The organism is Allobosea sp. FW305-C-101 (genome assembly GCF_058783685.1).
On record NZ_JBYSYT010000002.1, the window covers coordinates 839873 to 896565 of the forward strand.

Consider the following 56693-nt stretch of genomic DNA (forward strand, 5'->3'; position numbering starts at 1 on the left):
AGCGTGATGTTGCGGGCAACCTTCATGTGCGGCCACAGGGCGTAGCTCTGGAAGATGAAGCCAAGGCCACGCTTTTCCGGCGGGACGAAGACGCCCTCGGCGCTCGAATAGACACGCCGCCCGCCCAGCGAAAGCGTGCCGGTCGAAGCCTGTTCCAGCCCGGCGATGATGCGCAGGGTCGTCGTCTTGCCGCAGCCCGAAGGCCCCAGCAATGTCACGAAGCTGCCTTTCGCGACATCGAGGTCGAGGCCCGGGATGGCCAGGTGCTTTCCGTAGGTCTTGGTGACGGACCTCAGTTGAATCTCGGTCATCGAGACCTCCCAGAATGAGCCGGGCCCATCTCAGTTCGCGCGCGAAAGCCAGAAGTCGTTCAGCTTGGCGATGTTGTCGCGCACGAACTCCGGCGAGGCCTGCCATTTGGCCGCCGCCGGCCAGCGCTCGCCGTTCGGCGGCATCGGCATGTCGTTGCGCGGCGAGAACGAACCGATCCGGAAGAACGGCGCCATGCCCTGCAGCAGCTTGCCCGTCTCGCCCGTGCGGAACGGCGGCGTCAGCTTCGAGTCCTTGTTGAGATCCTTCGATCCCATCATGAAGGCGATGAACAGCTTGGCCGCGTTCGGGTGCGGGGCCTGCCCGCCGATGGCGATGAAGTTCGGGTAGGTGACGATGCCCGACGGCACGAGATCATAGGCGGCGACATTGACATAGCCGTCCGTCTCGTTGCGCGGCAGATAGGCCATCGGCGCCAGCGTGATCGGCGGGTTCTTCTGGCCGGCCTTGCCCGAGGCCTCGGCGAGCTTGCCGCTATTCGCCTGGATCACGACGTCGTTGGCGAGGATGCGATGCAGAAACTCGTATCCGGCATTCTCGACGCCCTTGGAGAGTTCGAGCTTCTTGCCGGCATAGGCCTCGTAGGCCTTGCTCAGCTCGTCGGAGCGCTCGATGAAGGCGGCCAGGGCCGTCGCCGTCGTCGCCGACCCGACCGGCGCCTTCATGATGAAGCGCCGCTTCCATTTGGGCTCGGTGAGCTCCCAGATGTTCTTGATCGGCGGCTCCGCGTTGGCAGCGCCATTATAGGTGATCGCGAAGGCCTCGATGTTCTGCGTGAGCAAAGGCTCGCGATGCTTTTCATCGATCCGGTCCTTCAGATAGCCGGGAACGTAGTTGACGATGTTCCGGTCCGGCAGCAGCTCGTAGACCATCTGCTGCGTGCCGCCTGAATAGACGACGTCGACGGCATGGATGCCGGCCTGATGCTCGCTGAGCACCTTTTCGATGGTTTTCTCGGAGCCGAGCGGGAACACCTGCACCTTGATCTCGGGATAGGCCTTGGCGAAGTCCTCGCCCGCGGCCGTCATCGTCGTCGCGGACGAATAGACCGTCAGCGCACCCTCCTTCTTCGCCGCCGCGATGATCTCGTCCCAGTTATCCTCGCCCTGATGGACGCCAAGCTTGGCCGCCTTCAGCCAGGCCTCGAATTTCGACGAGTTTTGCGCCCACGCCCCGGTGGCCGCGGCGGATGCCATGCCGATCCCCAGCAGCAATGTCAGGTGCTTTGCTTTCAAACGCATGCCGGTTCTCCCCTTTTTCGGCGTTGAGTATCTGTTTTCGCGCGGGCTCAGATCACGTCGATCCTGGCCCTGCGCGCGATCGCACGGGCGATGAAGTTGATCGCGATGACGAGCACGACCAGCAATGTCGATGCGACACCGACCAGCTGGTCCAAGCCGCCGATCTGGTAGTTGTAGATCGCGCCGGCGAGCACGTTGGTCGAGGGCGTGACCAGAAGGATGATCAGCGACAGCTCGCGCATGACGCTGACGAAGGCCAGCAGCATGCCGGAGAACAGCCCACTGGCCATGACCGGGATGACGATATGCGCCATCCGCTTGCTCCAGCCGATGCCCTGCACCTGCGCCGCCTCCTCCAGAGAGCGGTCGAGCTGGAGCAGGGTCGAGATGCTGGTGCGCGTGATGATCGGCAGCATCTTCACCGTGCAGATCAGCACCAGCAGGGCAAAGGTGCCGTACAGCGCCGGCAGCGGGCCGATCGGCCGGGCGAACAGGCCGATATAGATCGCGCCGAAGGCCATGGCCGGAAAGATGTAGGGCATGAAGGCTATCGTCTCGAGCGCCCGCGAGCCGAAGGTGCCCCGTGTGCGGACCACGACATAGCTGATCAGCGCGCCGAAGAATCCCGCGCCGAGCGCCGCCATGAACGACAATCGCAGGCTGTTCCAGGTCGATACCAGGATATCGGCATTATCGACGAGCGATGGCTGGTTGATGGCCATGCCCTCGGAATTGCCGCCGATCCAGTAGTAGAGCGTGAGGTTCGTCAGGTCGTAACTGCCGGCCTGCTTGATCAGCGATTGCAGCACGAGCAGGCCGAGCGGGAACACGACCGCGGCCAGGAGCAGGAGCCCGATCAGGATCAGGGCCGGCCACCGCCACGCGCCGAGCGGCGTGGTCCGCGTCCGGAAGCCCTTGCCCGTCAGGGTGACGAAGCTCTCGCGGACGCCGATCAGCCGCTGGTTGATGTAGATGAACAGGCCGGCGAGGAGCACGAGGACGAGGGCGAGCAGGAAGCCGTCGCCGATATTGCGCATCCCGATCGCGGCGTAGATCTGCGTGGGCAGGACATAGAAGCGCACCGGCATTCCGAGAACCGCCGGCGTGCCGAACGATCCCACCACGCGAATGAAGGTCATGACCACAGCCGAGCCGATCGCCGGCAGGAGCAGCGGCATCGTGATCATCATCAGCTGCTTGCGCCGGGACAGGCCGGCCATCGCGCCGGCTTCCTCCAGCTGGCTGTCGACATTGGCGATCGACGTCGAAACCGTGAGATAGGCATAGACATAGTAGTGCAGCGACAGGCAGATCACGATCGGGACGGCGCCATAGGACAACCAGTCCGGCGGCTGGACGCCCGTCAGGTAGGCGAACACGCCCGGCGAGCCGCCGATGCGCTCGTTCTTGAAGAAGATCAGCCAGCCCAGTGCCATCACCCAGGACGGGAGCATGTAGGGGATCATCACGATGCTGTGCAGGACACCGCGGAACGGGATATCGGTCCGTACCACCAGCCACGCCATCGTGCCGCCGAGCGCCAGGCAGACGACCGTCGCCGCGAACGCCGTGATCAGCGAGTTCAGGAACGGCTTGAAGAACAGGGCCATGGACAGCGGGCTGTTGAACACGCGCTCATAGTGGAAGAACGTGAAGTCGCCGACCTTCGCGCCGCGCAGATAGGTCCGGTCATAGGGTTGGACGACCAGCGTCTCCCGGATCAACTCGACAAGCGGCACGACGATCAAGGCAACCAGCGCCAGCGTCAGCGCAAAGCCGAGCCATCTCTCCACGGAAACCTTGGAAAGCCAGAAGCGTAGAGCGGTCGCCGCCGACATCGTCCGGCCCGCGTCGCCCTGCGCCGTGACATGGCGATCGAGCATGCTCCCCCCGTCCCTACATAACCGCGACCGATTGTTCCCCCGGTCGTCAAGCCAAGCGACAATGTACGCGGTTGCAATTGCTGTCAATCATATCGGCAAATCATCCCACAGGGGCGCCGAATTTTCACAAAACAAGCGGAAAAATGCCGCCGCCGCGTCATTATCCGGCCAACTCAAGGGAAAACTATCAGCGCGCGCGCATTTGCAGATGTACGCGGTTGCAAAGAACCGGGACGCGTTTGCCCGCAAGAATAGGTAATCAGCCCGGAGTTTGCCCTGCCCTGACAGTGCTGCGCTCGACCAGTTCGACCGGTACGAAACAATGCAGCGGCGCGCCGCCGGCATCGTCGCGCTCGATGGCCTCGATAATCGCCTCGGTCACGGCGTTCCGCTTGCGCCGGATCGTCGTCAATCGATAGGCATGCCAATCGGCCTGGGGAATGTCGTCGAAGCCGATCACGCTGAACTCTTCGGGAACGCGCCTTGAAAGCGCCCGGGCGGCATCGAGCATGCCGATGGCCAGCAGGTCGGTCACGCAGAACACGCCGTCGATGCCGCCATTCTCGAGCAGCTCGAAGCCGGCGCGCTTGCCGGCATCATAGCTGGGCTCGTCCATGGCCCAGGGAATCGTCTTGATCCCGGCCTTCTGCATATGGGCGATGAACTCTGTGCGGCGACGGAACTGGCTCGACGTGTTGCGCGCGCTGACGACGGCCACCTGGGTGCAACCCGCCGCGATCAATCGTCTCGCAGCAAGCCTTGCGCCTTGAGCGTCGTCGCTCGCGACATTGTCGAGATCGTCATGATGGCTGCGATCGACCAGCACCATCCGGACATTGTTGCTCATGCATTCTTCGATGATCGCTTCAGGCGGCGTCCCCGACATGACCACGACAGCACGAACACGGAATTCAAGGATGAGTTCAAGGAGCTGCGAAATATCACCGGGAATGGCGGAAGCGTTGAGCAACAAGCTCTGCAGGCCGCGCCGCAGAAGCGCGCCGCTGAGCTGGTCCAGCTGGTTGGCCATGTGAGGGCTGCCCATATTGGCAACCACGATGCCGACCATGTTGGAGCTGCCACCGCTCAGCGTCTGCGCCAGCCGATTGACCCTGTATCCAAGCGCCTCCGCGGCGCGGATGACGCGCTGGCGTGTCTCGTTCGAGACGCTGGCGCCCTGAGTAAAGCTGCGCGAGACAGCCGCACGCGACACCCCCGCCAGATCGGCCACCTCCTGAGCGGTGACGAAGGTCTGGGGCGATTCCCTGCGACCACCAGCACCTGGCGGCTTCCTTTTCATCGGGGCATCCACGGAGCGATCGTAAGTCACCCTTTGGGATCGCGAGCGCCGAATTGTCAATTGGTGACGGCCCGGCCGCGCCCCGTGGCTGGACTACCAGGCGAATGTAGGCAGACAGTAACGTGGCATGTCGGGATTGCGGGCGAACAAAGCCTCGCAGCTGCGCCGAAACGCCTGATGGCCTTCGCTCCAGTTCAGTTCGTCGCGGTGGATGCCATTGGCGATGAACAGGCTGTCGACCCCGGCGCGCGCCGCGCCGGCGACATCATGTTCGAGCGAATCCCCGATGGCCAGCAGGCGGCCGGGAGGCAACCCCAATCGCGCCAGGCAGGTCCGGTAGATGCGCGGCTCCGGCTTGCCGTGATAGTGCACGGTTCCGCCCATCGCCTCATAGGCGAGAGCGACCGCGCCCGGCGCCTCCAGCAGGCGCTCGCCCGGATGCACGCGGTGGCGGTCCGGGTTGCCGCAGATCATCGGCAGGCCCTGCCTCAACGCCCGTTCGAGCACAGGCCGCCAGCTCGCAACCGACTGCCGCTCCGCATCCATGCTGAGCATGAACAGGAAATCCGCCTCTTCGGGCGTTTCGACGAGCGTAAGGCCGAGCCCACCGGCGAGATGCTGTTCGCCCGGCCGTGTCAGCGGCAGGCAGCGCGAGCCGAGCGCGCGATAGGCGGGCTCGTCGCGCTGTAGCAGCGCCTCGCGTGCGTCGTCGCCGGCTGAGATCACGACATCGTAGAGTTCGCGACGGAAGCCCATGCTGGCGAGGATGGCGTCATTCTCGCAGCCCCCGCGCCCCGAATTCGAGAGAATAACGACCGGCTTGCCGGCAGAGCGCAGCGCTTCGAGACAGGCCACCGCTCCCTCATGGGCGATGGCTCCGTCATGCAGCACGCCCCATTGGTCGAGCAGGAAGCCGTCATAGCGCCCGGCCAGCTCCGCCACGCCCGCCGGAAAGAGCGCCTGCCGTGGCTCAGACAATGCGGGAGCGGACATAGGCCGAAAGCGCCTCGCTGATGATGACGATGCCGAGGATGGCGATCAGGATCACGATCGCCTGCGACCAGGCGAACTGGTTGATCGAGGCGTAGAGCAGGAGCCCGATGCCACCGGCGCCGACGAAGCCGAGCACGCTCGACTCCCGCACATTGATGTCCCAGCGATAGATCGAGGTGCCGATCAGCACGGGCAGGATCTGCGGCAGGATCGCGACACCATAGACCTGCAAGGTGCTGGCGCCGGTCGATTCCACCGCCTCGATCTGGCCGGCATCGACCTCCTCGATCGCCTCGGCGACGAGCTTGGCGATGAAGCCGACCGAGCGCGCCGCGACCGCGCAGATGCCGGCGACCGGCCCCGGCCCGAAGATCGCGACGAAGAGGAGCCCCCAGATCACCGTGTTGATCGAGCGCGACAGCACCAGCATGGCCCGCCCGACCAGCCAGGTCGCCTGGTTGTAGGTGGTGTTCCGCGCCGCGAGGAAGGCGACCGGCAGGGCGAAGACGATGGCGATCATCGTGCCGAGCGTCGCGATATGCAGCGTCTCGATCAGCGGCTGGACGATGCGCGGCAGATAGGACCAGCGTGGCGGCCACATCCGCGAGATCAGGTCGGCCGCCTGCTCGTGCGCATCGGCGAAGAAGGCCCATTCGATGTCGAGCGCCGAGACCGACCAGGCGGCGGCAACCGCGATGCCGCCGAGCCAGATCCACTGCACGATGCGTTCGCGCAGCGAATAGCGTTCCCATTGATCGGGATAGCGGCGCATCGGCGCGCGGTCCTGCGGGAGTTGATGCGCGGTCATCTCAGCCTCCGCCGGGCCCAGTCGCTGAACCACTCGCCGAAGGCGACCATCGCCGCGATCGTCAGCAGGATCGCGCTGGCGAAGTCGAAATCATAGCGGGAGAACGAGGCCGAGAGCGTCTGGCCGATACCGCCTGCACCGACGATGCCGATCACGGTCGAGTGCCGGAGATTGGAATCGAGCCGGTAGATCAGCACGCCGAGCGTCTTGACGAGAACCTGCGGCACGACCGCGTAGAAGAAGGTCTGGCCGAAGCTCGCGCCGGTCGCGCGGATCGCCTCGACCGGGCCGGGCTTCATGTTCTCGATATCCTCGGCCAGCATCTTGCCGAGGAAGATCGCCGAGGAGAAGGCGAGCGTCAGCAACCCGGCGACCGGGCCGAAGCCGAACAGCTTCACGAAGAAGATCGCGATGATGACCTCGTGGAAAGTCCGGCCAGTGACGATGAAGCCGCGCGCCAGCAGATAGAGCGGGCGCGGCGAGAGATTGGCCGCGGCCGCGATGCCGATCGGGATCGACAGCACCGCGCCGATGATCGTCGCCGCGATGGCGATCTGCACGCTCTCGACCATGCCGGTGAGCAGAAGCTCCCAGCGGCCGAAATCCGGCGGGACCATCCGCGACAGGATCGTCCAGGCGCGCGGCAGGCCGGCGAGCATGCGGGCCGTGTCGACATTGAGTGTCGAGAGCGACCAGACCAGATAGGCGCAAACCAGCGCCCAGAAGGCGAGCCGTCTGCCGGGGCTGCCGAAGATGCTCGGCGCCCGCCAGCGGCTGGGATAGGAGGCCGCCATGGTCATGACAGCGCGCCGACAGGAGCCATCGTTGCGGTTGGAGCGGGCGCCTCGTCGTCCTCGTCCTGCGGGGTCGACCAGTCCTCCTCGCCATAGATCCGGGTCAGCGCCGCATCGGTCAGGGCGGAGGCCTCCGCGTCGAAGACGATCAGCCCGTCCTTCATGCCGATGATGCGGTCGGCATGGGCGCGGGCGAGCGCGACGTCGTGGATATTGATGATCGCCGGAGTCTGGCGTTCGGCCACAAGCTCGCGCACCAGGCGCATGATCTGGCGCGAGGTCTTGGGGTCGAGGCTGGCGGTCGGCTCGTCGAGCAGCAGCAGGTCCGGCCGCTGCATCAGGGCGCGCGCGATGCCGACGCGCTGGCGCTGGCCGCCAGAGAGCGCATCCGCCCGCTGGTTGTGGTAGCCGTCGAGCCCGACACGGTCGAGCAGCGCGAAGGCGGCCTGGATATCCTCGGGTGGGAAGCGATAGCGCAGCGAGGCGAAGAGGCCGGTATAGCCGAGCCGCCCCGAGAGCACGTTCTGCATGACGCTGAGCCGCTCGACCAGGTTGTATTCCTGGAAGATCATGCCGATCCGGCGCCGTGCCGCGCGCAGGCCCTTGCGGTCGAGCGCGACGATGTCCTCGCCGTTGAGCCTGACGCTGCCGGCAGTCGGCTCTACCAGCCGGTTGATGCAGCGGATGAAGGTGCTCTTGCCGGCGCCCGACGAGCCGATCACCGCGACCAGCTGCGGCCGGTCGATCACGACATCGACACCGCCGAGCGCCTTCTTGCCGGTCGGATAGACCTTGGCCAGCCCCGCGACGGCCAGCAGCGGAGCGCCGCCGACTGAGCCTCCCGTAACGCTCGACATCAATCGCCCTTCAGCTTCGAGAGGCCGTCTTGGGTATAGGTGATGCCGCTGTCGCGCTGGATCAGGATGATGTCACCCCAGGCGTCCTTGTAGCTCAGCTCCTTGAAGCCCTTGGTGTCCTTGAACTCCTTGGCGAGCGCCGAATTCAGGAAGTCGAAGCTCAGGAAGGCCTGCTTGATCTTGGCCTGCAGCTCGGGCTTGAGGTCATGGGCGAGGCCGAAGGCCGTGCGCGGGAACGGGCTCGATTCATAGACGATGCGGATGTCGTCACGCTTGAACATCCCGCGATCGGCCATGCGCTCGACCACGCTGGAAGCGACCGGCGCGGCGTCATAATCCTTGTTGACCACACCCATGATCGAGTTGTCGTGCTTGCCGGAATAGAGGACCTCGTAGTCCTTGCCGGGCACGATGCCCTTCTCCTTGAACAGGATGCGCGGCGCGGTATCGCCGGAGTTCGAGGACGGCGCGACATGGGCGACGCGCTTGCCCTTGAGATCGGCGATGGTCTTGATCGGGGAATCCTTCGGCACGATCAGTTGCAGCGTATAGCCGATCGAATCGTCCTTCTTGGCCATCGCGACGATCGGCACGAAGCCGGCGAGATTGACCGCGAAGGGCGTCGGGCCGCTGGCGACGCCGGCGATATGGAGGCGGCCCGAGCGCATCGCCTCGACCTGCGCGGCATAGGATTCCGCGCCGAACCATTTGATCTTCTTGCCGGTCGCTTTGCTGAGATGGGCGAGGAAATCGGCGAAGACGTTCTCGTAGACCGACGGATCCTCCACCGGCGTATAGGAGAAGATCAGCGTGTCCGGGTCCTTCTGCTTCGCGGCATCGGCCGGGGTATCGGCGAGCAGGTCGCGATTGGCGTCGCAATAGCGGGCATCGAGCGTTCCGCGATTGGCGCAATCCTGCGCCTTCGCCGGGCCGGCGAGCCCGATACCGAAAGCAAGCAGGCAAAGGGACGCGATCTTGGCGCGCAGCATGGCAACCTCCCTGGAAGCGGCGCTCTTGATCAGCGCTCGTGTAAGATTTCTTCCATCCTGATCAAAAGCTATCAGGGTGACAAGAGTGGCCGGCTAATAAGATGGGGGTTTGCCTAGGCGACCAGCCAGCGGCAGCCGCAATCGAGCCAGGCCTTGCGCAGCCGCTCGGTCGGTTCGGCATCGACGACGACGAGAGCGACCTTGCCGGGATCGGCGATCCGCGCGGTGCCGACCTGATTGAACTTGCTGTGGTCGGCGAGAACGACGGTCTGGCGGGAGCGCGCCATCGCCGCCTGACGAACCGCGATCTTCTCGAGGTCAAAATCCATCGGCGCACCATCGTCGTCGAAGCCGCCGATGCCGAGGATCGTATAATCGAAGCGGAAGCCGGCGATGGTCGCGATCGCCTGCTGGCCGACGAGGGAGCCGTTGGCGCCGCGTGTCACGCCGCCCGTGACCACGACGTCGAAGACGCCGCCCTGGCAGAAGATTTGTGCGACCGAGACGCTGGCCGTGACGATCCGCAGGCCCGGCTTGCCCAACAAGGCGCGGGCAGCCGCCTCCACGGTGGTGCCGACGTCGAGGAACACCGAGGCACCGGCCGGTATGATGCCGGCCAGCGCCTCCCCGATCCGCTGCTTGCCTTGCGGGGAGACGGTAAGCTTCTGGGCATAGGCAGAGCGGATGCCACCGGAGGCCAGGCCGGCGCCGCCATGGAAGCGCTGCAGGTAATTCTGCTCCTGCAACCGGATGATCTCGCGCCGCACGGTCTGGGCCGACACGTCGAAGCGGGCCGCAAGCGTCTCGATCGTCGTGTATCCGACCTCCTGCACCACGGCGAGAATCTGCTTCTGGCGGGCCGTGAGGTTCCCGGGTGCCGGCATATGAAATCCACCCGCAATGCGATCGGAGCGCGTTTCCTGCCGCTCAGTAAAACAGCGAAAGGCGCATGGCCCAAGTCCCCATGCGTCCGTTCGCAAACGTCCTCATGCGGAATGGCGTGAGCCGGCCAGCGCTGCGGCGCGCCCTCGCCTCAGTCGGACAGTCGCGCCAGCAATCCGGCGAGAAGCCGGGCGCGCCGCACCAGGCTATCCACCTCGATATGCTCTTCCAGCGTATGATAGCCCGCGCCGAGCAGGCCGAGGCCGTCGAGCGAGGGAATGCCGGCCGCGCCGGTGAAATTCGCGTCCGAACCGCCACCTGCCGAGGCATGGCCGAGCTCCCAGCCAAGCTCCGCGGCGATGCCGCGCGCTTGCCGATAGAGCGCCATCGTGCCCTCATTCGGCTCCCAGACCGGACGGGTGACGCCACGCTCGACCGTGAAGCCGGTGCCGTCGGCTTCGCGCTGCGACAAAGCGAGCATGCGCTCGACTCCGCGGTCCAGATCGTCCTGACGCTTCGCCATGCTGAGCGCCTCGGCCCGGCAGGATGTCGGGACGCAATTGACCCATTGCCCGCCCTGGATCACGCCGACCGAGAAGGTGCAGTCCTCATCCGTCATCGCCTCGATGGCGAGGAGCTGCCGCGCCATCATGCTGATGGCGGAGCGCCCATCCTTCAGGCGCGAGCCGGCATGGCTCGGCCGGCCTTCGGCCGAGAGGTTGAAGCGGGCAATGGCATAGCGCCCGGTGACGACGCCGTCGCCCGGCTGGCCCGGCTCCGGCACCAGCACATAGCGGTGGCGGCGCGCCTCCTCCATGATCAATTCGCGCGTGCCGGGGCTGCCGATCTCCTCGTCGGAGGTGTAGAGCACCGTGACCGGCAGCGGCGTCGCGACCCCGGCCTTCGACAAGGCCACGATGGCCTGCAGCCCTGCATAGGCTCCGCCCTTCATGTCGAGGATGCCCGGCCCGTAGCAGCGCGAGCCGTCGCGGCGGAAGGGCAGTTTCGCCAGCGTCCCGACCGGATGCACCGTGTCGAGATGCGACATCACGAGGATGCCGGGCTCGCCCTGGCGCGGATGCGGAAAGGTCGCACGCACGCAGTCGCCGAGCCCCTGGGGACCGGGGATGCGGGTGATCGTGGCGCCGGCCACAGCCGTATCGGCGGCAGCGAGGTCCATCATCCGGTTGACGGCGGCGGGGTCGAAGGTCGGGCTCTCGCACTCGATCCAGGGCCGCAGGCCCGCGAGCATGGCCTCGGTGTCGAGCGGCAGGCGGGCGAGGTCCATCATGTCGCCCCTCACGCCGCCGCGCGGGTTTCGACGAGCCGGGCCAGGAGGCTGGCACCGACCGGCAGGATGCCGTCGTCGAGGACATAGGCCGGGTTGTGCACCGGCACGGTGCCGGCATGGCCGACCCAGGCATAGGCGCCGGGCACGACGCGCAGCATGTCGGCGAAGTCCTCGCTGCCCATCAGCGGCTTGCCGTCGGTCAGCACGCCCTCGGTGCCGACGATCTCGGCGGCGACAGCGACAACGGCGTCGGTCTGGGCCTCGTGATTGACCAGCACGTTGAAAATGTTGCGGATGTCGACCTCGATCGTGACACCGAAGCTCGCCGCCGTGCCGGCCGCGATCTCGCGCATGCGGTCGCGGACCAGCGCCCCGATCTCCGGCGAGAACGTGCGGATCGTGCCGGCGAGCACGGCCTCCTCCGGAATGACGTTATAGGCCGAGCCGGCATGGATCTGCGTGATCGAGAGCACGGCGGCCTCGCGCGGGTCGGCATTGCGGCTGACGATGGTCTGCAGCGCATTGGCAAGGCTCATCGCCACGACGATCGGATCGCGCCCCATATGCGGCATGGCGCCATGGCTGCCCCGGCCGGTGATCTTGATGTCAAAGAAATCGGCGCCCGCCATGGCAGGTCCCGGGAAGATCGAGATCTGGCCGGGATCGAGATCGGGCGAATTGTGTAAGCCGTAGATCTCGTCGCATGGGAAGCGCTCGAACAGCTTCTCGGCGATCATGCTGCGCGCGCCGCCGAGCCCTTCCTCGGCCGGCTGGAAGACAAAGACGGCTGTGCCCTTGAAGCCGCGGTTCTCGGCGAGATAGCGGGCGGCGCCAAGCAGCATGGTGGTGTGCCCGTCATGGCCACAGGCATGCATCTTGCCGGCAACGGTGGAGCGCCAGGGCAGATTGGTGATCTCCTGGATCGGCAGCGCATCCATGTCGGCACGCAGGCCGATGCGTCGGCCCGGCCCGCCAGTGCCGTGCAGGACACCGACCAAGCCGGTCTTGCCGATGCCCCGATGGACCTCGATGCCCCAGGCGGCGAGCTTCTCCGCGACGATGTCGGAGGTCCTGACCTCCTCGAAACCGATCTCGGGATGGGCGTGGAGATCGCGGCGGATGGCAACGAGCTCGTCCGTGAAGGACAGAATCTCAGGCAAGGCGGGCATGGCGGCTCCAGATAGCGGATGGTTCAAGCGAAGGGCTGGCCGAGGGGCGAGGTGCGCAGGCCAGGGCGCAAGCGGCGCCAGGGCAAGGCGGCCGGATCGACCGGCATCGGTCCCGGCGCAGCGCAGACGAGGATGGTCTCCGCGATCGGCTCGAAATCGGCGCGGAAATGCACCGAGCTCTTGTTGACGAGGATGGCCTGCTCGGTCGGCTCGATGCCGACCTGCCGGTACATCGCCTGATCGGCCATCTGCGCCTTGCGCGAGCCGACGACGATGCGGACATCGCCAATGCGCAGGCAGGCGCTCGGGCCCAGATTCATCCGCGAACCGCCATAGAACGGGCCCGGCGCGACGAAGCGCCCGTCCGACAGCTTCTCGACCAGGAACTCGCCGGTGAGCGGCTCGTCTCCCGGAATCCCGGACTTGGCGCCGAGGGCGATCGAAATCCTGGCGCCCTCACCGGCAGCATGGGCGGCTTCGGCAGCAGCCGGATCGACGATGACGCCGATGGCGGCGCGCTCGGCCCCACCGCGCACCAGCGCGCGCGCCATGCCCATCGTGTCGGAATCACCGCCAGCGCCGGGATTGTCCTGCGTATCTGAAATGACGACGGGCTTCGTCGCGGTCTGGGACAGTCGCATCGCTTCCGCCACGCCGTCATCGGGCGAGAAGACCCGCCCCCTGAAGGCGGCCTCGCTCGCCATGACCCGGGCGAGGACGGCATCGGCAGCGCGGTCGGCATCGGCCTGCGTCGCGCCATAGGCGAGCACGGTCGCACCGCAATCGGGAAAATCCGCAGCGGGAAAGCCCGGCAGGAAGGAGAGCGTGGGTACGGCCGGGCCTTCGAGCGCGGCGAGCTCAGCATAGATCGTGCGGCACGGTTCCATAGCCGTCCCCTGCCAGGCAATGGGGATGAGATAGGGAAGTTGGCGGAAGGCCTTGGCCGGGCGGGCCTCCGTCCCGATCAATTGCGCCAGCATCCCGGCCGAGCGGCTGCCGGTCAGGGCCATGTCGATATGCGGATAGGTGCGATAGGCCACCAGCGCATCGGCCATCGCCATCATCAGCGGCGTGACATTGCCGTGCAGGTCGAGGCTGGCGACGAGCGGAACATCCGGTCCGATCGCGGCGCGCACCCGTCGCAGCAACTCGCCTTCGCCGTCATCGTGATGCTCGGTGACCATCGCGCCGTGCAGGTCGAGATAGACGCCGTCCAGCGGCAGCGCTGCGGCGATGCGCTCCACCAGTTCCCCGGCGATGGCCTCGAAAGCCTCGGCCGTGACATGGGCGGAGGGGCTCGCCGCGCACCAGAGCGTCGGCACGAGCTCCCAGTCCCGCCCACGAGCGGCGTCGACGAAGCCGGCAGCGCTGACATTCACGCCCTTCACCGCCGCGAAGATCGCTTCGCCGCGCGCCAGCGGCGGCCAGCCGCCACCCTGCAGGAACGCCTCCATTCCGGCCATGCTGGGCGCGAAGGTGTTGGTTTCGTGAAGAAACCCACCGAATGCGATACGGCGTGGCATTCGTCCTCCCCAAGGCAGCTGGCGCCGAGGTAATCACAGGCGGGAGTGCTCTCCAAGGCGCAAAAGCGCCGACCCGGCCATCGAAAAACGACGAGACCGCGTCACCCGGCCGACGATCCGCGATCTCGAACATAAAGCCATTGGGCCCTGGTGGCGGCGGAAGCAGAGCTGATATCACACCCTCCCACTGATCTGCAGGGCCGGAAGATCGACTGTTGCCATCTCGGGTCCATGGGCACGGCGCCCCGACTTCCAGACGGTCCAAGCTGTAACGACCTGTGCGCCACGATTCCGCGCGAGTTCGACAGGGTGTCCAGGGCTGCTGAACAGCATCTGCACGATCTGACTGGAACTTCCCGCGCTGCGCATCCCGCTATTTCCGGGATGGAGGAGCCCCGACGCTCGGAAGGCAATCCGCATGGTACTGCGCGATCTCGCCGTGATGGCTACGGATTCCGCCTCGCGCTACGCGGCAATCTCGGCGTTCGTCGTGCAGCCCGCGGCCGCCACGCATAGCCCGAACGCCAAAAGCCCAAAGCGCCAGCGATGCGGTTGGCTATGTGGCTTCTGTGTGTGGCTTCTCGACGGAAACGACGCTAAGTCGTTGAAATCGTTGGCGCTCCCTAGGGGACTCGAACCCCTGTTTTCGCCGTGAGAGGGCGACGTCCTAGACCGCTAGACGAAGGGAGCAGCGCTGGCCGAGGGCGCCTATGTAGTCGGACAAATGCAGGCCTGCAACAGCTTTTTGCATGCCAACCGCATAAAGATGCCTGGCTTGCGAAAAAGCCCGAAAAACCCGCTCGGAACGCAACGAAATCCCCGGATGACCATGTTGCCGGATCGCCCTGCGATGGCGCCTTCCGGCCATTTCCCCCGAACACGGCCGAACGATGCGAAACCGTCGCCGTTCAGATAGAGCCACATCGATCACCGGATCGCTATCCGCGGTTGTTCTTCGCCACGCAACGCGCGAAGCTCGCTTTCCGAGCCGGTCTGTGCCGGCCCAGATGGTCGGACGGCAACGGAACCATGCCGGAATGGCGAAGCGACAGCCCCGATGATGAGGCCGCGCCCGAGCGGGCGCCGGCGCCATCCCCGCCGAGCGCCGCTGCGAGTTCCCGTTCCGCGAAAGAGCTTTGGCAGGCCTCCGTCGGACGCGCTCGCCTCTCCGTCCGGTCCAGCCTGCGCGGTTTGATCGGCATCGTCTACCCACCGAGCTGCATCGCCTGCCAGGCGGCGACCGGCGAGGCCCAGGCGCTGTGCCCGGCCTGCTGGCGTGGCATCGGCTTCATCGAGCGCCCCTATTGCGAGCGCCTCGGCACGCCCTTCGCCGTCGATCTCGGCAACGGCCTGCTCTCGCCGGCCGCGATCGCCGATCCGCCGGTCTTCGCCCGGGCACGGGCCGTCTGCCGCTTCGACGGCACCGCCCGCGAGCTCGTCCATCGCCTGAAATACGGCGACCGCGTCGAGCTCTCGCTGACGCTGGGCCGGATGATGACGCAGGCCGGGCGCGAACTCACCTCAGATACGGATCTCGTCCTGCCGGTCCCCTTGCACCGGACTCGGCTCTGGCGCCGGCGTTTCAACCAGGCCGCCGCCCTGGCGCAGGTGGTCGCCCGCGAGACCGGGCTGCCGCTCGCGGCAAAGGCGCTCACCCGTATCCGCCGCACCCGCCAGCAGGTCGGGCTGACGCGCGCCCAGCGCGCAGAGAACCTCCAGGGCGCGTTTCATGTCCCTGTAACGGCGCGCGGGCTGGTCGAAGGCCGGCGCGTCCTGCTCGTCGACGACGTGCTGACCACAGGCGCCACGGTCAATGCCGCCTCGCGCGCCTTGCTGCGGGCGGGCGCGAGTGCCGTCGACGTGCTGACCTTCGCGCGGGTCGTGACGGATGGCCGGGAAGTCACTACATGAGGGGCATCGCAACGAGAGACACGCCTTCATGCCGCCGGTCACGATCTACACCACGTCCTGGTGCCCCTATTGCAAGGCCGCCAAGGCGCTGCTGACGCGCAAGGGCGTGGCCTTCACCGAGATCGATGTCGACGGCAAGCCGGAATTGCGCCAGGCCATGACCGCCCGGGCCGGCGGACGCACCTCGGTTCCCCAGATCTTCATCGGCGAGCAGCATGTCGGCGGCTCCGACGATATCCACGCGCTCGACGCCCGCGGCGAGCTCGACAAGCTTCTCGCCGCCTGACGCACCCGACCGCCCCATTTGCCTTGGTGACACCGCGTCACCATCTATGACGACATGATCCGCTACGCCCTCATCTGCGACGCCGCCCATGAATTCGAAAGCTGGTTCGCCTCCTCGGCAAGCTTCGAGGACCAGGCGAAGCGCGGCTTCGTCACTTGCCCGGTCTGCAACAGCGCCAAGGTCGAGCGCGCGGTGATGTCGCCCAATGTCGCGCGCACCGATCTCGGCCCGAAATCACCTGCCCCGGCCGTGGAGGCGTCCGCCCCCGCCGCAGCGCCCCCGGCTCCCGTCGCGCTGATGAGCGAGAAGGAGCAGGCCTTTCGCGAGATGGTGACGGCCCTGCACCGGCATGTCAGCGAGAATGCCGAGCATGTCGGCCAGCGCTTCGCCGACGAGGCGCTTAAGATCCATCACGGCGAGGCGGAAGAGCGCGCCATCTATGGCGAGGCGACGCCGGACGATGCCCGGATGCTGCATGAGGAAGGCGTCGAGTTCCTCCCCCTGCCCCGCCTGCCGGGCTCCGGGAACTGACGCGCTCTCGGGTCGGCTCTGGTCACAAAGCCGCGCTTACGGCGACTTCGTAGACGCGAACATTACGGTTCCGGCAAGGAACCGGAGGCGGCGCGTACGAAAATTTTCGGCGCGGCGTCAGGGTCTTTTTCGTTTTGGAACAAGGCGCTACCGGCCCGGCTTCTCTGGCCGGGAGACGCGCCAGGGCTCGCGACGCCGCCTCCCCCCTTCCGTCCCGGATTAACTTTCTGTTAAGGAATTCGCGGTTCCTTGCCGGCAATCCCGGTTTGCCGCCCACGGCGATCACGGGTCCGGAACTCAGGAGGTTGCCGCATGAAGCGGACTGCGATCGCTGTGCATGGTCTTCGTTCCGGTGGAAAAATCCGGCATGGCAGCAAGGCGATCCCGCTTCTGATTGTGCTGGCAGCCCCTGTTCTCGGCGCCTGCAGCCTATCCCCGGTCGAGACGGCCGCGACCTCCGCCACTGCCGCTCCCGCCACGAAAGAGCCCGCCAAGGCCCGCAGGCATGCGGTTGCGCTGGCCAAGGCCGATCCGCGCGAGAAGGAGTGCCTTGTCCGCGCGATGTATTTCGAATCGAACCGCTCGAGCGAGTCCGGTCTGCTCGGCGTCGGCACGGTCGTGATGAATCGCGTCGAATCGGCGAAGTATCCCGAAACGATCTGCGGCGTCGTCGGCGCGCCCCGCCAGTTCGCCACAGGCGTGCTCAGCCGCCCGATGACGGACAAGGTCCTGCCCAAGGTCGAGGCCATCGCCGAAGACATCCTCAACGGCCGCCGCAACGAGGCTGTCGGCGCCGCCAAGCATTTCCACATGGCCGGCCTGCGCTTCGGCTACAACAACATGCATTACGTGACGGTGGCAGGCGGCAACGCCTTCTACGTGAGGGGCGAGCGCCCCGAGCGCCGCCGCATCGAGGAGCCGACGATCCAGCTCGCCTCGGCCTCCACCACCGCCGTGCCGCTCACCACCGTGTCTTCGTCGGCAACGACGGCGACCTCCTTCGCCTCGGCACCGCTCGCCTTCGCACCCGAGATGCCCGCGCCGCAGCGGCCGGCGCTCGATACGCCCCTGGTCACGCTGATCAAGAACGCGCCGCTGCCGCCTGGCCGGCCGCTCGATCTCGACCTGCCCAAGGCGCCTTTGCGCGCCTTCGTCGCCCCGCCGAGGGACGATCGCCGCGTGGCGCTGCTGCAGGCCTCCGACATCCGGGGCAGCCTGCCCTCGCGGTAAGCGTGGTACCCATCAAGGCATTGTCGGCCTCGTCCGCCTAACGTCGCACGGGACATCGCCGAAGCTCTGGCGTTATCTTCGCCGCAGTGCAACATTCAGATTGCTCTGCAATACGGGGAGACGCCATGACCGCGACGGAACGAGGCGGCCGGGAAACGGCCCAGCGCGACAAGCCGTGGATCTTCCGCACCTATGCGGGCCATTCCGACGCGGCCGAATCCAACAAGCTCTATCGCGGCAATCTCGCCAAGGGCCAGACAGGCCTCTCCGTCGCCTTCGACCTGCCGACGCAGACCGGCTACGACCCCGACCATGTCCTGGCGCGCGGCGAGGTCGGCAAGGTCGGCGTGCCGATCTCCCATCTCGGCGACATGCGGGCGCTGTTCGACCAGATCCCGCTGGCGCAGATGAACACCTCGATGACGATCAACGCGACGGCGGCCTGGCTGCTCTCGCTCTATATCGCCGTCGCCGACGAGCAGGGCGCCGACCGCAAGCTCTTGCAGGGCACGACCCAGAACGACCTCGTGAAGGAGTATCTCTCGCGCGGCACCTATGTCTTCCCGCCGCGGCCTTCGATGCAGCTGACGACCGACATCGTCGTGTTCACGGCCAGCGAATTGCCGAAATGGAACCCGACCAACGTCTGCTCCTATCACCTGCAGGAGGCCGGCGCCTCGCCGGTGCAGGAGCTCTCCTTCGCGCTGGCGACGGCCATCGCCTTGCTGGATTCGATCCGTGCCCGGCCTGAGGTCTCGGCGGAAGAATTCCCCGGCACCGTCGGTCGCATCTCGTTCTTCGTGAATGCCGGCATGCGCTTCGTCACCGAACTCTGCAAGATGCGGGCTTTCGTCGAGCTCTGGGACGAGATCACGCTTGGCCGCTACGGCATCGCCGATGAGGCGATGCGGCGCTTCCGCTATGGCGTGCAGGTGAATTCGCTGGGGCTGACCGAGCCGCAGCCCGAGAACAACGTCTATCGCATCCTGATCGAGATGCTGGCGGTCACGTTGTCGAAGAAGGCCCGCGCCCGCGCTGTCCAGCTCCCCGCCTGGAACGAAGCGCTCGGCCTGCCCCGCCCCTTCGATCAGCAATGGTCTCTCAGGATGCAGCAGGTTCTCGCCTATGAGACCGACCTGCTCGAATTCGGCGACATCTTCGACGGCTCGACCGTGGTCGATGCCAAGGTGGCGGAGCTCAAGGCCGCAGCGCTCGAGGAACTCGCCAAGATCGACGACATGGGCGGCGCGCTCGCCGCCGTCGAGAGCGGCTACATGAAGATGGCGCTGGTCGAGAACGGCGCACGGCGCATCGAGGCGATCGAGCGCGGCGAGCAGGTCGTCGTCGGCGTCAACAAGTTCACCAACAGCGAGCCCTCCCCGCTCTCGGCCGGCGACGGCAATGTCGTCACCGTGCCGGATTCGGTCGAGACCGAGGCGATCGCCCGGCTCAAGGCCTGGCGCTCGGCCCGCGACACGAAGGCGGCCGAGGCAGCGCTCGCAGAACTCGCCGCCAGCGCCCGCGAGAACCGCAACGTCATGCCGGCCTCGATCGCCTGCGCCAAGGCCGGCGTCACCACCGGCGAATGGGCGCAGACGCTGCGCGAGATCTTCGGCGAGTATCGCGCGCCCACTGGCGTCGACACCAAGAAGCTGGGCGATGCGACCGGTCTCGCCACCGCGAAGGCCGCGGTAGAGAAGGCGACGGAGCGCCTCGGCCGCCCACCGCGCTTCCTCGTCGGCAAGCCCGGCCTCGACGGACACTCGAATGGCGCCGAGCAGATCGCCGTGCGCGCCCGCGATGCCGGAATGAGCGTCAGCTATGGCGGCATCCGCCAGACGCCGGAGGAGATCGTCAGCGAGGCCAGGGAGCAGCAGGCCGACATCATCGGGCTCTCGATCCTCTCCGGCTCGCATCTGCCGCTGGTGCGCGACGTCACGGCGCGGCTGCGGGTCGCAGGGATGGACGTGCCCGTGGTGGTCGGCGGCATCATCCCGCCCGACGACGAGAACGCGCTGCGCAACATGGGCGTGGCGCGGGTCTATACGCCCAAGGATTTCGCGCTGGATGGCATCATCGCCGATGTCGCGGGGCTGGCGGCGAAGCGGTAGCGGGTCATCCCGCACGCGCTGCGGCACCGCGTGACGAGAGGCGTCTTTTTCTGCGCACGGTCCCGTGTCTGCGTCGCAGCACTGCGTGCCGCAACGCGCACGGGATGACGCCCCTCAGACCATCCCCACGCTCTTCAACTGCTGATACGCCTTCAGGATCTCCTGAAGCGTGCCCTCGCGCGAGCGGTCGCCGCCATTGGCGTCCGGGTGGAAGCGCTTCACCAATTCCTTGTAGCGCGCCTTGATCGCCGCGGAATCCGCCGTGTCGTCCAACCCGAGCGTATCCAGCGCCTTGCGCGCCACGATGCCGATGCGCGATTCCGGCTGGGCCGCCTGCTGCTTGTTGCGGGCGCCGAACAGGTTGAAGGCGTCGTGCATGTCGGCGCTGGCCTCACCATTCGCCTTGCGCCCGCGCTGCGACATCCGCGCCGCCTTGGAATTGACGCCGAGCTTCCAGGTCGGCCGATGGCCGATCTCCTCCTGCTTGGCGTAGGCAGCCAGCGCCTCGTCATCCATGCCGGCGAAATAATTGTAGGTCGCGTTATAGGCCTTCACATGGTCCATGCAGAACAGGAAGAACTGGCCTTCGCGGCCACGCCCCTTCGGCGCCCGGAATTCGCCGGCGCGCGCGCAGCCCGGATGGTCGCAACGCGGCGCGTCGCTCTCCAGCGGCGCTTCCGTCTCGGAAGCGCCGATCCTGATGCTGTCGAAAAGGCGTGAGTTGATGTTCATCGTCGACGGGTTATGAGACGCAGGAGCTAGGGCCGGCAAGTGCAATGCAGCACATCGCCGAACCAACGAACAATCATGGCAACGGTGGCGCGATCATGACCTCAATCAGCGAAAGAATCACGCGAAAGCTGACCGAGGCCTTTGCGCCACAGGAGCTGAAGGTGATCGACGAATCGCACCAGCATCAGGGCCATGGCGGCTGGCGCGAAGGCGGCGAGACTCACTTCCGCGTCAATATCGTGTCGGCGGCCTTTTCCGGCAAGTCCCGGCTGGAGCGCCACCGCCTCGTCAACGCCGCGCTGGCGCAGGAGCTGGCAGACCGCGTCCATGCCCTAGCGATCGCGGCGAAGGCTCCGGGAGAGGGCTGAAGCTCGTGCTTAATCCGGCGCGATCAGCTCGACCGAGGGGAAGTAGGTCCTGTAGCGCCGGACATCGCGGGTGAGCAGGCGCAGGCCTTTCGTCTCGGCATGCGCACCGATGAAGAAATCCGGCAGGACACCGGTGCGATTGCCCCCGGCTGCACGATAGCGCCTGAAGACCTTGCCTGCATGGAACAATGCCTGTCGGGGTATTGCGTTCATCTGAAGTCCGGCCTGCCGGATTGCATCATCGACTTCGCCGACGCTGCCGAAGCGGATCGACACCTCCGCATAGACGATATCATTGATAACGAGCGGCGCTTCCGCCGAAAGCTCCTCGATCCGCGCGATCGACCAAGGGCTCCATTCCGGGTCGCCCGTGAAGAGATCGAGCAAGACGTTGCTATCAACGAGGACCACTCAGTCCTCGCCACGCGACATTTCCATGATCTCATCCGTGCTCGGCCCCGGCCCGGCGATGCCACGCAACGCTTCAAGCCGGCTTCGCAGCGTTTCCGCATTCGCCTTCAGCAGCACGACCTTGCCGTCCGGCTCCACCCGGAAATCCACCGCATGGCCCGGCTTGATGCCGAGCCTGTCGCGCACGGCCTTGGGGATCGTGACCTGCCCCTTGCTGGTGACCGTCGTCGCCATCGCAGCCTCCGTATTACTCTCCAGGGAAAAGTAATACCTGCCACACCCAGCAGCAAGGGAGATCGATCGTCAGCGCTTCGGCCGTGCCGGCGACAGCGCGTAAACCGCGACCGAGGCCAGCAGCAGCGCGGCGAAGGCCCAGTGCAGGTTGGCGAAGGTCGTGGCCGCGTCGAGCCCGGCCGCGCGCTGCTCGGCGATGAACCAGCCGGAAACCGACTGCAGCGCCCCCGCCCCCGCGATGAAGAGGAAGTTCACGAAGGTCATGCCGCGCCCGATCAGATGCTCGGGGAAGAACTGCCGCGCATGCGCCATCAGGATCGCATAGGTGAAGCCGGCAGCACCGACGAGCGAGAACAGCGCCACCGCCGTCAGATGCGATTGCTGCCCGCTCAGCGCCAGCGCGGCGAAGCCGAGCGCCGTCAATAGCGTGCCCCAGGTGACGATCGTCTTGGCGCGGCCGGTGCGGCTTTCGAGCCAGCCATAGATGAAGGCGCCGACGATCATCGCGGCCGCCATGATCGAGGCGGCATGGCCGGCCGAGACCGGATCGAAGCCATGGACCTGCGTCATGAACGGCCCGATCCAGAGCCCGCGTGCCGTCGCGACGATGGCATAGCCGGTGATGGTCAAGGGCGCGATCAGCCAGAGTGGCTTGAGCGCCAGAATGCTGGCGAGCCCTTGCAGCAGGCCCTCGTCTGGCTTGGCCGAAGCCGGGCGCGGCGGCGGATCGCGCACCAGCGCCACCGCCAGCACGGTCGCGACGAGGAAGCCGACGGCCATCGCCATCATCGCGCCGCGCCAGCCGAAATGCCCGGCGGCGATGGCGAGCGGCGCGGCGCCCGCGATATTGCCCAGCGAGCCCAGCGCGATGAACAGCGAGGTGAGCAGGCCGAAACGCTCCGGCGCGGCATTGCGCGCGAACAGGAACAGCGAGGACATGAAGACCGGCGAGCAGCCGATGCCGATCAGCGCCATCGCGAAGGCCGCCATGCCCGCGCTGCCGGCCTGCGTGAGCAGGAAGGCGCCGACGGTGCCGATCGCCATCGCGAAGGCCACCGTCCGGCGCGGTCCGAGCCGGTCGAGCGCCCAGCCGACCGGGAATTGCGCTAGCGCGAAGGCCATGAACCAGGCAGCACCGAGCAGGCCGAACGCAGCCGGGCCGATGTTGAGATCGGCCATGACCGGTCCGGCGATCACGCTCAGGAAGGAGCGATAGAAGATCGAGAGGACATAAGCCGGCAGCAGCGCAATGAAGACGATCACGTCGGAAATTCCGCTTCTGCCGGCCGATCGCAGGCTTACTTGATGCGTTCGAGCACGGAGACGTAGTTGGCGACCGCTGCCCCGCCCATGTTGAAGATGCCGCCAAGGCGCGGGCTGTCGAGCTGCATGCCCTCCGGCGCCTCGCCCACCAGCTGCATGGCCGAGAGCACATGCATCGAGACGCCGGTCGCGCCGATCGGGTGGCCCTTGGCCTTGAGGCCGCCGGAGACGTTGACCGGCAGCTTGCCGTCCTTCTGCGTCCAGCCTTCCTTGATGGCGCGGGCGCCGTCGCCTTCCTTGGTCAGGCCCATCGCCTCGTATTCGATCAGCTCGGCAACGGTGAAGCAATCATGCGTCTCGACGAAGGAGAGATCGTCGAGCGTCACGCCGGCATTGGCCAGAGCCTGCTTCCAGGCGAGCGCACCGCCCTCGAATTTCAGGATGTCGCGCTTCGACATCGGCAGGAAATCCTGGACATGGGCCATGCCGCGGAAGCCGACGGCGCGACGCATGCGCAGAGCGGTCTCCTCGTCGGCCAGCACCAGCGCGGCGGCGCCGTCCGAGACCAGCGAGCAGTCGGTGCGCTTCAGCGGACCGGCGACATAGGGGTTCTTCTCGCTCTCCTCGCGGCAGAAGGCGTAGCCGAGATCCTTGCGCATCTGGGCATAGGGGTTCGCGACGCCGTTCTTGTGGTTCTTCGCCGCGATCATCGCGAGCGCGTCGGACTGGTCGCCATGGCGCTGGAAATAAGCTGCCGCGATCTTGCCGAAGACACCGGCGAAGCCACCTTGCACTTCGCTATCCTCGGGGAGATAGGAGGCCTTGAGCAGGTTCTTGCCGATCTCGGGGCCGGGCGTCTTCGTCATCTGCTCGACGCCGACGACGAGCACGACCTTGGCAGCGCCGGCCTTGATCGCGCGGACGCCCTGATGCACCGCGGCCGAACCGGTGGCGCAGGCGTTCTCGACGCGGGTCGTCGGCTTGAAGCGCAGCGCGGGGTCGGCCTGGAGCACGAGCGAGGCCGTGAAATCCTGGGCCGAGAAGCCGGCGTTGTAGTGGCCGAGCACGATCTCGTCGACATCGTCGGCGGTGATGCCGGCATCGACCAGGGCCTCGACCGCGACCCGCACGATCAGGCTTTCGACGGTCTCGGCATCCTGCTTGCCGAACGGTGTGTGGGCCCAGCCGACGATCGCAGCGCTCATGGCGAAATCTCCCTTACTGTGCAGCTACACGTTATCTTGGCAGCCTTGCGCCGCCCGGCAAGCCGGTATCCGCGCATGGTGGCCGTGCGCGGATCGGCTGGCGAAGGCTTCTGCCTCCAGCACTAGCCGGCCGGCCGGGTCACTGCAACGCCAGCGAGAGCAGCAGCCCGACCCCGCCGACGATCATCGCCATGCCCAGCATCTCGCGCCGGCTCGTGCCTTCCGCGAACAATTTGCGCGAGGCGATCTGCGCCAGCGGCACCTCGATGAGCGCCAGCGTGCGGACATTGGCTGCTGTCGTCAGGGAGAAGCCGATAAACCAGAATTGCGAAGCGGCGGCACCGAGGAACCCGGCCGAAAGCGAGCGGCGCCAGCTCTTCAGGCTGAGGATCAGCGCCTGCCGGTCGGCGACCAGCATGTAGATCACCAGCAGCAAGGTCTGGAGCCCGAGGCCGAGCACGAGGATGGTCGAGGCGCGGATCAGGAACGAGCCCTCCGGCAAGGCCTGGATGCCGCCGCGGAAACCGATCGCCGACAATGCGAAGAAGGCTCCCGAGACGATGCCGAATACGGCCGGCCGCAAGCCCGCCCGGGTCAGCTTCTCGCCAGGCTTCCACGACACCACGATCACACCGGCCGTCGCGATCGCGATCGCCAGGAATTTCATCGGCGTCAGCGCGTCGCCGAGCAGCAGGGCGCCGAACAGCGCGACCTGCACCGGCTCGGTCTTGGTATAGGCGGTCGTCACCGCGAACGAGCGTTCGCGCATCGCCGCCAGCATCAGGGCGGTCGCCGCGATCTGCGTCAGCGCCCCCCAGAGCGTGTAGCCGAGCGAGGCCATGCCGATATCGGGCGGCAGGCGCTGTAGGCCGAGGCAGGCGAGTGCGAGGAACAGGATTGCGAAGGGCAGGCCGAACAGGAAGCGTACCTGCGTCGCGCCGACGACGCCGATGATGTCGGTGAGCGAGCGCTGCGCCAGATTGCGCGCGGTCTGCAGGAGCGAGGCGGCGATCGTCGCCGGTATCCAGAGAAGGCCGAAAGCCACGCGACAAGCCTCGGAAAAGCAGGAGAACCCGCCGCTTGTGGACCGGCCGCCGCAGCTAGGCAAATCGCTGCGCAGAGGGTAGGTATGCATTCACGGGCGGACGAATGCGGCGGCCGTCTCGAAATTGCCGCATGCGTCGCGTTGAACCCTGCGCCGTCGTCACCCGCCACAAGACCGCTCCGAGCAAGACAGGTTCAAGACCGCCCGATGATCGCTCCCCGCCTCGCAGCCGCCGCTTTCGTCCTTGGCGCCGTTCTGACCGGACCGGCCTCAGCTGGGACGAGCCTCGTCATCGACGCGTCCAGCGGCTCCGTGCTGTCGAGCGAGAACGGCAGCCAGGCCTGGCGCCCCGCCTCCACGACCAAGATGATGACGCTCTATCTCGCGCTGAAGGCGATCCGGGAAGGACGCCTCGGGCTGGAGACCGCGATCCCGGTCTCGAAGCTCGCCGCGAGCCAGCCCCGTGTGAAGGTCTATGCAAGGCCGGGGTCGGAGATCACGCTCGACAACGCGCTGCGCATCATGATGGTGAAATCGGCCAACGACATCGCCTATGTCGTGGCCGAAGGCGTCGGCGGCGACGTTCCGACCTTCGTCGCCATGATGAATGCGGAGGCCCAGCGCCTCGGCATGCGCGACACCCGTTTCGTCAATCCCAATGGCTGGGACCATCCGGACCAGCAGACCAGCGCCCGCGACCTCGCCGTGCTCGCCATGGCGCTGATGCATGATTTCTCGCAGTACTCCGATTACTGGGGCACCTCGGCCGTACAGCTCGGCAAGCAGGTAATGCACAACACCAACGGGCTGGTCGGGCGCTATTCCGGTATCGGCGGCATGAAGACCGGCTTCACCTGCGCCTCCGGCTTCAACGTCGTCGCCACCGCGAGCCGCGGCGGGCGCACGCTCATCGCCGTCGTGCTGGGCTCGACCTCGGGCACCGACCGCACGGTCAAGGCCGCCCAGCTCCTCGACGAGGGCTTCGCCTCCTGGGGTGGCTCCGGCTACAGCGTCTCCTCGATGCCGCCCAGCGGCGCCCGCGCGCCCAATATCTGCGACGAAGTCCGCAATCGCGGCGGCGGGGTCGCGCTTGCGGACGATGCCGATCTCTCCGGTCCGATCGCGGCCGCCGCAACCGCGACCAGCGGCAATGATTCCGACGGCGGGCGCTTCGCCACGGCCTTCACCACCCAGTCGGCGGCCCCGGTCGCGACCCGCTCGCCACGCGGGCGCGTCGTGCTCGGCCCCCGCGCCGAGGTGGTTCCGATGCAGGTCTCCTTCGGGCGTAGCCCCGGTTCGGCCTCCGCCCCGATCGCGGCCAATGTGACGGCGCAGCCGAGCTCGCGCGTCGCGCGCGGCACCCCGACCATCGAGCCGGAAGCCCCTGTCGCCGCCGGCCTCGTCATGCCGCCGACCCGCCGCACCGCCTCGAGCAATGGCGCGATCCCGCGCGGCGCCAACGCCTTCGCGCCGGCGAATACGCCGGTCCAGCCCTCCAGCGATGCCTTCGAATCCGGCCCGCTGCGCCTGCAGGGCGCCGTGCAGGCTGGCGCGGCCAATGCCGCGAGCCTGCGCCCGGGCGCGGCCGCCGGCATCAAGCCTGCCGCGCGCAATGCCAAGCCCGAAAAGGCGCAGGCGGCAGCCAAGGCCCAGCCGGCGAAGGCCCAGCCCATCAAGACCCCGCCGGCACGCACCCTCCCGGCCAAGCCCAAGCCCGCGGAAGCCGCCGTGAAGCCGTCTGCGGCCAAGCCCGGCACCAAGACCAAGCCCGCCAGCGACGCCTGAGGCCGGATTGGACGCTGGGGGGCCCGAGCGGGATCGCATGAGCGAGCGCCAAGGGCTTGCCCTGGCGCTGGCCTCGGCCGCCGCTTTCGGCACCAATATCGTCAGCGCCCAGATCGCCGGACAGGCGGGCCTGAGCGGCCCGCTGCTCGTCTTCTACCGCGTCCTGCTGATGCTCGTGCTCGTCGGCGGCGCCACCTATCTCTGGCGTGGCTCCCTCGCCCTGCGGCGCGAAGAGCGCCAGCCCGTCCTGCTCTTCGGTCTGGCGACGGCGCTGGTCGGCATCGCCTATCTCTCCTCGGTCGCCTTTGTCCCCGTCTCGGTCGCCGCCGTGGTGTTCTACACCTTCCCGGTCCTGATCGTGCTGGCTGAGCCGGTGCTGACACCGGCCCCCTTCCGCGCCGACAGGCTAGCTGTCGCGCTCGTCGCCTTCCTCGGCATCGCCCTTGTCGTCGGGCCGGACCTGCTCGGGCTCGACCCGCGCGGACTCGCATTGGCGGGGCTGGCGAGTGTCTGCGCCGCCGCCCAGTTCTTCGCCGCCGCCCGCTGCGCGGAGACACCGACCCTGCCCAAGCTGTTCTGGTCACATGTCGTCATCCTGCCCGTCGCCGGGCTGGTGCTGCTGGCGACAGGCGGCTTCCTGCCGCCGCAGACTTTCCTGCTCGCGCCGATCGCCGTCGCCATCACCTATGGCGGCTATATCATCGGCTTCCTGTTCCAGATCCTGGCGCTCGCCCGCATGGCGCCCGGCCCCGCCGGCCTCGCCTTCTGCGCCGAGCCGGTCTTCGCCGTGATCATCGCCGCCTTCGTGCTCGCCGAGCGGCTGGGGCCGCTGCAGTATGCCGGCTGCGCTCTTGTCATCGCCGCCATCGCCACTAATGTAATACTAGAACAAACGAGGCGGAGCACCGTGCCTGCCTAGATCATCCCGCGCCTTTGGGCGCGGAACAGATGATCGATTCCTTTGATGGGACATCGGACTGATCCGATGTCCTAGAGGCCTGCGATCCATGACCGGCGACCCTGCCCACCCCCTTCCCGTTCCGCTGACCCTGCTGACCGGCTTTCTCGGCGCCGGCAAGACCACCTTGCTGAACCGCCTGCTCAAAGACCTGTCACTCGCGGGCACGCTCGTGCTCGTCAACGAGTTCGGCGAGATCGGCCTCGACCACCTGATGATCGAGGGTGTCGAGGAGAACATGATCCTCCTCGAATCCGGCTGCCTCTGCTGCACGATCCGCGACGATCTCATCGTCACGCTGGAGGACCTGCTGCGCGGGCGCGACAACGGCCGCATCGCCCCTTTCTCGCGCCTCGTCATCGAGACCACCGGCCTCGCCGACCCCGCGCCGATCCTCAACGTCCTGATCAACCATCCCTATCTCGCCATGCGCTTCCGGCTCGACGGCGTGGTCACGCTGGTCGATGCCGTCAACGGCATGGCGACGCTCGATGCGCATGAGGAAGCCCGCCGGCAGGTCGTCGCCGCCGACCGTCTGGTCCTGACCAAGGCCGAGCTTGCCACACCGGACGCCGTCGCCGCTTTGCGGGAACGCCTCGACGGCCTCAATCCGGGCATCGCGATTCTGCCGCCCGGCACACCTGCCAACGACCTGATCGGCGCCGGCCTCTACGATCTCGCGAAGCAACCCTACGCCCTGCGCCACTGGCTGGCCGAGGACTCCCTGCCCCGCCACCATCATCATGATCACGACCACCACCACGGCGATCACCACCACCATGGTCACGATCACGCCCATGGACAGGACCCGCATGACGTCAACCGCCACGACGCCTCGATCCGCGCCTTCGTCTTGACCGCCGAACAGCCGGTCGCCCGCACCACGTTCGAGCTGTTCTGGACCCTCCTGCGCTCGATCCACGGCCCGCGCCTGCTGCGGCTCAAGGGGCTGGTTGACATCGCGGGAGAGCCCGGCCGGCCGCTGCTGGTCCACGCCGTCCAGCAGATCCTGCATCCGCCGATCCAGCTCGATTCCTGGCCGGATTCCGACCATCGCTCGCGCCTCGTCCTGATCGTCAAGGACATCGACGAGAACACCGTCCGCAAGCTCTGGTCCGCCTTCCTCGGGCAAGCAACGGCGCAACCGCAAACCGCCTGATTCCCCCGGCCCGTTTCTTGAACCCAACCCTGCAAGCCACGAGGCGCGCCTGCGCGCCTTGTCATTCCGGCACAGCCATGCGCCGGAACGATCCAGGAAGGGTACGGGGCAGATGAGCACGATCAGAGCTCTGGCGGCGACCGAAGGCAGCGCGACAGCGATCCTGCCGAACCTGCCGCCACCCCATCCCGATGCGGCGATCTACAGCGAGTTGAAGGCTCTCGGCGCCTGCGATTCCATCCGCCACGAATGGGCGGACCTTGCGAGCCGCGCTCTCGAAGCCAATCCCTGCCTCGAGCCGGGCTTCGCGCTCGCCGCCGCACAGCATCTCGTCTCCTTCCGCGACGCCGAACTCATGTTGCTCTGGCAGGGAAATCCCGGCTCGGAACGGCGCCGACTCGTCGGACTCGTTCCCTGCCGGACACGCCGCCGCCTCCTCGCGTCCGATACGCTGGAAGGCTTCGCCGATCCGCGCCTGTTGAACGGCACGCCGCTGATCGACAGCACCTTCGCCGCCTCCACGCTCGCAGCCTTCCTCCGCGACTGGCGTGGGCTCAGCAGCGTCTCCGCGGTGTTCTCCCTGTCGGGAATCGACCCGGCAGGCGCCTTCGCGACCACGCTCGCGCGCGTTGCCGACAGGCATGGCGTGGCCGTCGGCTGGCAGCCGCTTGTCGGGCGAGCGCTCGAATTGCCGCCGACCGCCCGGATCGCCACCTCCGACGAAACCCTGCGCGACAAGGGCCGCCTCGTCCTCGCCGAGGCCACGAACCAGGCCGACCGACGCGATGCCGTCGAGATCCTGCTGGCGATCGAGGCCTCCGGCTCGCGCGGCCGGGCCGGCAAGGCGACTTTGCAGGATACCCGCGAGGTCGGCTTCTTGCGCAGCATGAGCCGCGATCTCGGCCGGCAGAAGCTCTGCCGCATCGCCATTCTCGTGCTTGACGAGAGGCCGATCGCCGCCGCACTCACGCTCGGAAAGGGCGTGTCCTGCTGGCTCTATCACGGCGTCGGCGACGAGGCCTATGCGGATCTGGAGCCCTTGCCGATGCTGCTCGCCATGATGCGCAAGGCGCACCCCGCCCGGCAGATCCTCTTGCCCGGCGGCCTGCCGCTTTTCGGCGCCCGTGACGAAGCCTTCGGCACGATCAACCTGACCCGGCGTCCGCAACAACGCGCACGCCGGCCGGCCGACCTGGCCATTCATATGCGCGAGCGCATGGCGCGCGCGCTGTTCAGGCCTCGGCCCGCAGCAGTCGACGGATGATCTTGCCGGTCGTCGTCAGCGGCAGCTCGTCGCGGAAGGCGATCTCGCGCGGATATTCATGGGCGGAGAGCCGCGCCCGCACGAAGCTCTGAAGCTCGGAGACCAGGGCCTTCGAGCCGCCATATCCCGGCTTCAGCACGACGAAGGCCTTGACGATCTCGGTGCGCAGGGGGTCGGGCTTGCCGACCGCCGCCGCCAGCGCCACGGCCGGATGGCGCAGCAGGCAATCCTCGATCTCGCCCGGGCCGATGCGATAGCCCGAGGAGGTGATGACGTCGTCGTCGCGGCCGATGAAGCGGACATAGCCGTCCTCGTCCTCGACGCCCTCGTCGCCGGTCGTCATCCAGTCGCCGACGAACTTGGCCGCCGTCGCTTCCGGATTGCGCCAATATTCCAGGAACATCACCGGATCGGGCCGACGCACCGCGATCTGGCCCTCTTCGCCAGCGGCGCAGACCGTGCCGTCCGGCCGGATGATCGCGACCTCGTGGCCGGGCACCGCCTTGCCGATCGCGCCCGGACGGCTGATGCCGAGCGCCGCGCTCGACGCCAGCACGAGATTGCACTCGGTCTGGCCATAGGCCTCGTTGATGGTCAGCCCAAGCGCCTCGCGCCCCCATTCCAGCGTCTCGGCACCGAGCGCCTCGCCCGCCGCGGCGACGGTACGCAGATTGAGGTTCCAGCGTCCCTGCGGGCTACCGGCGCCGCGCATCATCCGGAGCGCCGTCGGCGGCACGAAGGCGTTGCGGATGCCGAGATCCTGGATCAGCCGATAGGCCTCCTCCGGCTCGAAACGCGTCACCGGCCGCGCCACCACCGCGACGCCGAAATGCAACGCCGGCAAGAGCATGTTGAGCAAGCCACCGGCCCAGGCCCAATCGGCCGGCGTCCAGGCGAGGTCGCCGGGCCGCGGCATGAATTCATGCGGCATCTGCACGCCCGGCAGATGACCCGGCAGGACGCGGTGGCCGTGCAGCGCGCCCTTCGGGTTGCCCGTCGTGCCCGAGGTATAGATCATCAGCGCCGGATCGTCCGGCGTGGTCTCGACCGGCGTGAATTCTGGGTTGCCCTCCGCCAGTAGCGCGTCCCAGCCTTCCACCGCGCCATCGGCGCCGTCGGTGGAAATGCGTAAGGCGAGCTCCGGCAGCGGCTGGGTGATCTGGCCGAGCTTCGCCAGGCCGCCGGCATTGGTGACCACGACCTTGGCCCCGGAATCAGTCAGGCGATAGGCCAATGCATCGACGCCAAACAAGGCCGCCAGCGGCACGGCGATCGCGCCGAGCTTGTAAGCCGCGAGATGCGCCGCCAGCACCGCCCGCCCCTGCGGCAGCAGGATGGCGATGCGGTCTCCGCGGCCGACACCACGCGCCCGCAGGGCGTTCGCCAGGCGATTGGAATGCTCGCGCAGCCAGCTGAAGCTGACCGGGCTCACCTGCCAATCCGTGGAGACCTCGATGATCGCCGGACGATCAGGGGCAATAGCGGCCCAGCGATCGCAGACGTCGACGGCGATGTTGTAGCGATCGGGAATGCGCCAGCGGAAGCCCTCGCGCAACGCGGCGTAATCGGTCAGGTCTGGCAGGATCAAGATACGTGTCCGGTGGAAGGCGCGGCACGATAGGCAGGCCGTTCCCCCCTGTCACCCGCGTCTTGCGTATCATCTCCCAGCGTAACGATGCGCTCAGAACATGCGTTCACTGGCGGGGGGGAGATAGGCATCGGTGAAGGCATCGCCCGCCCGCGCCTTGTCGCGGAACGCACCCGCCAGTGCGAGCTGGCCCAGCGCCTGCGCCCAGCGCTCGCGGTCGATCCCGCCCAGGCCATACGCACGCACATAGGGCGTCAGCACATTCCGTTCGATGACGGCGGCGAGCTTGTCGCGCTCGACCTCGACCTGGGCGCTCTCGTTGCGGCGCAGAACGAATTGCGCCCCGGCGCCCGGATTGACGGCGACATCGCGAATGCCGCGCATCACGGCGCGCACCAGCCCGCGCACGGCGTCCGGCTTGCTCGCAAGGAGCTTGCCGGAGACGATCACCGCGCTGCCATAGAGCACGAGGCCATGCTCGGCCATTTCCATCAGCACGATATCGTCGCCCGGTACGCCCCGCGCCCGCAAGGCGACGGCGGTCGAAGGGCCGAAGGCGAAGAGCGCATCGATCTCGCCCGAGGCCAGCATCGGCTCGCGCACCGGCAGGCCGATGGTCTCGATGCGGATCTTGCTGTCGTCGATCTTGTTGAGGCTCTTGAACAGCGGCCATTGCGCGAAGCTGGCATCGATGCTGGCCGTGCCGAGCTTGCGGCCTTCGAGGCTCGTCGGCGCGGTGGTGATACCCCGGCTCTTGCGGCCGATCACGGCATAGCCCGGCCGGTCATGGACGATCATCACGGCCTTGAGATCGGAGCTCGGATTCTCGTCGCGGAAACGGATCAGCGCGTTGATGTCGCCGAAACCGGCATCCTGCGCTCCCGATGCAAGCCGCTGGAGCATGGCCCGCGCGCCATTGCCAGACTCGATCACGACATCGAGCCCCTCGGTGCCGAAATAGCCCTTATCCTGCGCCGCCAGGAACGGCGCCGTCAGCGCATCGAAACGCCGGTCCAGCGCGAAGCGGACCGCCGTGCTGCCCTGCGCACGCGCCGCACCAACGCCTCCTATACAGGCCGCCACGGCTCCCACCGCCAGCTGACCGAACCCGCGTCGGCACAGCATCGAGGAACGAGAGGGCGAAGCGATCGGCATGTCTGGCCTCCGGGCGCCATGCTGTCTGGGACACGGCATATCCGTGCATCCCGTCTTCCTGACATCATAAAATGTTGAAATGCCGTCAACGTGACGGAAGTTCCGTCGCGATTTCAGATCGGGCCGGTCCTTGCGGTCTCCCTTAGAGAGGCAGGCCCACGCCATTCTCGCAGTGGATCGGCCGCTGTCCTTCCTGCAAACGAATGAGGGGCCGAACGGCCCCTCATCGCAGCACCCCATTTTGCGGATGAAACGCCCTCAGGCGGCGCGGTAGCGCGCCAGCCAATGCGCATAGGGTGCCGGCAGGGTCGCCCAGGCCGGGTTCTCGACGCCGAGCGCCTGCGCCGCCGCATAGGGCCAGTGCGGATCGGCCAGAAGCGGCCGGCCCAGCGTCACCAGATCGACCTTGCCTTCCCGCACCAGCGCATCGGCCTGCTCGGGCTTGCTGATATACCAGCTCGTCGAGGCCGGCAGGCCGGTCTCGCGGCGCACCCGCTCGGCGACCGGGCCCAGGAAGGCCGGACCCCACGGAATCTTCGCCTCGGTGGTCGAGAAGCCGACGCTGACATCGATGAAATCGAGCCCCTCGTCCTTGAGGCGCTTCACCAGCTCGATCGCTTCGGCCAGTGTTTCCTCGTCGCGACCGTCATATTCGATCACGCCGAGCCGGGCGGAGAGCGGCCGGTTCTCCGGCCAGACCTTGCGCACGGCGGCGAGCGTCTCGATCAGGAACCGGCTCCGGTTCTCGAAGCTGCCGCCATAGGAATCCTCGCGCTTGTTGGCATGCGGCGACAGGAAGTTCTGCGCGAGATAGCCATGAGCGAAGTGCAGCTTCAGCCACTGGAGGCCGATATCGCGGGCGCGCTCCGCCGCCGCGACGAAATCGTTCCGCACGCGCTCGATATCGGCCGTGGTCATCGCGCGCGGCACGCGCGGCAGCCCGCCGCCATGCGCGACCGCCGACGGCGCGATCGTCTCCCAACCGCGCTCGTCATTGGCCGGGATATGGTCGTCGCCTTCCCAGGGCAGGTTGGCGCTGGCCTTGCGCCCGGCATGGCCGATCTGGATGCCGGTGACGGCGCCGGCCTTGCGCATCTCCGCGACGATCGGCGCCAGCGCTTCCGCCTGTCCGTCATTCCACAGCCCGAGGCAGCCGGGCGTGATCCGCCCCTCCGGCGAAACGCCGGTCGCCTCGATCACGACGAGACCAGTGCCGCCACGCGCGAGCCCAGCGAGATGCGCCCGGTGCCACTCGTTGGCGACGCCGTCCTGCGCCATGTACTGGCACATCGGCGAGGCGATGATGCGATTGCGAAGGGTGACGTCCTTCAGGCTGAAGGGATCAAACAGGCCAGGCATGATGCGGCTCCACACGGGGGGGGTTCTATGTTTCGATAGTTCGATATTTTTCGAACTTTGGCAAGTTCAAAACCCTGTGATAGGCTGCATCCATGCGACATGCCCGCCTGCCCGCCTCCGAAGAAATCGCGCTCGAAGACGTCTTCCACGCGCTGAGCGACCCGTTCCGGCTTGAAGTCGTACGCCGGCTCGCGGTCGAAGGTGAGCAGAGCTGCCAGGCCCTGGAGGGCGACCGGCCGAAATCGAGCGTCTCCCACCATTTCCGCGTGCTGCGCGAGGCCGGCCTGATCCGCACCCGCAACGAGGGCGTCACCCGGATGAATGCGCTCCGCCGCGACGATATCGAGCAGCGCTTCCCCGGCCTGCTCGCCTGCGTCGTTCCCAAGTCGAACGGCTGAACCACGACCGGTTCCGCTTCGTCTAGCCTCGTCCTATGTTCGCGCCATGAACCTCCCCTACCGTCCCAATGTCGGCATCGCCCTGTTCAATGCGCAGGGCCTCGTCTTCGCCGGCCGTTCGCATAGCGCTGGCCCCGAAATCGTCCTGCCCGGTTTAGACTGGCAGATGCCGCAAGGCGGCATCGACCCGGACGAGGACATCGTCGCCGCCGCCCGCCGCGAATTGGAAGAGGAAACCGGCGTCACGCAAGCCGAGTTGCTCGCCGTGACCGATGAGTGGTGGAGCTACGATTTCCCGCCCTATGACGGCCCCTGGCACAAGCTCGCCGCCTTCCGGGGCCAGCGTCAGCGCTGGGTCGCCTTCCGCTTCGCCGGCAGCGAGAGCGCGATGGATATCGGCAAGCCCAATGGCGACGAGCCGCCGGAATTCAGCGAATGGCGCTGGTGCCCGCTCGCAGAGATGCCGGGCCTGGTCGTGCCGTTCAAGCGTCCGGTCTACGAGAAGGTGGCGCAGGCGTTTGCACAATTTGCGCGTTGAACTGGGTCGTCTTTCTCGGGCGAAGCGAAGCGCAGACCCGAGAATCTCGCGACGAGAAGGTGCAGGAGCCTCACCCGGCTTGAGATGCTCGGGTCGAGCCCGAGCATGACGCGAGTGTCGGCCTCTCACGAAAAAGGGCCGCTCACGCGGCCCTTCCGAAATCCGAAGCTGAACGGCCGATCACGCCGCCTTGCGCTGCTCGAAGACGTGCTTGAACTCGCGCAGCTGCACCAGCGTATCGTGCAGACGCTTCTTCTCGTCGTCATTATGCGAACCGGCGAGACGGGTCTCAGCGGTCAGAATCTCGGCGTCGAGAACGGCGGTGTCGACGTCCTCGATGAAGCGGCCCTGCTCGGCCAGGATCGTCGTCGAATTCTGGTTGACCTCGACAAGGCCGCCGTTGATGAAGAATTCCTTGCCGTTGCTCTCGGTCGTCTGGACGAAAACGATACCGGCCTTGAGCGTCGCGACGAGCGGCGCGTGGCCCGCGAGCACGGTCATCTCGCCCTCGACCGAGGGGATGATGACGCTGACGACGTCGCCCGAGAACAGGATGCGTTCCGGCGAGACGAGTTCAAACTTGAAGGTGGCCATCGTTTCATTCTCCCCGGCTCGTCATGGCCGGGCTTGACCCGGCCATCTCGGAAACCAGCGGTTTCTGGTCATGAGATCCCCGGGGCAAGCCCGGGGATGACGCATTCGGTCGCTTACGCGGCCTCGGCGGCCAGGCGCTGGGCCTTCTCGACGGCTTCGTCGATCGAGCCGACCATGTAGAAGGCCGCTTCCGGCAGGTGGTCGTACTTGCCCTCGACCAGGCCCTTGAAGCCCTTGATCGTGTCCTCGAGCGGGACGAGCTTGCCCGGCGAACCGGTGAAGACTTCCGCGACGAAGAACGGCTGCGACATGAAGCGCTCGATCTTGCGGGCGCGCGCCACGGTCAGCTTGTCGTCTTCCGAGAGCTCGTCCATGCCCAGGATCGCGATGATGTCCTGCAGCGACTTGTAGCGCTGGAGGGTCTGCTGAACGCGGGTCGCGACGTCGTAGTGCTCCTCGCCGACGATATCGGCCGAGAGCATGCGCGAGGTCGAGTCGAGCGGATCGACCGCCGGGTAGATGCCCTTTTCCGCGATCGAACGCGACAGCACGGTACGCGCATCCAAGTGGGCGAACGAGGTCGCGGGCGCCGGGTCGGTCAGGTCGTCGGCCGGGACGTAGATCGCCTGCACCGAGGTGATCGAGCCCTTATTCGTGGTGGTGATGCGCTCCTGCAGGTTGCCCATGTCGGTCGCCAGCGTCGGCTGATAGCCCACAGCCGACGGAATACGGCCGAGCAGCGCGGACACTTCCGAGCCGGCCTGCGTGAAGCGGAAGATGTTGTCGACGAAGAACAGAACGTCCTGGCCCTTGTCGCGGAAGTCCTCGGCGATGGTCAGGCCGGCGAGAGCGACGCGCATGCGGGCGCCCGGGGGCTCGTTCATCTGGCCATAGACCAGGGCGCACTTGGAGCCAGCGGTCGAGCCGTTGTTCTCCTTGGGGTTCTTGTTGACGTTGGACTCGATCATCTCGTGGTAGAGATCGTTGCCCTCACGGGTGCGCTCGCCGACGCCGGCGAACACGGAGTAGCCGCCGTGGGCCTTCGCGACGTTGTTGATCAGCTCCATGATCAGCACGGTCTTGCCGACGCCGGCGCCGCCGAACAGGCCGACCTTGCCGCCCTTGGCGTAAGGCGCCAGCAGGTCGACGACCTTGATGCCGGTGACGAGGATCTGGGCTTCCGTCGACTGCTCCGAATAGGCCGGGGCCGGCTGGTGAATGCCGCGGGTGGCGGAGGTCAGGATCGGGCCGGCTTCGTCGACCGGCTCGCCGATGACGTTCATGATGCGGCCGAGCGTCTCATCGCCGACCGGAACCGCGATCGGGGCGCCGGTATCGGTGACCGACTGGCCACGGACCAGGCCTTCGGTGGAGTCCATCGCGATGGTGCGGACGGTGTTCTCGCCGAGATGCTGGGCGACCTCGAGGACGAGGCGGTTGCCGAGGTTGTCGGTCTCGAGCGCGTTCAGGATCTCCGGCAGGGCGCCGTCGAACTGCACGTCGACGACGGCGCCGATGACCTGGGCAACGCGGCCGGTGCCGGTGTTGGCGGGCTTCTCGGCGGTCTTCTTGGTGGTCTTGGTAGCGGCTTTGGCCATGGCGGAACCTCGGGACTAGCGCATTCGGATGTGACGGCAGCCGGCGGCTTGCGCCACCGGCGAAGATTAGGCGGTTAGAGCGCTTCCGCGCCGGAGATGATCTCGATCAGTTCCTTCGTGATCATCGCCTGGCGCGAGCGGTTGTAGATCTGCGTCTGCTTCTTGATCATCTCGCCGGCGTTGCGCGTGGCGGAATCCATCGCCGACATGCGCGCGCCCTGTTCGGAGGCGGCGTTCTCGAGCAGCCCGCGCAGGACCTGGACGGTCAGGTTGCGCGGCAGCAGCGCTTCCAGGATCTCGCCCTCGTCCGGCTCGTAATCGTAGACGGCGTCGGTCTGCTTCGTCCCTTCCGGGATCTCGGCCGGGATGATGCGCTGCGCGGTCGGGATCTGGGCGATCACCGAGCGGAAACGCGAGAAGAACAGCGTCGCGACATCGAACTCGCCGTTGGCGAAGCGGGCCAGCACGTTCTGGGCGATCGCCTCCGCATTGGCGAAGCCGACCTGCTTGAACTCGCGCAGGTCGATGAACTCGATGATCTCCGCCGCGAACTGGCGACGCAGGATGTCGTAGCCCTTCTTGCCGACGCAGATGATCTTGACCGTCTTGCCCTCGGCCTTCAGCGCATTCGCCTTGTCGCGGGCGAGGCGCGCGATCGAGGAGTTGAAGGCGCCGCACAGGCCGCGCTCGGCGGTCAGCACGAGCAGCAGATGCACCTTGTCCGAACCCGTGCCGGCGATGAGGCGCGGCGCGCTCGAACCGGACACGCCGGAAGCGAGGTTCGACAGCACCGTCTCCATGCGCTCGGCATAGGGGCGCGCGGCCTCGGCGGCCGTCTGCGCGCGGCGCAGCTTCGCAGCCGCGACCATCTGCATGGCCTTGGTGATCTTCTGCGTCGACTTCACCGAAGCGATGCGATTGCGTAGGTCCTTAAGGGACGGCATCCGATCTTGATCCCCTACTCGTCAGCCGCAGCGGGCGCGGCAACGAAGCAATCCAGAGAAGCAGCGCGGCGGAGCTCAGGGCTCGGCCGCGCCGGCAATGATGATCAGGCGAAGGACTTCGCGTAGCTCGCGACGATGTCCTTGAGCTTGGCGGCGTTGGCGTCCGACAGGTCCTTCGACGTGCCGATCTCGTTGAGCATATCGGCATGCTTGCCGCGCACCAGCGAGAGCAGGCCGTCCTCGAAGGCGCGGACCTTGTTGACCGGCAGCGCATCGAGATAGCCGTTCACGCCGGCATAGATCACGACGACCTGCTCTTCCATCTTCAGCGGCGAGAACTGCGGCTGCTTCAGGAGCTCGGTCAGGCGGGCGCCGCGGTTGAGCAGGCGCTGCGTGACCGCGTCGAGGTCCGAACCGAACTGGGCGAAGGCGGCCATCTCGCGATACTGGGCGAGCTCGCCCTTGATCTTGCCGGCGACCTTCTTGGTGGCCTTGGTCTGCGCCGACGAACCGACGCGCGACACCGAGAGACCGACGTTCACGGCCGGGCGGATGCCCTGGTAGAACAGGTCCGTCTCCAGGAAGATCTGGCCGTCGGTGATCGAGATCACGTTGGTCGGGATGTAGGCGGAGACGTCGTTCGCCTGCGTCTCGATGACCGGCAGAGCCGTCAGCGAGCCAAGGCCGGCGGCCTCGCCCATCTTCGCCGCGCGCTCGAGCAGGCGGGAGTGGAGATAGAACACGTCGCCCGGATAGGCCTCGCGGCCCGGCGGGCGGCGCAGCAGCAGCGACATCTGGCGGTAGGCGACGGCCTGCTTGGAGAGGTCGTCATAGATGATGACGGCGTGCATGCCGTTGTCGCGGAAGAACTCGCCCATCGAGCAGCCGGCGAACGGCGCCAGGAACTGCATCGGGGCCGGGTCGGAGGCGGTGGCCGCCACGACGATGGAGTACTCCATCGCGCCGCGCTCTTCGAGCACCTTCACGAGCTGGGCGACGGTCGAGCGCTTCTGGCCGACGGCGACGTAGACGCAGTAGAGCTTCTGGCTCTCCGGCGCGCCTTCGGCGTTCAGCGGCTTCTGGTTCAGGATCGTGTCGAGCGCGATCGCGGTCTTGCCGGTCTGGCGATCGCCGATGATCAGCTCGCGCTGGCCGCGGCCGATCGGGATCAGGGCGTCGACCGCCTTGAGGCCGGTCGCCATCGGCTCGTGCACCGACTTGCGCGGGATGATGCCGGGCGCCTTGACGTCGACGCGGGCGCGGGCCTTGGCCTTGATCGGGCCCTTGCCGTCGATCGGGTTGCCGAGAGCGTCGACGACGCGGCCGAGCAGCTCCTTGCCGACGGGAACGTCGACGATGGCGCCGGTGCGCTTGACGGTCTGGCCTTCCTTGATCTCACGGTCGGAACCGAAGATCACGACGCCGACATTGTCGCTCTCGAGGTTGAGCGCCATGCCGCGCACGCCGGACTCGAACTCGACCATCTCACCGGCCTGGACCTTGTCGAGGCCGTAGACGCGGGCGATGCCGTCACCGACGGAGAGAACCTGGCCGACTTCGGTGACCGAAGCTTCCGAGCCGAAATTCGAGATCTGAGCCTTCAGAATGGCGGAGATTTCAGCGGGGCGGATGTCCATCAGCCGACCTCTTTCATGGCAAGACGAATTGAGTTGAGTTTGGTTTTCAGCGACGCGTCGACCATGCGGGAGCCCATCTTGACGATGAGCCCGCCGATCAGGGTCGGGTCGATCTTGATCGAGACGTCGACATCCTTGCCGGCGACGCCCTTCAGCGCCGCACGGATCTCGTCGACGCGCTTGGCCGTGGGCTCCTCGGCGACCGTCACCTCGGCGGAGACGATGCCCTTGGCCTCGGCGACCAGACGCTTGTAGCCGACGATCATGCCCGGCAGCGCGAAGAGGCGGCGCTTGCTGGCGACGAGGCCGATGAAATTGGCGGCAATGCCGGTGATCCCGGCCTTCTCGAGCACGGCCTTGATCGCCGCGACCTGCTCCTCGGCGGTGAAGGCCGGGCTCTCGATCAGGCGACGGAGGTCCTCGCTCTCGGCGAGCAGGCCATTGAAGCTATCCAGAGCGGCCGCGACGGTGTCGATCGCACCCGTCTCCTCAGCCAGCTCGAACAAAGCGGTGGCATAGCGCTGAGCTACGCCCGACACCAATGCCCCCTGCGATCCGCCTTCAGCCACGCTTCCCGTCTCTCGTTTCAAGGAACCACACCGGCGACCTTCCTGACGAAGGTGGAGTGCATGGTCCCGACGCTGCGAGTATCATAGGCGCAAAGCCGGCAAGACGACTTCGCGACCGAAATGTGGCGGTGCACTAGCATGTGGTTCCGGGCCGCGCAATCGCTGATTGCCCTTCATAAGCGGCGATTTTGCCGCGCCTTTCAGCCGTTCAAAGGAAGCTTTGCGGATCGACATCGACCGCGACCCGGACCGACCCCTTCGGCCGGGGCGCCCGTTTCAGCCAGCCGCGCAGGTAATCCTGCAGGTTGATCTCGCGCCCCGTCTTGACGATCAGGCGCATGCGATGGCGCCCGCGCAGCACCGCCAGAGGCGCTTCCGCCGGCCCCAGCACCATGATTCCGTCGCCGGCGTCGGCACAGCGCGCCAGCGCTCTTGCGTGGCTTTCGGCCTCCGCCTGACTGTTGGCGGAGACGATCAGCGCCGCCAGGCGCCCGAAGGGCGGCAGGCCCGCGGCCTCCCGCGAAGCCTCCTCTGCGGCATAAAACCGCTCCGGATCGCCCGAGATCAGGGCTTTGAGCACGGGATGCTCGGGGTCATGCGTCTGAAGCAGGGCGCGCCCCGGCTTCTCGCCTCGCCCTGCGCGGCCCGTGACCTGCCTGAGTGCCTGGAAGGTTCGCTCCGCCGCGCGTGGATCGCCGGAGGTCAGGCCGAGATCGGCATCGATCACGCCGACCAGCGTCATGCCCGGGAAATTATGACCTTTGGCGACGAGCTGCGTGCCGATGACGATGTCGAACTCGCCCTCGGCCACGGCCATCAGCTCCTGCTTCAATCGTTCCGTCCCGCCCGGGAAATCGCTGGAGAGCACGATCGAACGTGCCTGTGGAAAAAGCGTCGCGACCTCCTCGGCGAGCCTCTCGACGCCCGGACCGCAGGCGATCAGGCTATCTGGCTTATGGCAGGCCGGACATTCATGCGGCCGGCGCTCGACATGGCCGCAATGATGGCAGACCAGCGCCCGCCGGAAGCGATGGTCGACCAGCCAGGCCGAGCAATTCGGGCACTGGAAGCGATGGCCGCAATCGCGGCAGAGCGTCAGCGGGGCATAGCCGCGCCGGTTGAGGAAGAGCAGCGACTGCTCCTTCGCCTCCAGATTGGCCTCCACCGCCTTGATCAGCGCGCTCGAGAGCCAGCGCCCCCGCTCCGGCTTGTCGCGGCGCAGGTCGACGAGACCGAGCTGCGGCAATTCGCGCCCGCCGAAGCGCTCCGGCAGCTTGAGATGCGCATAACGCCCGCGCTCGGCATTGACGCGGGTCTCCAAGGAGGGCGTCGCGGAAGCGAGAACCACGGGCGCGTTCTCGATCCGGCCCCGTACCACCGCCATGTCGCGGGCATGGTAGGAAACGCCGTCTTCCTGTTTGTAGGCGCTCTCATGCTCCTCATCGACGACGATGAGGCCAAGATCGCTATAGGGCAGGAACAGGGCCGAGCGGGCACCGGCCACCACCTTGGCCTCACCGGACGCGATCGCGGCCTGCAGGCGCTCGCGCTTGCGGCCGGTCACAGCCGAATGCCACAGGCCCGGCCTGACGCCGAAGCGCGCCTCGAACCGGTCGATGAACTGCGCGGTCAGCGCGATCTCCGGCATCAGGATCAGGCTTTGACGGCCGAGCCGGATCGCCTCCGCCACCGCCTCGAAATAGACCTCCGTCTTGCCCGAGCCGGTGACGCCTTCGAGCAGCGAAACGCCGAACGCCTTCGCCTGCACGGATGCGACGAGCGCCTGCGCGACCTCCGCTTGCCCTCCCGACAGCTCCGGTACGGCATGGTCGGGATCGGGCAAGGCCGCGATCGCCTCGCGCGGCATGGGCTCGACGATGAAGGTGCCGGCATCGACGAGGGAATCGATCACAGCCGCGCTCACCGAAGCCGCCTCGGCCAGCGCCGATTTCGCGATCAGCAGACCGCCCTCGGCAGCCGCGATGGCGCGCGCCCGCGCCGGCGTCATCCGTCCGGGCGGCGGGCCTGCGAGCCTCACCCCGAGCTTCGGCCGCTCGGGCGTCTCGTCCGGCTGACGGCGCAAGGCCAGCGCCAGCACGGACCCCTTCGGCGCCAGCGTGTACCAGGCGACCCAGTCGACGAGCTTGCGCAGCGCCGGATCGAGCGGCGGCATGTCGTATTTGCCGGTGACCTTCTTAAGGTTGCTGCCGCGCCCGCTGCCGACATCCCAGACGACGCCGACGGTCTCGCGCGGGCCGAGCGGCACCTGCACGACATCGCCCGGCTTGAGCACGAGCCCGGCCGGCACGGCATAGCTATACGCCTGGTCGAGCCCGAGCGGGATCAGCACGTCGACCGTGCCGGCCGGCGCCTCTTCGCTCATGTCGTCGTTGATCAGGTCGAACTGCGCCATCGCCAAAAATACTACCGCCGTCATCCCGGACGGAGCGAAGCGGAGATCCGGGATCCATCATAGGGCGCCGCGCTCTACGATGGATCCCGGATCGGCGCCGCTGACGCGGCTTGTCCGGGATGACGGCGTGTTTCGTCCTCGTATCTAGCATCGATTCGGCTGGTGTTAAGGCAGGAGCGTCATGCTTCCGCGATGACCGATTTCGACTCCTTCCGCCGCGACTGGCTCAGCCACCTCTCGGCCGAGCGGCGCCTCTCGCCGAAGACGCTGGAGGCCTATTCCCGCGATCTTGGCCAGTTCCACGCCTTCCTGACCGGGCATCTCGGCGGCGCGCCGTCGCTTTCGGACATCGCCGCGCTGAAGCCCGTCGACCTGCGCGCCTTCCTCGGCCAGCGCCGCCGCGACAATGTCGGCAACCGCACTTTGATGCGCCAGCTCGCAGCTTTGCGCTCCTTCGCCCGCTTCGGCGAGCGCCAGGGCAAGCTCACCGCCGCCGCCTTCGCCGCGACGCGCGGTCCGCGCCTCGGCAAGTCGCTGCCGCGCCCGCTCGAACCTTCCGCCGCCCGCGCTGTCACCCAGGCCGATACCCGCGCCGGCGAGGAGCGCGAGCAATGGATTCTCGCCCGCGACGCTGCCGTGCTCGGCCTGCTCTATGGCAGCGGCCTGCGCATCTCGGAGGCGCTCTCGCTTACCCGCGCCCAGGCGCCGCAACAGGCCGGCGATACGCTCACCGTCATCGGCAAGGGCAGCAAGACCCGGATGGTTCCCGTGCTGCCCGTCGTGATCGCGGCCATCGCCGAATATCTCAAGCTCTGCCCCTGGCGGCTGCCACTGGGCGGCCCGCTCTTCGTCGGCGCCAAGGGCGGCCCGCTCTCGCCCCGCATCATCCAGCTCGCGGTCGAAAGTCTGCGTGGCGCGCTCGGCCTGCCTTCCTCCGCGACGCCGCATTCCCTGCGCCATTCCTTCGCCACGCACCTGCTGGGCCGCGGCGGCGATCTCCGCGCCATCCAGGAGCTGCTCGGCCACGCCTCGCTCTCGACGACGCAGATCTATACCCGCATCGACTCGGCCCGCCTGATGGCCGCCTATGACGCTGCCCATCCGCGCGCCGGCCGCTGACATCGAACCGCGAAGTGGAAAGCACCTTTCGGAAGAATTCGGTGCAATCCGACATCTTGCTGACTTATGGGAAAGCCTTAAACAGCGCCGCCACCATGGCGCTGCGAGGTGATTCGTGTCCGGTTCCGTCGAAATGCCAGAGGGCGGCAACAAGCGTATCGCCCTTCTGATCGCGCTGCTGGCGCTCGCGCTCGCCTTCTCCGAGATCGGCGGCAAGAACGCCGAGCAGGAGGCCGTCGCCAAGAACATCGAGGCCTCCAATCTCTGGGCCTTTTTCCAGGCCAAGACGATTCGCGGCACGACCGTGCGCACCGCCGCCGAGGCGCTGGAAGTCGAGCTTGCCGGCATCACCGACGAAGCCGGCCGGCAGCGCCTGACCAAGCGCATCGAGAGCTGGAAGCAGACCGTCGCGCGCTACGATTCCGAGCCGGAGACCCAGGAGGGCCGCAAGGAGCTCGCCGCCCGCGCCAAGGCGGCCGAGGCGCAGCGCGACATCGCCGCCGCCCGCGACGACAAGTTCGACATCGCCTCGGGCCTGATCCAGATCGCGATCGTCATCTCCTCAGCCGCGATCATCACCGGCGTCGGCCTGCTCGCCGCGACCGGTGGCCTGCTCGGCATTGCCGGCATCGCGCTGATGGCGCTCGCCCAGTTCGCCCCGACCGCGCTGTTCTAGCGCCTCACCGGCTGCGGCGCAGGCGCGGATCGACCGCGTCGCGCAGGCCGTCGCCGAGCAGGTTGAAGCCGAGCACGGTCAGCGCGATCGCGGCACCCGGAAAGATCGCGAGCCAGGGCTGCGCCGCCATGAAGGTCTGCGCCTCGTTGAGCATCCGCCCCCAGGACGGGTTCGGTGGCTGCGTGCCGAGTCCGAGATAGGAGAGCCCCGCCTCGGCCAGCACCGCCAGCGCGAACTGGATCGTCGCCTGTACCACCAGAATGCCGGCGATATTCGGCAGAACATGGCGCAGCGTGATCTGCCGGTTGTTCAAACCCGCCGCCCGTGCCGCCTGGATGAAATCCTGCGCCCAGACCTGCAAGGCCGCACCGCGCGACAACCGCGCGAAATAGGGCAGGTTCAGCACGGCGATGGCGACGACGGCATTGAGCATGCCGGGCCCGACGATCGCCGTCATCATGATCGCGGTCAGCACCGCCGGAAAGGCATGGGTGAAATCGGCGGTGCGCATGATGACATGGTCGAGGATGCCGTCGCGCCGCACCGAGGCCGCCAGCCCCAGCGCCGTCCCGATCACCATGCCGATGCCGACCGCGCCCAGCCCGACCGCGAGCGAATTGCGGGCGCCGACCATGATCATCGAGAAGACGTCGCGGCCGAACTGGTCGGTGCCGAACCAGTTCACGGCCGACGGCCCCTTGAGCCGGTTCAGGATCATCATCTGCGTCGGCTGGTAGGGCGTCCAGATATAGGAGATCAGCGCCGCGGCGACGACGAGCGTGGCCAGCACCACCCCGATCACGAAGGAGGGCGCGAGCCACCAGTGCCGCTTGCCGCCCGGCGCTTTCGTCTCGACGGCGCTCATGACTGCCTCAGGCGCGGATCGATCAGCCCGTAGAGCAGTTCGACCGCGAAATTGATCAGGATCGCCAGCCCGGCGAAGAGCATGACGAGGTCCTTGACCACGATCAGGTCATGCTGGGCGATGGCCTGGAAGACCAATCGCCCCAGTCCCGGCAGGGCGAAGACGTTCTCGATGATGATCGCGCCCGCGATGAGCACCGAGAATTGCAGGCCAAGGATCGTGACGACCGGGATCAGCGCGTTGCGCAGCGCGTGCCGGCGCATCGTCGTGCCCTCGCTCAATCCCTTGGCACGGGCGGTGCGGACGAAATCCTCCTGCAGCGTGTCGAGCATCGAGGAGCGCGTCACCCGCGCGATGATCGCCGCCTGCGGCAGGGCGAGCGCTAATGCCGGCATCAGAAGCGCCTTCAGCGCGGTGCCGAATCCCGCCTGCCAGCCCGGAAAGCCGCCGGCCGGCAGCCAGCCGAGGCCAACCGCGAAGACGAGCACGAGCAAGAGGCCGAACCAGAAATTCGGAATGGCGAGCCCGGCCTGAGCGAAGGCCATGACGCCGGCATCGGCCAGCCGGCCATGACGCGAGGCCGCGAGCATGCCGAGCGGGACGCCGATCGCGGTGGCCAGCGCGATCGCCATCAGCGCGAGCGGCAGCGTCACCGCCATGCGCTCGGTGATGAGCTGCAGCACCGGCACGCGATAGGTGTAGCTCTGGCCGAGATCGCCCGTGACGAGCCCACCGAGCCAGATGAAGAAGCGTAGCACCGCAGGCTTGTCGAGGCCCATCTCGGCGCGCAAAGCAGCCAGCGCCTCCGGCGCAGCGTTCAGGCCGAGCGTCACCGCTGCCGGGTCGCCCGGCAGGATTTCGAGTACCACGAAGATGACCAGCGCCGCCGCGAGCAGGGTCAGGCCCAGCGCGACGAGCCGGCGCAGGATGTAGCCGATCATGGCGTGCCGCCGCCTGCCGGCGGCCTCACCGCCAGCGCAATTCCGCCAGTGGCGTCACCGGCAGCGGCCAGTCGGTCCACATGCCCTCCAACGCGGCGTTCGCCACCGTGATCTTGGGCAGGATGAACAGGAAGCCGTTGACCGCGTCGCGCGCCAGCTTTTCCTGCGCCTGCTTGTAGAGCGCGTTGCGCTCCGCTTCCGGCAGGGTCGCTGCGATCTTCGCGATCAGCGCGTTGAACTCGGGGTTCTTGTACTGGAAATAGTACGTGTCGCGCGCGTAGATATCGATGTCGAGCGGCTCGGTATGGGCGATGATGCTGAGATCGTAATCCTTGTTGCGGAAGACGCGCTCCAGCCATTGCGGGAATTCCAGCGGCTCGATCGCCGCGTTGATGCCGACCTGCGCCAGCAGCGCCGCGACGATCTCGCCGGAGCGGCGGGCATAGGAGGGTGGCGGCAGCTTCAGCGTACAGTTGAAGCCGTTCGGGAAGCCGGCCTCCTTGAGCAGCGCCTTCGCCTTGGCGGGGTCGTAAGGATAGGTGCCTGTCAGATCGACATAGGCCGGGTGCAGCGGCGAGAAATGGCTGCCGATCAGGTTGACGTCGAAACCGTAGACGCCGAGCGCGATGGTCTTGCGGTCGAGCGCGTGCGCGATGGCCTGCCGGACCTTCAGGTTGTCGAAGGGCGGCTTGGCATTGTTGGTGCCGAGCACCGTCTCGCCCTCGGTGCCGCCGATCGTGACCTTGAGCTTGGCATCGGCCTTGAGTTGCGGCACGGCCTCCGGCGCCGAGAGATTGGTATGGGCATCGACATCGCCGGCCCGGAGCGCCGCGACTTGCGCCTGCGGGTCGGACATGAAGCGGAAGGTCGCCTTGGCCAGCGCCGGCTTCTCGCCCCAATAGCCCTCGTTGCGGGCGAGCTCGAGCCGGTCACCGCGGTTCCAGCGCACGAATTTGAACGGGCCGGTGCCGACCGGGTTGGTCTTGTTGTTAGCAGCCGTGGCCGGCGCCACGATCACCGCATCGCCCCAGGCGAGGCCGAAGAGGAAATTAGCCGTCGGCTGCTTCAGCTTGATCACCACGGTCGCCGGGTCCGGCGTCGTGATCTCGGCGATCGGTGTGAAGAGCTGGCGCTGGGCGTTAGTCGAGTCGGCCGCGACCGCGCGCTCGAACGAGAACTTCACCTGTTCGGAGGTGAAGGGCGTGTCGTCATGGAACTTGGCGCCCTGCCGCAGCTTGAAGCGGTAGGTCACGTTGTCCTCGGCGATCTGCCAGCTCTCGGCGAGGCAGGGCTGCAGCTTGCCGGTGCGGTCGATCTTGACCAGCCCCTCGAAGATGTTCTGCAGCGTGACCTCGCGGATCGCCTGCGCGGCGCCGGAGGTCGGGTCCAGCGTCGGCGGCTCCAGCGTCTGGGCGATGGTGACGCTGTCCTTCGCCTGGGCCAGCGCGACGACGGGAAGCTGCGCCGCCAGCGCTGCCAGTCCCGCCCCTGCCAGGAGTTCACGCCGCGTCGTCATGTCCATCGCTCCGATGCTCGTTGCGGCGCGAAGATGGCGCGGGAAGCGCGGCGAGCGCAAGCCCGCCCGCGCCGCAATCCCCGTTGGGCAAAAGCCACCATCTGGCGCACTAGTATACCAGGCGATTGACCCCTGCCGCGCCCGGCTCTAGAGATCGGTGCGACCGATGGAGATGCCCATGCTGCTGCACGATGATCGCCTCTTTCCCGCCGATCCGGTGACGCGCGGCATCGCGCGCCGGCTCTTCGCCACGGTCCGCGACCTGCCGATCATCTCGCCGCACGGCCATACCGATCCGCGCTGGTATGCCGAGGACAACGCCTTTCCCGATCCGGCGACCCTCTTCGTCAAGCCGGACCACTACATCTTCCGCATGCTCTATTCGCAGGGCATCCGGCTGGAGCAGCTCGGCATCAACAGAAAGGATGGCGGGGAGGTCGAGACCGATCCGCGCAAGATCTGGAAGCTCTTCGCCGACCATTGGCACCTGTTCCGGGGCACGCCGACGCGGCTCTGGTTCGAGCACGCAACCTCAACCGTCTTCGGCATCAACGAGCGCCTGACGCCGGAGAACGCCGACAAGATCTACGACAGGATCGCTGCGAAGCTGGAAGAGCCCGAGCTGCGCCCGCGTGCCCTGTTCAAGCGCTTCAACATCGAGGCGATCAGCACGACCGAAGGCGCGCTCGACGATCTGCGCTGGCATGACATGACCCGCAATTCCGGCTGGGACGGCAAGGTCGTCACGGCCTATCGCCCCGACAGCGTCGTCGATCCCGAGTTCGAGGGCTTCGCCGACAATCTCGAAAAATTCGGCGAACTGACGGCTGAGGATATCGGTTCCTGGACCGGCTATCTCGCCGCTCATCGCAAGCGGCGCGCCTATTTCAAGGAGCGCGGCGCCACCTCCTCCGACCATGGCCATGCCACGGCCCGCACCGCCAATCTCTCGGATGCCGATGCCGAGAAGCTCTATGCGAAGATCCTGAAGGGCAAGGTCTCCGCGAAGGACGCCGACCTGTTCCGCGGCCAGATGCTGACCGAGATGGCGAAGATGAGCCTCGATGACGGGCTCGTCCTCCAGATCCATCCCGGATCCCATCGCAATCACAACGCCGCGCTGTTCGAGCATTTCGGCCGCGACATGGGTTGCGATATTCCGACCGAGACGAATTACGTCGAAGCGCTGAAGCCGCTGCTCGACGCCGTCGGCAATGAGCCGGGCCTCACCGTCATTGCCTTCACCCTCGACGAGACAGCCTACTCGCGCGAACTCGCCCCGCTCGCCGGTCATTACCCGGCGCTGCGGCTCGGGCCGGGCTGGTGGTTCCTCGATGCGCCGGAGGCGATGCTGCGCTTCCGCGAGCTGACGACCGAGACGGCCGGATTCTACAACACCGTCGGCTTCAACGACGACACCCGCGCCTATCTCTCGATCCCCGCCCGCCACGACGTCGCGCGCCGTGTCGACTGCGCCTATCTCGCCAAGCTGGTCGCCGAGCACCGGCTGGAGGAGGATGAGGCGGCCGAGGTCGCCTATGACCTCGCCTATCGCCTCGCCAAGGAGGCCTACAAGCTGTGACCCGCCTCTCCGCCGCCACGCTCGCCGGCCTGCCCGCCTCGGTCCACCGCCCGGCCTATGACCGCTCGGCACTCAAGCCCGGCATCGTCCATCTCGGGCTCGGCGCCTTCGCCCGCGGCCACCTCGCCGAATATACCGAGGACGCCCTGGAAAAGCGCTTCGGCGCCTGGGGCATCGTCGGCGCCAGCCTTCAGCGCCCCGACCAGCGCGACCGGCTGAAACCGCAGGACGGGCTCTACACCCTGCTCAAGCTCGCCCCGACCGGGCCGGAACTGCGCGTCATCGGTTCGGTGCTCGACGTGCTCGTCGCGCCCGAAAGCCCCTCCGCGCTCATCGCACGGCTGGCAGCCCCCGAGACCCGCATCGTCTCGCTCACCGTCACCGAGAAAGGCTATTGCCACGATCCGGCGACCGGCGGGCTCAAGGCCGACCATCCCGATATCGTCCATGACCTCGCCACCCCCCAAGCGCCACGCTCCGCCGTCGGCATCCTCGTCGCCGGCCTGAAGGCGCGCCGCGATGCCGGGCTCGGGCCGTTCACCGCGCTCTGTTGCGACAACCTCCCCTCCAACGGTCATGTCCTGCGCGGCCTCGTCCGCGATCTCGCAGCGCTGACCGACGACAAGCTCGCCGCCTGGATCGAGGCCAACGGCGCCTTCCCGGCGACCATGGTCGACCGCATCGTGCCGGCGACGACGGAGGCCGATATCGCCGAGGTGGCCCGGCTGATCGGCACTGAGGATGCCGCACCCGTGATCGGCGAGCCCTTCCGGCAATGGGCAATCGAGGACGCCTTCGCCAACGGCCGCCCGGATTGGCATGAAGTCGGCGCCCAGATGGTCTCCGAAGTCGCGCCCTTCGAGTTCATGAAGCTGCGCATGCTCAACGGCGCGCATTCCTCGCTCGCCTATCTCGGCTACCTCGCCGGCCATGAGACGGTGGCCGAGGCCAGCGGAGATCCCGTCCTCGCCCGCTTCCTTGGAGGTCTCTGGGCCGAGATCATCCCGACCGTGCCGGCGCCGCAAGGTGTCGTACTCGCGGATTACGCCAAAGCGTTGCTCGCTCGCTTCCAGAATCCTGCGATCCGCCACCGCACTTGGCAGATCGCCATGGACGGTTCGCAGAAACTGCCGCAGCGCCTGCTCGGCACCATCCGCGAGCGGTTGAAGGCTAGCTCCCCGATCGACCACCTCGCACTCGGGGTCGCGGCCTGGATGCGTTACGTCACCGGCACCGACGAGAAGGGCGCCGCCATCGACGTCCGCGACCCGCTGGCCGCTGAACTGAAGCGTCGCACGGAAGCCGCTGGGCGCGACGCAAGCGCACTGGTCGCCGCATTGACCGGGATCGAAGCGATCTTCGGGACCGACCTACCGGGCGACCTTCGGTTTACAAAACCGCTGACCGCTCACCTCGCCTCTCTCCTCGGCAAGGGCGCGAAGGCGACGGCGGCAAACCTCGGCTAAGCTCAAGCCGTCATTCTCGGGCGAAGCACAGCTTCGACCCGAGAATCTCGTGACGAGAAGGCGCTGGAACTGCGGGGAACTCCTCTCCTGTAAGGAGAGGGGCAGGGGTGAGGTGTAGGCCCCTCGACCCGTAAAACGCGCGCTCACCGCAGCGGCGGTCAGGTCTCAGCCACAACGTCCAACGGCCTACCCCTCACCCTACCCTCTCCCTATGGGAGAGGGTTCCCCGCGGTTCGCGCGCCTACCCCCGCCTGTCTAGCGCAGCTCCCATCCCCTTGATCCGCGCTCGCATCCCACGCCACATAGGCGCGATGCTTCGCGCGCTCACTCTTGCAGTCTCGCTCCTCACCGCCGCCACGGCCCTGGCGCAGGAGCCGCCGCGCATCGCCATCCCCAATCTCTGGGACCCGCGCATCCGGCTCGACCGCCCGGAGCCCGGCCCGCCCCGCGTCGTGCGCTTCCTCGCCGATGACGATTATCCGCCCTTCCACTTCGCCGGGCCGGACGGGGCGCTGACCGGCTTCTCGGTCGAGCTCGCCCGCGCCATCTGCGAGAAGCTCGCCTGGACCTGCACGGTCCAGCCGCGCCGCTTCGATACGCTGACCGACTCGCTGGCCGAAGGCCGGGGCGACGTGCTCGCCGCCGCGATGAACCTGACACCGGCCCTGCGCGAACGCTTCGCCGCCAGCCATCTCTATTTCCGCGCGCCCGCCCGCTTCATCACCACGCGCGGCAATGCACGGGCAGCGCTCGACGGCGCGGCTCTTCAAGGACGGCGCGTCGCGGTCGTTTCCGGCACGGCGCATCTCGCTTTCCTCGAGCGGCTCATGCCCTTCGTGCAGCGTCGCGAGAGCGCCAGTCTGAACGCCGCGATCGCCGCACTCCGCAGCGGCGAGGCGGAATATGTCTTCGGCGATGGTGTGGCCCTGTCGCTGGCGCTCGCCGGCAGCGGCGGCGAGTTCGCCTTCTCGGGCGGGCCCTATCTGGAGAGCCGCTATTTCGGCGAGGGCGTCGCCTTTCTCCTGCGCAAGGACGATCCCGCCCTGAAGCGCGCGATCGATTACGCGCTGCAGGGCCTCTGGGACGACGGGACCTATGCCCGTCTCTACCTGCGCTTCTTCCCGGTCAGCCCGTACTGAGCGTCAGGGCGCGTTGCTGCTGAGCGCCTGCTTCGCCACCGCCGCCAGCCAGCCGGAAGCGGCCGGCAGGATTTCGTCGTTGAAGTTGTAGCGGTCGTTATGCAGGTCGCCGCCGTTCACCGACGGGCCGTTGCCCATCCAGATGTAGCAGCCCGGGCGCTTCTCCAGGAAATAGGCGAAATCCTCGCCGGTCGTACTCGCCTTCATGTCGCGCCGGACGGGAAGCCCGGCGGCCTCGCCGGCAGCGGCGGCCATGTCCTCTTCCGCAGGCGTATTGATCGTGGCGCTGCCATAGGTGAACTCGACCTCGGCCGTCATCTCGAAGGTCGCGGCGATGTTCTCGCCGATGCCCTTGAGGCGCGCCAGCAGGCGATCGCGCACGGCCGGCACGAAGGTGCGGAACGTGCCCTCGATGAAGACATTGGTCGGGATCTGGTTGGAGGCGAGCCCGCCATGGACCTGGCCGATCGAGACCACCGCCGATTCCATCGGATCGACATTGCGCGAGACGATCGTCTGCAGCGCGACGATCAGATGCCCCATCGCCACGATCGGGTCATGGGTCTGCTCAGGCAGCGCCGCATGCCCGGCCTTGCCGGTCAGCGTGATCTTGAAGCGCCCGGGCTCGGACATCACCGGCCCACGATGCACGGCAACGGTGCCGGCTGCGAGCCCCGGCCAGTTATGCAGCGCGAAGACGCGCTCCATCGGGAAGCGCTCCAGCACGCCGTCGGCGAGCATGGCGAGCGCGCCGCCCGTGCCCTCCTCCGCCGGCTGGAAGACGAACTGCACCGTTCCGCTCCAGCCCTCATCCGCCTTGAGCAGTGCCGCCGCGCCGAGCAGCGAGGTGGTGTGGCCGTCATGGCCGCAGGCATGCATCACATTCGGCGTCTTCGACTTGTAGGGGAGATCGTTGACCTCCTGGATCGGCAGCGCGTCCATGTCGGCGCGCAGGCCGACCGTGCGCTCGGAGGCCCCCTTCGTCAGCGTCGCCACCACGCCATAGCCGCCGACATTGGCGACGAAGGGCACGCCAAGCTCGGTCAGCTTCTCCTGCACGAAAGCGCTGGTCAGCTTCTCCTCGCGCCCGAGCTCGGGATGGGCGTGGAGATGGCGTCGCCAGGCGGTCAGCTTGTCGAGCAGGTCGCGGTCCAAGGCGGGCATCCTTTCAAAGGCGTGGTCAGATACGAAAGGAAGCAGATTATCCTCCGCCACCGGCGCGGCAACCACGGAAAAGAGAAGACCGTCATTCCCGGCAAGCAATTTTGCCAGCCGTCATTCTCGGGCGGAGCGCAGCGCAGACCCGGGAATCTCTTTCCCGAGAAGGTTCCATGCATGCGCCTTTTCCGGTCCGAGATGCTCGGGTCGAGCCCGAGCATGACGAGCCTGCCAGCACGCGCGCATTGACGGCGCCCTTCGCAATCTGCGAAAGCCGCAAACAACAATTTGCGCACTGCAAATTCGTTGCCCACCAGACGTGGAGAGGATACCCGCCCAAATGCCCGCCTTCGACGCAGCCCTCGTTGACGCCGCCCAGCGTTCGGCCTCCTGGCCGTTCGAGGAGGCGCGCAAGCTCGTGGCCCGCATCGAGAAATCCGGCAAGAAATCGGTGATCTTCGAGACCGGCTACGGCCCCTCGGGCCTGCCGCATATCGGCACCTTCGGCGAGGTCGCACGCACCTCGATGGTCCGCCACGCCTTCCAGGTCCTGACCGGCAACACGATCCCGACCCGGCTCGTCGCCTTCTCCGACGACATGGACGGTCTGCGCAAGGTGCCGGATAACGTGCCGAACAAGGAGCTGCTCGCGGCCAATCTCGGCAAGCCCTTGACCGAGGTGCCGGATCCGTTCGGCACGCATGACTCGTTCGGCCGCCACAACAATGCGCGACTCTGCGCCTTCCTCGACAGCTTCGGCTTCGACTACGAGTTCAAGTCCTCGACCGACTCGTATCGTGCCGGCGAGTTCGACGCGACGCTGCTCAAGATGCTCGCCCGCTACGACGCCATGATGAAGATCATGCTGCCGACGCTGCGCGAGGAGCGGGCCGCGACCTATTCGCCCTTCCTGCCGATCCACCCGAAGACGCGCATCGTCATGCAGGTGCCGATCGATGAGGTCGATGTCGAGGCCGGCACCATCGCCTGGACCGATCCCGACACGAAGGAGCGCTTCGTCTCCCCCGTCACCGGCGGCCATGTGAAACTGCAATGGAAGCCGGACTGGGCGATGCGCTGGGTCGCGCTCGGCGTCGATTACGAGATGGCTGGCAAGGACCTGATCGACTCGGTCAAGGTCTCCTCGCAGATCGCCCGCGCGCTCGACGGCACGCCGCCGGAGGGCTTCAACTACGAACTCTTCTTGGACGAGCAGGGCCAGAAGATCTCGAAGTCGAAGGGCAACGGCCTGACCATCGAGGACTGGCTGACCTATGGCCCGCCGGAGAGCCTCGCGCTCTACATGTTCCAGCGCCCGCGCGAAGCGAAGAAGCTGCATTTCGACGTGATCCCGCGCGCGGTCGACGAGTACCTCCAGTTCCTCAATGGCTACGAGAAGCAGGACTGGAAGAACCGGCTCGGCAACCCGGTCTGGCATATCCATGCCGGCAATCCCCCGGCGCCCGAGGTCATCGCCTCCGGCGAGGGCGACAACACAGTCCGCACGCAGGTCACCTTCGGCCTGCTGATGAACCTCGTCGCCGTCGCGAATTCCGAGGACAAGGCCGTGCTTTGGGGTTTCCTCCAGCGCTATGCGCCGGGCATGTCGCCCGAGACCCATCCGCGTCTCGACGCGCTGGTCGGCTACGCGATCGCCTATTTCCGCGATTTCGTGAAGCCGGCGAAAAGCTATCGCCCCGCCGACGAAGTCGAGCGCGACGCCTTCGCCAAGCTCGACGCCGCCTTGGCCGCCCTGCCGGCCGATCCGACGCCGGAGATGGTGCAGGACACGGCGCTGGACGTCGCCCGCGCCATCCCACGCTATCAGAACCTCACCGCCAAGAACGCGACACCGGAGCGGCCGGGCGTGTCCGGCGACTGGTGGAAAGCGATCTACCAGGTGATGTTCGGCGAGGATCAGGGCCCGCGCTTCGGCTCCTTCGCGGCGATCTACGGCCTGCCCAATACTCGCGCCCTGATCGCCAAGGCGCTGGCCGGCGATCTGGTCAAAGAACACGCCGCCTTCCTGGCGGCGCGCAAAGCCGACTGACGAGCCGACGGAGCCTGCCATGACCATTCCCGACGACGCGCTCGCAGCGCTGGCGGAGGTGGTCGGCGCCAGTGGCCTGCGCAGCGGCGAGGCGATCCCCGCCCGCAACCGCAAGGACGCCTCCAAGACCGAAGAGGGCCTGCCGGCCCTCCTCGTCATGCCCAGGACGACCCAGGAGGTCGCCGCGGTGCTGGCGATCTGCTCGCGGCATGCGCTGCCCGTCGTCGTCCAGGGCGGCATGACCGGCCTCGCCGGCGGCGCCGCCCCGCAAGTCGGCGAAGTCGCGCTCTCGCTCGAGAAGATGAACGGCATCGAGGAGATCGACCCGGTGACGCGGACCATGACCGTGCTCGCAGGCACGCCGCTCGCGGTCGTTCAGGAGAAGGCCGCGGCTGCCGGCTTCCTCTACGGCGTCGATCTCGGCGCGCGCGGGACCTGCACCATCGGCGGCAATGTCGCGACCAATGCCGGCGGCGTGCAGGTGCTGCGCTACGGCATGACCCGCCGCAATGTGCTCGGCCTCGAAGCGGTGATGGCCGATGGCCGCATCGTCAGCCATCTCAAGAAGGTGGTGAAGAACAATGCCGGCTACGACTGGACGCAGCTCTTCATCGGCAGCGAGGGCACGCTCGGCGTCGTCACCCGCGTGCTGCTCGCCCTGCAGCCGGCGGTGACCGGCACGCAGACCGCGCTCTGCGCCGCCGGCAGCGTCGCCAAGGCGCTCGCGGCGCTCAACCGCCTCGAAGCCCGCCTCGGCGGTGGCCTGCTCGCCTTCGAGGCGATGTGGTCGGAATACATGAAGGCCGCGACCGAACAGGGCGGCCTACCCGTTCCC

51 protein-coding genes and 1 tRNA gene (2 of these 52 running past the window's edge) are annotated in these 56693 nt (G+C 67.1%); 19 read left to right on the plus strand and 33 right to left on the minus strand.

Annotated elements, in window-relative coordinates; genetic code table 11:
- The 14 genes from AC3WMA_RS11520 to AC3WMA_RS11585 all read right to left on the minus strand — a co-directional run.
- On the minus strand, nt 1-311 hold the start of the coding sequence (locus tag AC3WMA_RS11520; protein WP_492285496.1) for an ABC transporter ATP-binding protein. It extends 823 nt beyond the left edge of the window; only the first 311 of its 1134 coding nucleotides appear in the window; its start codon is at nt 309-311; the stop codon falls past the left edge of the window.
- Between the two features lie 30 nt (nt 312-341).
- A complete protein-coding gene (locus AC3WMA_RS11525) occupies nt 342-1571 on the minus strand; it encodes an ABC transporter substrate-binding protein (protein WP_492285497.1) in 1230 nt (409 codons plus the stop codon).
- Between the two features lie 47 nt (nt 1572-1618).
- Complete coding sequence (locus AC3WMA_RS11530; protein WP_492285498.1) at nt 1619-3454, minus strand: ABC transporter permease; 1836 nt, start codon at nt 3452-3454, stop codon at nt 1619-1621.
- A gap of 259 nt (nt 3455-3713) precedes the next feature.
- Nucleotides 3714-4754 carry a LacI family DNA-binding transcriptional regulator gene (locus tag AC3WMA_RS11535; RefSeq protein ID WP_492285499.1) on the minus strand — a complete coding sequence of 347 codons (1041 nt, stop codon included), beginning with the start codon at nt 4752-4754 and terminating at the stop codon, nt 3714-3716.
- 93 nt (nt 4755-4847) lie between these two features.
- Nucleotides 4848-5747, minus strand: coding sequence for a TIGR01459 family HAD-type hydrolase (locus tag AC3WMA_RS11540; RefSeq protein ID WP_492285500.1), 900 nt, complete (start codon nt 5745-5747; stop codon nt 4848-4850).
- Nucleotides 5725-6555, minus strand: a complete 831-nt coding sequence (gene phnE, locus AC3WMA_RS11545) for a phosphonate ABC transporter, permease protein PhnE (protein ID WP_492285501.1) — start codon at nt 6553-6555, stop codon at nt 5725-5727. The genes AC3WMA_RS11540 and phnE (AC3WMA_RS11545) overlap by 23 nt, the downstream gene beginning before the upstream one ends.
- Nucleotides 6552-7355, minus strand: a complete 804-nt coding sequence (gene phnE / locus AC3WMA_RS11550; RefSeq protein WP_492285502.1) for a phosphonate ABC transporter, permease protein PhnE — start codon at nt 7353-7355, stop codon at nt 6552-6554. The genes phnE (AC3WMA_RS11545) and phnE (AC3WMA_RS11550) overlap by 4 nt, the downstream gene beginning before the upstream one ends.
- Nucleotides 7352-8167 carry a phosphonate ABC transporter ATP-binding protein gene (gene phnC / locus AC3WMA_RS11555; protein ID WP_492286093.1) on the minus strand — a complete coding sequence of 272 codons (816 nt, stop codon included), beginning with the start codon at nt 8165-8167 and terminating at the stop codon, nt 7352-7354. The genes phnE (AC3WMA_RS11550) and phnC overlap by 4 nt, the downstream gene beginning before the upstream one ends.
- A 38-nt stretch (nt 8168-8205) precedes the next feature.
- Complete coding sequence (gene phnD / locus AC3WMA_RS11560) at nt 8206-9195, minus strand: phosphate/phosphite/phosphonate ABC transporter substrate-binding protein (protein ID WP_492285503.1); 990 nt, start codon at nt 9193-9195, stop codon at nt 8206-8208.
- Nucleotides 9196-9308: 113 nt separating this feature from the next.
- The gene (locus AC3WMA_RS11565) at nt 9309-10079 is read right to left on the minus strand and encodes a DeoR/GlpR family DNA-binding transcription regulator (RefSeq protein ID WP_492285504.1); all 771 of its coding nucleotides are present in this window, start codon (nt 10077-10079) and stop codon (nt 9309-9311) included.
- A 149-nt stretch (nt 10080-10228) separates the two neighbouring features.
- Nucleotides 10229-11365: a M20/M25/M40 family metallo-hydrolase gene (locus AC3WMA_RS11570; protein WP_492286094.1), complete on the minus strand. Its 1137-nt coding sequence runs from the start codon at nt 11363-11365 to the stop codon at nt 10229-10231.
- Between the two features lie 11 nt (nt 11366-11376).
- On the minus strand, nt 11377-12537 hold the full coding sequence (locus tag AC3WMA_RS11575) for a M20 aminoacylase family protein (RefSeq protein WP_492285505.1): 1161 nt from the start codon (nt 12535-12537) through the stop codon (nt 11377-11379).
- Between the two features lie 23 nt (nt 12538-12560).
- Nucleotides 12561-14060: a M81 family metallopeptidase gene (locus AC3WMA_RS11580; protein ID WP_492285506.1), complete on the minus strand. Its 1500-nt coding sequence runs from the start codon at nt 14058-14060 to the stop codon at nt 12561-12563.
- Between the two features lie 614 nt (nt 14061-14674).
- Nucleotides 14675-14750 (minus strand) — tRNA-Glu (locus AC3WMA_RS11585).
- Between the two features lie 339 nt (nt 14751-15089).
- On the opposite strand from AC3WMA_RS11585, the gene AC3WMA_RS11590 reads away from it, so the two are divergent.
- From AC3WMA_RS11590 to AC3WMA_RS11610, 5 genes are all read left to right on the plus strand, one after another.
- Entirely contained in the window at nt 15090-15971 is an 882-nt protein-coding gene (locus AC3WMA_RS11590) for a ComF family protein (protein ID WP_492285507.1), read from the plus strand.
- 28 nt (nt 15972-15999) lie between these two features.
- On the plus strand, nt 16000-16257 hold the full coding sequence (gene grxC / locus AC3WMA_RS11595; RefSeq protein WP_377841724.1) for a glutaredoxin 3: 258 nt from the start codon (nt 16000-16002) through the stop codon (nt 16255-16257).
- Between the two features lie 54 nt (nt 16258-16311).
- Complete coding sequence (locus tag AC3WMA_RS11600) at nt 16312-16788, plus strand: DUF1178 family protein (protein ID WP_492285508.1); 477 nt, start codon at nt 16312-16314, stop codon at nt 16786-16788.
- Between the two features lie 312 nt (nt 16789-17100).
- A complete protein-coding gene (locus tag AC3WMA_RS11605; protein WP_492285509.1) occupies nt 17101-18018 on the plus strand; it encodes a cell wall hydrolase in 918 nt (305 codons plus the stop codon).
- A 125-nt stretch (nt 18019-18143) separates the two neighbouring features.
- Nucleotides 18144-20129 (plus strand): methylmalonyl-CoA mutase family protein, encoded by a 1986-nt coding sequence (locus AC3WMA_RS11610; RefSeq protein ID WP_492285510.1) that lies wholly within the window; start codon nt 18144-18146, stop codon nt 20127-20129.
- Between the two features lie 114 nt (nt 20130-20243).
- Here AC3WMA_RS11610 and AC3WMA_RS11615 read toward each other — a convergent pair whose 3' ends face one another.
- On the minus strand, nt 20244-20861 hold the full coding sequence (locus AC3WMA_RS11615) for a J domain-containing protein (RefSeq protein ID WP_492285511.1): 618 nt from the start codon (nt 20859-20861) through the stop codon (nt 20244-20246).
- A 95-nt stretch (nt 20862-20956) separates the two neighbouring features.
- Here AC3WMA_RS11615 and AC3WMA_RS11620 point away from each other — a divergent pair, with 95 nt between their 5' ends.
- Nucleotides 20957-21229 (plus strand): BolA family protein, encoded by a 273-nt coding sequence (locus tag AC3WMA_RS11620; RefSeq protein WP_492286095.1) that lies wholly within the window; start codon nt 20957-20959, stop codon nt 21227-21229.
- 9 nt (nt 21230-21238) lie between these two features.
- On the opposite strand, the gene AC3WMA_RS11625 is transcribed toward AC3WMA_RS11620, so the two are convergent.
- The 5 genes from AC3WMA_RS11625 to AC3WMA_RS11645 all read right to left on the minus strand — a co-directional run bounded on the left by AC3WMA_RS11625 (nt 21239) and on the right by AC3WMA_RS11645 (nt 25387).
- Nucleotides 21239-21640 (minus strand): type II toxin-antitoxin system VapC family toxin, encoded by a 402-nt coding sequence (locus AC3WMA_RS11625; protein ID WP_492285512.1) that lies wholly within the window; start codon nt 21638-21640, stop codon nt 21239-21241.
- The gene (locus AC3WMA_RS11630) at nt 21641-21874 is read right to left on the minus strand and encodes an AbrB/MazE/SpoVT family DNA-binding domain-containing protein (protein ID WP_492285513.1); all 234 of its coding nucleotides are present in this window, start codon (nt 21872-21874) and stop codon (nt 21641-21643) included.
- 69 nt (nt 21875-21943) lie between these two features.
- A complete protein-coding gene (locus AC3WMA_RS11635) occupies nt 21944-23137 on the minus strand; it encodes an MFS transporter (RefSeq protein ID WP_492285514.1) in 1194 nt (397 codons plus the stop codon).
- Between the two features lie 35 nt (nt 23138-23172).
- Nucleotides 23173-24342: an acetyl-CoA acetyltransferase gene (locus AC3WMA_RS11640; protein WP_492285515.1), complete on the minus strand. Its 1170-nt coding sequence runs from the start codon at nt 24340-24342 to the stop codon at nt 23173-23175.
- 139 nt (nt 24343-24481) lie between these two features.
- On the minus strand, nt 24482-25387 hold the full coding sequence (locus tag AC3WMA_RS11645) for an EamA family transporter (protein WP_492285516.1): 906 nt from the start codon (nt 25385-25387) through the stop codon (nt 24482-24484).
- 207 nt (nt 25388-25594) lie between these two features.
- Between AC3WMA_RS11645 and AC3WMA_RS11650 the strand changes: the two genes are divergently transcribed.
- The 4 genes from AC3WMA_RS11650 to AC3WMA_RS11665 all read left to right on the plus strand — a co-directional run bounded on the left by AC3WMA_RS11650 (nt 25595) and on the right by AC3WMA_RS11665 (nt 30553).
- Entirely contained in the window at nt 25595-27172 is a 1578-nt protein-coding gene (locus tag AC3WMA_RS11650; protein ID WP_492285517.1) for a D-alanyl-D-alanine carboxypeptidase family protein, read from the plus strand.
- A 37-nt stretch (nt 27173-27209) separates the two neighbouring features.
- The gene (locus tag AC3WMA_RS11655; protein ID WP_492285518.1) at nt 27210-28091 is read left to right on the plus strand and encodes an EamA family transporter; all 882 of its coding nucleotides are present in this window, start codon (nt 27210-27212) and stop codon (nt 28089-28091) included.
- An 88-nt stretch (nt 28092-28179) separates the two neighbouring features.
- The gene (locus tag AC3WMA_RS11660) at nt 28180-29289 is read left to right on the plus strand and encodes a CobW family GTP-binding protein (RefSeq protein WP_492285519.1); all 1110 of its coding nucleotides are present in this window, start codon (nt 28180-28182) and stop codon (nt 29287-29289) included.
- Between the two features lie 112 nt (nt 29290-29401).
- Nucleotides 29402-30553 carry a GNAT family N-acetyltransferase gene (locus tag AC3WMA_RS11665; protein WP_492285520.1) on the plus strand — a complete coding sequence of 384 codons (1152 nt, stop codon included), beginning with the start codon at nt 29402-29404 and terminating at the stop codon, nt 30551-30553.
- Here the strand turns inward: AC3WMA_RS11665 and AC3WMA_RS11670 are convergent.
- From AC3WMA_RS11670 to AC3WMA_RS11680, 3 genes are all read right to left on the minus strand, one after another.
- A complete protein-coding gene (locus AC3WMA_RS11670; protein WP_492286096.1) occupies nt 30522-32138 on the minus strand; it encodes an AMP-binding protein in 1617 nt (538 codons plus the stop codon). The two genes, AC3WMA_RS11665 and AC3WMA_RS11670, sit on opposite strands and share 32 nt — an antisense overlap.
- A 96-nt stretch (nt 32139-32234) precedes the next feature.
- Nucleotides 32235-33296: an ABC transporter substrate-binding protein gene (locus tag AC3WMA_RS11675; protein WP_492285521.1), complete on the minus strand. Its 1062-nt coding sequence runs from the start codon at nt 33294-33296 to the stop codon at nt 32235-32237.
- 258 nt (nt 33297-33554) lie between these two features.
- Nucleotides 33555-34655, minus strand: coding sequence for an NADH:flavin oxidoreductase/NADH oxidase (locus tag AC3WMA_RS11680; protein WP_492285522.1), 1101 nt, complete (start codon nt 34653-34655; stop codon nt 33555-33557).
- Between the two features lie 92 nt (nt 34656-34747).
- On the opposite strand from AC3WMA_RS11680, the gene AC3WMA_RS11685 reads away from it, so the two are divergent.
- Both AC3WMA_RS11685 and AC3WMA_RS11690 read left to right on the plus strand, forming a co-directional pair.
- The gene (locus AC3WMA_RS11685; protein ID WP_492285523.1) at nt 34748-35053 is read left to right on the plus strand and encodes an ArsR/SmtB family transcription factor; all 306 of its coding nucleotides are present in this window, start codon (nt 34748-34750) and stop codon (nt 35051-35053) included.
- 46 nt (nt 35054-35099) lie between these two features.
- Entirely contained in the window at nt 35100-35591 is a 492-nt protein-coding gene (locus AC3WMA_RS11690; RefSeq protein ID WP_492285524.1) for an RNA pyrophosphohydrolase, read from the plus strand.
- 180 nt (nt 35592-35771) lie between these two features.
- On the opposite strand, the gene AC3WMA_RS11695 is transcribed toward AC3WMA_RS11690, so the two are convergent.
- The 6 genes from AC3WMA_RS11695 to AC3WMA_RS11720 all read right to left on the minus strand — a co-directional run bounded on the left by AC3WMA_RS11695 (nt 35772) and on the right by AC3WMA_RS11720 (nt 43346).
- A complete protein-coding gene (locus AC3WMA_RS11695; protein WP_492285525.1) occupies nt 35772-36185 on the minus strand; it encodes a F0F1 ATP synthase subunit epsilon in 414 nt (137 codons plus the stop codon).
- A gap of 113 nt (nt 36186-36298) precedes the next feature.
- Nucleotides 36299-37783: a F0F1 ATP synthase subunit beta gene (gene atpD, locus AC3WMA_RS11700; RefSeq protein ID WP_377841771.1), complete on the minus strand. Its 1485-nt coding sequence runs from the start codon at nt 37781-37783 to the stop codon at nt 36299-36301.
- A gap of 74 nt (nt 37784-37857) precedes the next feature.
- Entirely contained in the window at nt 37858-38727 is an 870-nt protein-coding gene (locus AC3WMA_RS11705; protein WP_492285526.1) for a F0F1 ATP synthase subunit gamma, read from the minus strand.
- A gap of 104 nt (nt 38728-38831) precedes the next feature.
- Nucleotides 38832-40364 carry a F0F1 ATP synthase subunit alpha gene (gene atpA, locus AC3WMA_RS11710; protein WP_492285527.1) on the minus strand — a complete coding sequence of 511 codons (1533 nt, stop codon included), beginning with the start codon at nt 40362-40364 and terminating at the stop codon, nt 38832-38834.
- Nucleotides 40364-40933 (minus strand): F0F1 ATP synthase subunit delta, encoded by a 570-nt coding sequence (locus AC3WMA_RS11715; RefSeq protein ID WP_492285528.1) that lies wholly within the window; start codon nt 40931-40933, stop codon nt 40364-40366. The genes atpA and AC3WMA_RS11715 overlap by 1 nt, the downstream gene beginning before the upstream one ends.
- A gap of 208 nt (nt 40934-41141) precedes the next feature.
- Nucleotides 41142-43346, minus strand: a complete 2205-nt coding sequence (locus tag AC3WMA_RS11720; protein ID WP_492285529.1) for a primosomal protein N' — start codon at nt 43344-43346, stop codon at nt 41142-41144.
- A 192-nt stretch (nt 43347-43538) separates the two neighbouring features.
- On the opposite strand from AC3WMA_RS11720, the gene AC3WMA_RS11725 reads away from it, so the two are divergent.
- Both AC3WMA_RS11725 and AC3WMA_RS11730 read left to right on the plus strand, forming a co-directional pair.
- Nucleotides 43539-44465 carry a tyrosine recombinase XerC gene (locus tag AC3WMA_RS11725; RefSeq protein WP_492285530.1) on the plus strand — a complete coding sequence of 309 codons (927 nt, stop codon included), beginning with the start codon at nt 43539-43541 and terminating at the stop codon, nt 44463-44465.
- Nucleotides 44466-44598: 133 nt separating this feature from the next.
- Complete coding sequence (locus AC3WMA_RS11730; protein ID WP_492286097.1) at nt 44599-45141, plus strand: DUF4337 domain-containing protein; 543 nt, start codon at nt 44599-44601, stop codon at nt 45139-45141.
- A 4-nt stretch (nt 45142-45145) separates the two neighbouring features.
- Here AC3WMA_RS11730 and AC3WMA_RS11735 read toward each other — a convergent pair whose 3' ends face one another.
- From AC3WMA_RS11735 to AC3WMA_RS11745, 3 genes are read right to left on the minus strand one after another with little or no spacing between them, the layout of a single operon-like run.
- Nucleotides 45146-46006, minus strand: coding sequence for an ABC transporter permease (locus AC3WMA_RS11735; protein ID WP_492285531.1), 861 nt, complete (start codon nt 46004-46006; stop codon nt 45146-45148).
- Nucleotides 46003-46947, minus strand: coding sequence for an ABC transporter permease (locus AC3WMA_RS11740; RefSeq protein ID WP_492285532.1), 945 nt, complete (start codon nt 46945-46947; stop codon nt 46003-46005). The genes AC3WMA_RS11735 and AC3WMA_RS11740 overlap by 4 nt, the downstream gene beginning before the upstream one ends.
- A gap of 25 nt (nt 46948-46972) precedes the next feature.
- Nucleotides 46973-48463: an ABC transporter substrate-binding protein gene (locus AC3WMA_RS11745; protein WP_492285533.1), complete on the minus strand. Its 1491-nt coding sequence runs from the start codon at nt 48461-48463 to the stop codon at nt 46973-46975.
- A 178-nt stretch (nt 48464-48641) separates the two neighbouring features.
- Here AC3WMA_RS11745 and uxaC point away from each other — a divergent pair, with 178 nt between their 5' ends.
- From uxaC to AC3WMA_RS11760, 3 genes are all read left to right on the plus strand, one after another.
- Nucleotides 48642-50045: a glucuronate isomerase gene (uxaC, locus tag AC3WMA_RS11750; protein WP_492285534.1), complete on the plus strand. Its 1404-nt coding sequence runs from the start codon at nt 48642-48644 to the stop codon at nt 50043-50045.
- Complete coding sequence (locus tag AC3WMA_RS11755) at nt 50042-51511, plus strand: mannitol dehydrogenase family protein (protein ID WP_492285535.1); 1470 nt, start codon at nt 50042-50044, stop codon at nt 51509-51511. Before uxaC ends, AC3WMA_RS11755 begins: the two co-directional genes overlap by 4 nt.
- Nucleotides 51512-51822: 311 nt before the next feature.
- Nucleotides 51823-52650, plus strand: coding sequence for a transporter substrate-binding domain-containing protein (locus tag AC3WMA_RS11760; protein WP_492285536.1), 828 nt, complete (start codon nt 51823-51825; stop codon nt 52648-52650).
- A gap of 3 nt (nt 52651-52653) precedes the next feature.
- On the opposite strand, the gene AC3WMA_RS11765 is transcribed toward AC3WMA_RS11760, so the two are convergent.
- Complete coding sequence (locus AC3WMA_RS11765; RefSeq protein ID WP_492285537.1) at nt 52654-53805, minus strand: amidohydrolase; 1152 nt, start codon at nt 53803-53805, stop codon at nt 52654-52656.
- A gap of 343 nt (nt 53806-54148) precedes the next feature.
- On the opposite strand from AC3WMA_RS11765, the gene AC3WMA_RS11770 reads away from it, so the two are divergent.
- Together AC3WMA_RS11770 and AC3WMA_RS11775 are read left to right on the plus strand one after the other, a co-directional pair.
- Complete coding sequence (locus AC3WMA_RS11770) at nt 54149-55858, plus strand: lysine--tRNA ligase (protein ID WP_492285538.1); 1710 nt, start codon at nt 54149-54151, stop codon at nt 55856-55858.
- A gap of 19 nt (nt 55859-55877) precedes the next feature.
- A protein-coding gene (locus AC3WMA_RS11775; protein ID WP_492285539.1) for an FAD-binding oxidoreductase crosses the window boundary here: on the plus strand, nt 55878-56693 show its 5' portion. Its footprint extends 570 nt past the window's final position; only the first 816 of its 1386 coding nucleotides appear in the window; the start codon lies at nt 55878-55880; its stop codon lies off the right edge, out of view.

Excerpts from the sequence above, each read along its gene's own strand:
- AC3WMA_RS11735 (WP_492285531.1), bottom strand. The coding sequence starts at position 46,006 with ATGAGCGCCGTCGAGACGAAAGCGCCGGGCGGCAAGCGGCACTGGTGG.
- AC3WMA_RS11535 (WP_492285499.1), bottom strand. The coding sequence starts at position 4,754 with ATGAAAAGGAAGCCGCCAGGTGCTGGTGGTCGCAGGGAATCGCCCCAG.
- phnE (WP_492285502.1), bottom strand. The coding sequence starts at position 7,355 with ATGACCATGGCGGCCTCCTATCCCAGCCGCTGGCGGGCGCCGAGCATC.
- AC3WMA_RS11690 (WP_492285524.1), top strand. The coding sequence starts at position 35,100 with ATGAACCTCCCCTACCGTCCCAATGTCGGCATCGCCCTGTTCAATGCG.
- AC3WMA_RS11655 (WP_492285518.1), top strand. The coding sequence starts at position 27,210 with ATGAGCGAGCGCCAAGGGCTTGCCCTGGCGCTGGCCTCGGCCGCCGCT.
- AC3WMA_RS11640 (WP_492285515.1), bottom strand. The coding sequence starts at position 24,342 with ATGAGCGCTGCGATCGTCGGCTGGGCCCACACACCGTTCGGCAAGCAG.
- AC3WMA_RS11675 (WP_492285521.1), bottom strand. The coding sequence starts at position 33,296 with ATGCCGATCGCTTCGCCCTCTCGTTCCTCGATGCTGTGCCGACGCGGG.
- uxaC (WP_492285534.1), top strand. The coding sequence starts at position 48,642 with ATGCTGCTGCACGATGATCGCCTCTTTCCCGCCGATCCGGTGACGCGC.
- AC3WMA_RS11665 (WP_492285520.1), top strand. The coding sequence starts at position 29,402 with ATGAGCACGATCAGAGCTCTGGCGGCGACCGAAGGCAGCGCGACAGCG.
- AC3WMA_RS11600 (WP_492285508.1), top strand. The coding sequence starts at position 16,312 with ATGATCCGCTACGCCCTCATCTGCGACGCCGCCCATGAATTCGAAAGC.
- atpA (WP_492285527.1), bottom strand. The coding sequence starts at position 40,364 with ATGGACATCCGCCCCGCTGAAATCTCCGCCATTCTGAAGGCTCAGATC.
- AC3WMA_RS11590 (WP_492285507.1), top strand. The coding sequence starts at position 15,090 with ATGCCGGAATGGCGAAGCGACAGCCCCGATGATGAGGCCGCGCCCGAG.
- AC3WMA_RS11650 (WP_492285517.1), top strand. The coding sequence starts at position 25,595 with ATGATCGCTCCCCGCCTCGCAGCCGCCGCTTTCGTCCTTGGCGCCGTT.
- AC3WMA_RS11720 (WP_492285529.1), bottom strand. The coding sequence starts at position 43,346 with ATGGCGCAGTTCGACCTGATCAACGACGACATGAGCGAAGAGGCGCCG.
- AC3WMA_RS11740 (WP_492285532.1), bottom strand. The coding sequence starts at position 46,947 with ATGATCGGCTACATCCTGCGCCGGCTCGTCGCGCTGGGCCTGACCCTG.
- AC3WMA_RS11580 (WP_492285506.1), bottom strand. The coding sequence starts at position 14,060 with ATGCCACGCCGTATCGCATTCGGTGGGTTTCTTCACGAAACCAACACC.
- AC3WMA_RS11685 (WP_492285523.1), top strand. The coding sequence starts at position 34,748 with ATGCGACATGCCCGCCTGCCCGCCTCCGAAGAAATCGCGCTCGAAGAC.
- AC3WMA_RS11725 (WP_492285530.1), top strand. The coding sequence starts at position 43,539 with ATGACCGATTTCGACTCCTTCCGCCGCGACTGGCTCAGCCACCTCTCG.
- AC3WMA_RS11565 (WP_492285504.1), bottom strand. The coding sequence starts at position 10,079 with ATGCCGGCACCCGGGAACCTCACGGCCCGCCAGAAGCAGATTCTCGCC.
- AC3WMA_RS11570 (WP_492286094.1), bottom strand. The coding sequence starts at position 11,365 with ATGGACCTCGCCCGCCTGCCGCTCGACACCGAGGCCATGCTCGCGGGC.
- AC3WMA_RS11575 (WP_492285505.1), bottom strand. The coding sequence starts at position 12,537 with ATGCCCGCCTTGCCTGAGATTCTGTCCTTCACGGACGAGCTCGTTGCC.
- phnD (WP_492285503.1), bottom strand. The coding sequence starts at position 9,195 with ATGCTGCGCGCCAAGATCGCGTCCCTTTGCCTGCTTGCTTTCGGTATC.
- AC3WMA_RS11610 (WP_492285510.1), top strand. The coding sequence starts at position 18,144 with ATGACCGCGACGGAACGAGGCGGCCGGGAAACGGCCCAGCGCGACAAG.
- grxC (WP_377841724.1), top strand. The coding sequence starts at position 16,000 with ATGCCGCCGGTCACGATCTACACCACGTCCTGGTGCCCCTATTGCAAG.
- AC3WMA_RS11615 (WP_492285511.1), bottom strand. The coding sequence starts at position 20,861 with ATGAACATCAACTCACGCCTTTTCGACAGCATCAGGATCGGCGCTTCC.
- AC3WMA_RS11730 (WP_492286097.1), top strand. The coding sequence starts at position 44,599 with ATGCCAGAGGGCGGCAACAAGCGTATCGCCCTTCTGATCGCGCTGCTG.
- AC3WMA_RS11605 (WP_492285509.1), top strand. The coding sequence starts at position 17,101 with ATGAAGCGGACTGCGATCGCTGTGCATGGTCTTCGTTCCGGTGGAAAA.
- AC3WMA_RS11770 (WP_492285538.1), top strand. The coding sequence starts at position 54,149 with ATGCCCGCCTTCGACGCAGCCCTCGTTGACGCCGCCCAGCGTTCGGCC.
- AC3WMA_RS11620 (WP_492286095.1), top strand. The coding sequence starts at position 20,957 with ATGACCTCAATCAGCGAAAGAATCACGCGAAAGCTGACCGAGGCCTTT.
- AC3WMA_RS11530 (WP_492285498.1), bottom strand. The coding sequence starts at position 3,454 with ATGCTCGATCGCCATGTCACGGCGCAGGGCGACGCGGGCCGGACGATG.
- atpD (WP_377841771.1), bottom strand. The coding sequence starts at position 37,783 with ATGGCCAAAGCCGCTACCAAGACCACCAAGAAGACCGCCGAGAAGCCC.
- AC3WMA_RS11660 (WP_492285519.1), top strand. The coding sequence starts at position 28,180 with ATGACCGGCGACCCTGCCCACCCCCTTCCCGTTCCGCTGACCCTGCTG.
- AC3WMA_RS11705 (WP_492285526.1), bottom strand. The coding sequence starts at position 38,727 with ATGCCGTCCCTTAAGGACCTACGCAATCGCATCGCTTCGGTGAAGTCG.
- AC3WMA_RS11680 (WP_492285522.1), bottom strand. The coding sequence starts at position 34,655 with ATGCCTGGCCTGTTTGATCCCTTCAGCCTGAAGGACGTCACCCTTCGC.
- AC3WMA_RS11540 (WP_492285500.1), bottom strand. The coding sequence starts at position 5,747 with ATGTCCGCTCCCGCATTGTCTGAGCCACGGCAGGCGCTCTTTCCGGCG.
- AC3WMA_RS11525 (WP_492285497.1), bottom strand. The coding sequence starts at position 1,571 with ATGCGTTTGAAAGCAAAGCACCTGACATTGCTGCTGGGGATCGGCATG.
- AC3WMA_RS11630 (WP_492285513.1), bottom strand. The coding sequence starts at position 21,874 with ATGGCGACGACGGTCACCAGCAAGGGGCAGGTCACGATCCCCAAGGCC.
- phnE (WP_492285501.1), bottom strand. The coding sequence starts at position 6,555 with ATGACCGCGCATCAACTCCCGCAGGACCGCGCGCCGATGCGCCGCTAT.
- AC3WMA_RS11695 (WP_492285525.1), bottom strand. The coding sequence starts at position 36,185 with ATGGCCACCTTCAAGTTTGAACTCGTCTCGCCGGAACGCATCCTGTTC.
- AC3WMA_RS11745 (WP_492285533.1), bottom strand. The coding sequence starts at position 48,463 with ATGACGACGCGGCGTGAACTCCTGGCAGGGGCGGGACTGGCAGCGCTG.
- AC3WMA_RS11760 (WP_492285536.1), top strand. The coding sequence starts at position 51,823 with ATGCTTCGCGCGCTCACTCTTGCAGTCTCGCTCCTCACCGCCGCCACG.